Annotated in this window: 43 protein-coding genes (2 of these 43 cut by a window edge); 21 read left to right on the top strand and 22 right to left on the bottom strand. The window is 46.0% G+C overall.

The annotated features are described in order from the left end of the window. Positions 1 to 1,010, top strand: the 3' portion of a protein-coding gene (locus OU814_RS12850; protein ID WP_268183342.1) for a SpoIIE family protein phosphatase. Its footprint begins 169 nt before the window's first position; 1,010 of the gene's 1,179 nt are visible here — the last part of the coding sequence; the start codon falls outside the window, past its left edge; it ends in the stop codon at positions 1,008 to 1,010. 40 nt (positions 1,011 to 1,050) lie between these two features. On the opposite strand, the gene OU814_RS12845 is transcribed toward OU814_RS12850, so the two are convergent. Then, on the bottom strand, positions 1,051 to 1,383 hold the full coding sequence (locus OU814_RS12845; RefSeq protein WP_017286351.1) for an STAS domain-containing protein: 333 nt from the start codon (positions 1,381 to 1,383) through the stop codon (positions 1,051 to 1,053). 773 nt (positions 1,384 to 2,156) lie between these two features. Here OU814_RS12845 and OU814_RS12840 point away from each other — a divergent pair. The 3 genes from OU814_RS12840 to leuD are packed head-to-tail and all read left to right on the top strand — an operon-like array spanning position 2,157 to position 4,256. Continuing rightward, entirely contained in the window at positions 2,157 to 3,143 is a 987-nt protein-coding gene (locus tag OU814_RS12840; RefSeq protein ID WP_268183340.1) for an exopolysaccharide biosynthesis polyprenyl glycosylphosphotransferase, read from the top strand. A gap of 19 nt (positions 3,144 to 3,162) precedes the next feature. Further along, the gene (locus tag OU814_RS12835; RefSeq protein WP_017286348.1) at positions 3,163 to 3,630 is read left to right on the top strand and encodes an ATP-binding protein; all 468 of its coding nucleotides are present in this window, start codon (positions 3,163 to 3,165) and stop codon (positions 3,628 to 3,630) included. 23 nt (positions 3,631 to 3,653) lie between these two features. Then, entirely contained in the window at positions 3,654 to 4,256 is a 603-nt protein-coding gene (leuD, locus tag OU814_RS12830) for a 3-isopropylmalate dehydratase small subunit (protein ID WP_017286347.1), read from the top strand. Between the two features lie 75 nt (positions 4,257 to 4,331). Here leuD and OU814_RS12825 read toward each other — a convergent pair whose 3' ends face one another. Then, complete coding sequence (locus tag OU814_RS12825) at positions 4,332 to 5,966, bottom strand: CTP synthase (RefSeq protein WP_268183337.1); 1,635 nt, start codon at positions 5,964 to 5,966, stop codon at positions 4,332 to 4,334. A gap of 173 nt (positions 5,967 to 6,139) precedes the next feature. Here OU814_RS12825 and OU814_RS12820 point away from each other — a divergent pair, with 173 nt between their 5' ends. Continuing rightward, positions 6,140 to 7,888: an N-acetylmuramoyl-L-alanine amidase gene (locus OU814_RS12820; protein ID WP_268183334.1), complete on the top strand. Its 1,749-nt coding sequence runs from the start codon at positions 6,140 to 6,142 to the stop codon at positions 7,886 to 7,888. 66 nt (positions 7,889 to 7,954) lie between these two features. Beyond that, positions 7,955 to 8,395 carry a hypothetical protein gene (locus OU814_RS12815; RefSeq protein ID WP_017286344.1) on the top strand — a complete coding sequence of 147 codons (441 nt, stop codon included), beginning with the start codon at positions 7,955 to 7,957 and terminating at the stop codon, positions 8,393 to 8,395. 165 nt (positions 8,396 to 8,560) lie between these two features. Here the strand turns inward: OU814_RS12815 and recJ are convergent, their stop codons facing one another. Next, positions 8,561 to 10,804 carry a single-stranded-DNA-specific exonuclease RecJ gene (gene recJ, locus OU814_RS12810; RefSeq protein ID WP_268183330.1) on the bottom strand — a complete coding sequence of 748 codons (2,244 nt, stop codon included), beginning with the start codon at positions 10,802 to 10,804 and terminating at the stop codon, positions 8,561 to 8,563. Between the two features lie 153 nt (positions 10,805 to 10,957). Between recJ and OU814_RS12805 the strand changes: the two genes are divergently transcribed. Continuing rightward, on the top strand, positions 10,958 to 12,301 hold the full coding sequence (locus tag OU814_RS12805; protein WP_268183328.1) for a P-loop NTPase fold protein: 1,344 nt from the start codon (positions 10,958 to 10,960) through the stop codon (positions 12,299 to 12,301). Then, complete coding sequence (locus tag OU814_RS12800; protein WP_268183326.1) at positions 12,285 to 14,195, top strand: tetratricopeptide repeat protein; 1,911 nt, start codon at positions 12,285 to 12,287, stop codon at positions 14,193 to 14,195. The genes OU814_RS12805 and OU814_RS12800 overlap by 17 nt, the downstream gene beginning before the upstream one ends. A gap of 87 nt (positions 14,196 to 14,282) precedes the next feature. Here the strand turns inward: OU814_RS12800 and OU814_RS12795 are convergent, their stop codons facing one another. From OU814_RS12795 to OU814_RS12785, 3 genes are all read right to left on the bottom strand, one after another. Further along, a complete protein-coding gene (locus tag OU814_RS12795) occupies positions 14,283 to 14,717 on the bottom strand; it encodes a type II toxin-antitoxin system VapC family toxin (RefSeq protein ID WP_190647129.1) in 435 nt (144 codons plus the stop codon). Then, positions 14,714 to 15,058: a type II toxin-antitoxin system HicB family antitoxin gene (locus OU814_RS12790; protein WP_190647128.1), complete on the bottom strand. Its 345-nt coding sequence runs from the start codon at positions 15,056 to 15,058 to the stop codon at positions 14,714 to 14,716. Before OU814_RS12790 ends, OU814_RS12795 begins: the two co-directional genes overlap by 4 nt. A 94-nt stretch (positions 15,059 to 15,152) precedes the next feature. Next, positions 15,153 to 15,782: a phosphorylase gene (locus OU814_RS12785; RefSeq protein WP_268183321.1), complete on the bottom strand. Its 630-nt coding sequence runs from the start codon at positions 15,780 to 15,782 to the stop codon at positions 15,153 to 15,155. A gap of 71 nt (positions 15,783 to 15,853) precedes the next feature. On the opposite strand from OU814_RS12785, the gene OU814_RS12780 reads away from it, so the two are divergent. From OU814_RS12780 to OU814_RS12755, 6 genes are read left to right on the top strand one after another with little or no spacing between them, the layout of a single operon-like run. Beyond that, positions 15,854 to 18,454: an efflux RND transporter permease subunit gene (locus OU814_RS12780; RefSeq protein WP_268183319.1), complete on the top strand. Its 2,601-nt coding sequence runs from the start codon at positions 15,854 to 15,856 to the stop codon at positions 18,452 to 18,454. Then, a complete protein-coding gene (gene hpnA, locus OU814_RS12775; RefSeq protein ID WP_268183317.1) occupies positions 18,451 to 19,437 on the top strand; it encodes a hopanoid-associated sugar epimerase in 987 nt (328 codons plus the stop codon). Before OU814_RS12780 ends, hpnA begins: the two co-directional genes overlap by 4 nt. A 10-nt stretch (positions 19,438 to 19,447) precedes the next feature. Further along, positions 19,448 to 20,461, top strand: coding sequence for an adenosyl-hopene transferase HpnH (gene hpnH, locus OU814_RS12770; RefSeq protein ID WP_017286333.1), 1,014 nt, complete (start codon positions 19,448 to 19,450; stop codon positions 20,459 to 20,461). Positions 20,462 to 20,520: 59 nt separating this feature from the next. Continuing rightward, the gene (locus tag OU814_RS12765) at positions 20,521 to 22,491 is read left to right on the top strand and encodes a protein kinase domain-containing protein (RefSeq protein WP_268183313.1); all 1,971 of its coding nucleotides are present in this window, start codon (positions 20,521 to 20,523) and stop codon (positions 22,489 to 22,491) included. A 4-nt stretch (positions 22,492 to 22,495) separates the two neighbouring features. Beyond that, entirely contained in the window at positions 22,496 to 24,595 is a 2,100-nt protein-coding gene (locus OU814_RS12760; RefSeq protein ID WP_268183311.1) for a protein kinase domain-containing protein, read from the top strand. 57 nt (positions 24,596 to 24,652) lie between these two features. Then, a complete protein-coding gene (locus tag OU814_RS12755; protein WP_268183309.1) occupies positions 24,653 to 26,419 on the top strand; it encodes a S8 family serine peptidase in 1,767 nt (588 codons plus the stop codon). 63 nt (positions 26,420 to 26,482) lie between these two features. Here the strand turns inward: OU814_RS12755 and OU814_RS12750 are convergent, their stop codons facing one another. From OU814_RS12750 to OU814_RS12710, 9 genes are all read right to left on the bottom strand, one after another. Further along, positions 26,483 to 27,298: a glycosyltransferase family 2 protein gene (locus tag OU814_RS12750; RefSeq protein ID WP_268183306.1), complete on the bottom strand. Its 816-nt coding sequence runs from the start codon at positions 27,296 to 27,298 to the stop codon at positions 26,483 to 26,485. Between the two features lie 28 nt (positions 27,299 to 27,326). After that, entirely contained in the window at positions 27,327 to 28,532 is a 1,206-nt protein-coding gene (locus OU814_RS12745; protein WP_268183303.1) for a polysialyltransferase family glycosyltransferase, read from the bottom strand. Next, positions 28,529 to 30,013, bottom strand: coding sequence for a glycosyltransferase family 39 protein (locus tag OU814_RS12740; RefSeq protein WP_190779969.1), 1,485 nt, complete (start codon positions 30,011 to 30,013; stop codon positions 28,529 to 28,531). The genes OU814_RS12745 and OU814_RS12740 overlap by 4 nt, the downstream gene beginning before the upstream one ends. 74 nt (positions 30,014 to 30,087) lie before the next feature. After that, positions 30,088 to 31,689, bottom strand: coding sequence for a glycosyltransferase family protein (locus tag OU814_RS12735; protein ID WP_268183300.1), 1,602 nt, complete (start codon positions 31,687 to 31,689; stop codon positions 30,088 to 30,090). Then, on the bottom strand, positions 31,668 to 32,654 hold the full coding sequence (locus OU814_RS12730; RefSeq protein ID WP_268183298.1) for a glycosyltransferase family 2 protein: 987 nt from the start codon (positions 32,652 to 32,654) through the stop codon (positions 31,668 to 31,670). Before OU814_RS12730 ends, OU814_RS12735 begins: the two co-directional genes overlap by 22 nt. Beyond that, positions 32,651 to 33,424 (bottom strand): glycosyltransferase, encoded by a 774-nt coding sequence (locus OU814_RS12725; RefSeq protein WP_268183296.1) that lies wholly within the window; start codon positions 33,422 to 33,424, stop codon positions 32,651 to 32,653. The genes OU814_RS12730 and OU814_RS12725 overlap by 4 nt, the downstream gene beginning before the upstream one ends. Next, positions 33,421 to 34,185 carry an FkbM family methyltransferase gene (locus OU814_RS12720; protein WP_268183294.1) on the bottom strand — a complete coding sequence of 255 codons (765 nt, stop codon included), beginning with the start codon at positions 34,183 to 34,185 and terminating at the stop codon, positions 33,421 to 33,423. Before OU814_RS12720 ends, OU814_RS12725 begins: the two co-directional genes overlap by 4 nt. Positions 34,186 to 34,188: 3 nt before the next feature. Then, complete coding sequence (locus OU814_RS12715; protein WP_268183292.1) at positions 34,189 to 35,445, bottom strand: ABC transporter ATP-binding protein; 1,257 nt, start codon at positions 35,443 to 35,445, stop codon at positions 34,189 to 34,191. 9 nt (positions 35,446 to 35,454) lie between these two features. Next, positions 35,455 to 36,282, bottom strand: coding sequence for an ABC transporter permease (locus tag OU814_RS12710; RefSeq protein ID WP_017286321.1), 828 nt, complete (start codon positions 36,280 to 36,282; stop codon positions 35,455 to 35,457). Between the two features lie 19 nt (positions 36,283 to 36,301). Here OU814_RS12710 and OU814_RS12705 point away from each other — a divergent pair, with 19 nt between their 5' ends. Beyond that, complete coding sequence (locus OU814_RS12705) at positions 36,302 to 38,131, top strand: ABC transporter ATP-binding protein (RefSeq protein WP_017286320.1); 1,830 nt, start codon at positions 36,302 to 36,304, stop codon at positions 38,129 to 38,131. Between the two features lie 29 nt (positions 38,132 to 38,160). Here OU814_RS12705 and OU814_RS12700 read toward each other — a convergent pair whose 3' ends face one another. Next, entirely contained in the window at positions 38,161 to 41,712 is a 3,552-nt protein-coding gene (locus tag OU814_RS12700) for a response regulator (protein WP_268183287.1), read from the bottom strand. 219 nt (positions 41,713 to 41,931) lie between these two features. Between OU814_RS12700 and OU814_RS12695 the strand changes: the two genes are divergently transcribed. Further along, a complete protein-coding gene (locus OU814_RS12695; RefSeq protein ID WP_268183285.1) occupies positions 41,932 to 44,613 on the top strand; it encodes a beta strand repeat-containing protein in 2,682 nt (893 codons plus the stop codon). Between the two features lie 90 nt (positions 44,614 to 44,703). On the opposite strand, the gene msrB is transcribed toward OU814_RS12695, so the two are convergent. Beyond that, entirely contained in the window at positions 44,704 to 45,120 is a 417-nt protein-coding gene (msrB, locus tag OU814_RS12690; RefSeq protein ID WP_017286317.1) for a peptide-methionine (R)-S-oxide reductase MsrB, read from the bottom strand. A 253-nt stretch (positions 45,121 to 45,373) separates the two neighbouring features. Between msrB and OU814_RS12685 the strand changes: the two genes are divergently transcribed. Next, a complete protein-coding gene (locus tag OU814_RS12685; protein ID WP_268183282.1) occupies positions 45,374 to 46,702 on the top strand; it encodes an acetamidase/formamidase family protein in 1,329 nt (442 codons plus the stop codon). Positions 46,703 to 46,985: 283 nt separating this feature from the next. Here OU814_RS12685 and OU814_RS12680 read toward each other — a convergent pair whose 3' ends face one another. The 5 genes from OU814_RS12680 to OU814_RS12660 form a co-directional block, all read right to left on the bottom strand. After that, a complete protein-coding gene (locus OU814_RS12680; RefSeq protein WP_268183279.1) occupies positions 46,986 to 48,296 on the bottom strand; it encodes a sensor histidine kinase in 1,311 nt (436 codons plus the stop codon). Next, positions 48,293 to 50,764 (bottom strand): MASE1 domain-containing protein, encoded by a 2,472-nt coding sequence (locus OU814_RS12675; protein ID WP_268183277.1) that lies wholly within the window; start codon positions 50,762 to 50,764, stop codon positions 48,293 to 48,295. Before OU814_RS12675 ends, OU814_RS12680 begins: the two co-directional genes overlap by 4 nt. A gap of 237 nt (positions 50,765 to 51,001) precedes the next feature. Further along, complete coding sequence (locus tag OU814_RS12670; RefSeq protein ID WP_268183275.1) at positions 51,002 to 52,183, bottom strand: AGE family epimerase/isomerase; 1,182 nt, start codon at positions 52,181 to 52,183, stop codon at positions 51,002 to 51,004. A 30-nt stretch (positions 52,184 to 52,213) separates the two neighbouring features. Beyond that, complete coding sequence (locus OU814_RS12665; protein WP_190647108.1) at positions 52,214 to 52,669, bottom strand: single-stranded DNA-binding protein; 456 nt, start codon at positions 52,667 to 52,669, stop codon at positions 52,214 to 52,216. 142 nt (positions 52,670 to 52,811) lie between these two features. Then, positions 52,812 to 55,355: a mannose-1-phosphate guanyltransferase gene (locus OU814_RS12660; RefSeq protein ID WP_086371047.1), complete on the bottom strand. Its 2,544-nt coding sequence runs from the start codon at positions 55,353 to 55,355 to the stop codon at positions 52,812 to 52,814. Positions 55,356 to 55,555: 200 nt separating this feature from the next. Here OU814_RS12660 and OU814_RS12655 point away from each other — a divergent pair, with 200 nt between their 5' ends. The 4 genes from OU814_RS12655 to OU814_RS12640 form a co-directional block, all read left to right on the top strand. Beyond that, positions 55,556 to 55,735: a hypothetical protein gene (locus tag OU814_RS12655; RefSeq protein ID WP_017286310.1), complete on the top strand. Its 180-nt coding sequence runs from the start codon at positions 55,556 to 55,558 to the stop codon at positions 55,733 to 55,735. Positions 55,736 to 55,740: 5 nt separating this feature from the next. Beyond that, the gene (locus tag OU814_RS12650) at positions 55,741 to 56,418 is read left to right on the top strand and encodes a class I SAM-dependent methyltransferase (RefSeq protein ID WP_017286309.1); all 678 of its coding nucleotides are present in this window, start codon (positions 55,741 to 55,743) and stop codon (positions 56,416 to 56,418) included. A 28-nt stretch (positions 56,419 to 56,446) separates the two neighbouring features. Beyond that, positions 56,447 to 57,373 (top strand): ribokinase, encoded by a 927-nt coding sequence (gene rbsK / locus OU814_RS12645; RefSeq protein WP_268183271.1) that lies wholly within the window; start codon positions 56,447 to 56,449, stop codon positions 57,371 to 57,373. Between the two features lie 246 nt (positions 57,374 to 57,619). Further along, positions 57,620 to 57,671 carry the start of a response regulator gene (locus tag OU814_RS12640; RefSeq protein WP_017286307.1) on the top strand. It continues 344 nt past the right edge of the window, so the window shows 52 of its 396 coding nt (coding positions 1-52); it begins with the start codon at positions 57,620 to 57,622; the stop codon falls past the right edge of the window.

Genomic DNA, 57,671 nt, shown 5'->3' with positions numbered 1-57,671 from the left:
GAATTGATGGGGTTTCAGTCTGTCGAGCCTTAAAAGCTGATCCAAATTGGTCGGATATTTATGTTGTTCTACTCAATGCTCAGCCATCAGCAGAACATCACATTAAAGCTCTCGATCAAGGAGCCAATGATTTTCTCTCAAAGCCGTTCCAGATCAGTGAACTCAGTGCTAGATTACGCGCAGGGCTGCGCGTTTACCAGGCATTTCAAGAACAGCGGAGACTCACTCAAGCATTAAAAGTTCAGCAAGAGCGCTTAGAGTCAGAAATTGCTGAAGCAGCGGACTATGTGCGATCGCTCTTACCCACGCCGATGAATGATAAGGTCATGACGCGATCGCAGTTTCTTCCGTCTCGACAGCTTGGCGGAGACTGCTTTGACTATCATTGGCTCGATGCTGATTTTCTAGCAATGTACTTACTGGATGTCTCTGGACATGGCTTAGGAGCGGCTCTAGTGTCGGTGTCGATCCAAAATATTCTCCGTGCACAGATCTTACCTGGAACTAACTTCTATCAACCCGGATTAGTGCTGACTGCCTTAAACGAAGCTTTTGCTTCCGGGCAGGCAGACAATTGGGACGCTGACACACCGGAGCGCTATTTCACAATCTGGTATGGAGTCTACAACTATTCCAAGCAACTTCTGATGTACGCGAGTGCAGGGCATCCTCCTGCACTGGTGCTGTCTGGGCAATCTCCTCATCATCAAGTACATCGTCTCAGAACACCCGGAACTCCGATCGGGATGTTTCCAGACACTAAGTACAAAACTCAATTCTTCAGAGTAGAGCAAGAAAGTACTCTCTACCTTTTTAGTGATGGCATCTATGAATTCATGCAGCCGAATGGCGAAATCTGGAATCTCAATAGCTTTATTGATGTCGTGAATCAGTGTCACCGCTCAGACTTGATCGATAACTCAGAAGCTATCATTCAGACGGTTCAAGATCTCACAGGAAGCAAAGATTTTGATGATGATTGCTCGTTGCTTCAGATCAAATTGAAGTAACGCAAGAACTCCAAGTTTTTGAAGCCTCTGGAGTTCTATATCAGATTGGGGAATAGTTTGCTTTGGCTTGGTAAAACGCTTCTTGATTGGGAAAAATTTCAAAGAACTGAGCCACATCTGCTAAGTCCAGCAGCATCTTGACCTCTTGTCGAATGGAGCAGAGTGAAACGGTTCCATCTGCTCCATTCACAAGCTTCAGGATACTGACCAGCACTCCCAATCCAGCACTATCCATAAAAGTCACTTGCTCAAAATCGATCAACACCTCGACCGTGCCTGCTTCAATCAGATCAGCGATTTCTTGTCTAAACTGTTTTGCCTGAGTGTGACTCAGAATGCCACTGAGTTGAATAACTTTGACAGGTAAACTCATAATGATGACTAACTCACTGAATAGGTGATGGATCAGATAGGAAAAACCTAGATCATATAGCCCTGATCGCTGAAGAAGCTGCTTATGTAAAATTTCAGATTTTTACTGCCGCGTACGGAGACGGATTTGATTGCGATTCCGTAATTTCAACCTATATCGATCGAGAAAATAGCCACTATCTTTTAGGTGTAAATTCAGAGATCTATTTGAAAACCTTAAAGAATGCTCAAGCTGAGAACCTCGCAATGATAAAAAACACGTTCTCGCCTGCTTCTTGGAACGTTATTAACGTGAGTTTAGTCACGGGATGACTGCTATCTGGATTGCTACTCTATCCTTTGAAGGCTTGGAGTTTACCGCTCTCTCTTGGCGATCGCATTAAACTTTCGATTCCAGAAGGCGATTGATTTAATGGAACTTACGAAGCTAATTTAGACAGAACTTTAAAGGAGTGTGCGATTCCACAAGCATATGGATGATCCCCAAATTGAACTCGCGATCGCGCACGATTTGGGGTCGCACAAGCGAGAGAAATATCTAGAGTGTTATCGATTCGCTCAACACAGGCACTCTGTTATCAGTTGAGTGTCGATTTTCAAACGGTTTCATCTAATCGGGTGCATCGTCGATTTTCTAAATCCGTCGCCTATTCAATGACAGGCATGATTCGATCATCGTTTTTGCGACACGGATGATCGGTTAGCGAGGCAGGATTTCTGGCTTGACTTGCCATGTTGCTGTCCCCTAATCGTCGCCTAATCTCTGAGGTCAATATGGTTCAACAGCGCTCTCCTATTGAATTTGTCGTCACCCAAACAGATAGTACGTATCTGATTAAACTTCCGTCCATGCTCACTGTTGTCGAAGCAGTTGCTTTCCGGACAAAATGTCGGGAATTGATCGAAGCCCATCCAACTGTCACAAAGCTGATTCTTGATTTTGCGCAGACGACTTTCATTGATAGTAGCGCGATCGGTGCTTTAGTGATGTGCCTTAAAGCAACGAAAAGCCGTCAGATTGAGATGGCACTTTGGAGCGTTCGGCCTGAGATTTTAGCAATTTTCGCTTTAGCGGATCTCGATCGACAATTTACTATCGAGCCTGGAACTGCTCCTTTAGACCCTGTTCTGATTCAGCCTGCGGTCGAATCGACACATCCATCCATTCAGTCTCGTACCAAACGACTTATTGATATTGCTGGAGCATTAGTTGGGCTGACCATTACAGCGCTTGTGTTTGTGCCGATTGCGATCGCGATTAAGCTAGATAGTCCGGGTTCGGTTTTATTTTCTCAAACTCGCTGTGGACATTTGGGACGGCACTTTCGCGTTTGGAAGTTTCGTTCAATGGTCACTGACGCAGAACAATTAAAATCTCAAGTTCAAAATGAGAATGAAGGCGCATTTTTCAAGAATGCGAAAGATCCGAGAATTACTAAGGTCGGACAGTTTTTGCGAAAAACAAGCTTAGATGAGCTACCGCAGTTCTGGAATGTGTTGCGGGGTGAAATGAGTTTAGTAGGGACTCGTCCACCCTTACCCGAAGAGGTTGAGCGGTATGAAATTCCGAATTGGCAGCGCCTTGATGTGAAACCGGGAATTACAGGTGAGTGGCAGGTGCATGGTCGATCGCAGATCCGCAACTTTGAGGAGGTGATTCAGCTTGATCTACGCTATCAGCAACGCTGGAGCTTGAAATATGATTTACAACTGATCTTGAAAACAGTAGCTGTTCTACTAAAGAAAGGCAGTGCATTTTAATCTTGAACAGGTATCAGCTATGACGCATTTAAAAACGATGGGGGGTGCGATTTACTTTGATCGATTGATGATGCAAAGCGATTTAACTGCGATTGCTCAAATTCTCCGCTGGTTTGAACAATTCCGACGACCGCCGCTTTCTCAAGCAGCTTGGCTGCAAGGTCAGATTGCTTTAGTTGAAGGCTTTACGAATGCGGTGCGTCATGCCCATACTGCTCTGCCGCTCCATACGCTCATTCAACTAGAAGCCGGGTTGTATCCGGATCACTTGGAGATTCGGATTTGGGATCAAGGTTCACCATTTGATCTAGAAGACCTGCTCGATCAAGTTGAACAAGAGTATCCGAATCCTTTAGAGCATAGCGAGCATTGGGGCGGGACTTTGTTCAAGAAGCTGCGCGATCAGCATCAATGGGAGATTGAATACCACTGCGTCCGAGAAAGAGTGAACTGTCTCTGCTTAGTCAAAAAATGCGACAATAGCTAAGACTCGTTGCAAGGTAAAACAGTATGGTGAGCGAAGTTAGAACGATCGCAGGTGGCGGTATTCCATTGGTAGGCAATGATATTGATACCGATCGCATTATTCCGGCTCGTTTTTTGCGCTGTGTGACGTTTGATGGATTGGGAGCGCAAGTTTTTGCGGACGATCGCAAACAGTTAAATGGTCAGCATCCGTTTGATTTGCCGCAGTATCAAGGTGCAAAAGTTTTAGTCGTCAATGGAAATTTCGGTTGCGGATCGAGTCGGGAACATGCGCCGCAAGCGATCGCTAAGTGGGGAATTAGCGCGATCGTAGGTGAGAGCTTTGCTGAGATCTTTTTTGGCAATTGTGTTGCGATCGGGATTCCTTGTGTGACGGCTGAGCCGAGTGTCACTAGCCAGCTTCAAGCCTTGTTAGCAGAGAATCCGCAGCTTCAGGTGACGGTAGATTTGGATCAAATGCAGGTGCGATGCGGTGAGTTTACAGGCGCGATTTCGATGCCAGAAGGAGCACGACAAATGCTGACTTGTGGAACTTGGGATGCGTGTGGGCAGTTAGTCGCACAGGCAGAACAGATTCGGGCAACAGCGGCGAATTTGCCTTATGTCGCTTGGGGACAGGCGAGTTAGCAGAAGATAAGATTTAGCCTAACGAATCGGGTTCGTTAGGCTAATCGTCAAGGGTTAAACGTGTAAAAAGGCGCTCTACGCCTCAATTGCAACTTTATTCTGCGAGAGTTCAGTTTCTCGGCTGAGTGCCGCTTGCACAAATCCCTTAAACAACGGATGAGGGCTACTTGGACGAGATTGAAACTCTGGATGGAACTGCGTTGCAATAAAGAATGGATGCCCTGGAAGCTCAATGATCTCAACCAATCGACCATCCGGCGAAGTGCCACTCACCACATAACCAGACTCTAAAAATAGATTCCGGTACGCATTGTTAAATTCATAGCGATGCCGATGCCGTTCGTAGATCACTTCTTCTCCATACAGCGCTAACGTGAGCGTATTCGGAGTCAGACGGCAGGGATACAGCCCTAACCGCATGGTTCCACCCAAATCGACCACATCTTGCTGCTCAGGCAGTAAGTTAATGACGGCGTTCTTCGCCTCTGGAACAAACTCTGCACTATGAGCATTTTCCAAACGAGCTACATTTCGCGCCCATTCGATCACCGAACATTGCATTCCTAGACACAAGCCTAAGAACGGAATCTGATGCTCACGGGCATACGCGATCGCGGCAATTTTTCCATCGACCCCGCGAATCCCAAATCCGCCGGGAACTACAATGCCATCGACATCCGCGAGATAGTGTGCGGCTCCTTTTTCTTCGATTTCTTCTGAGTTGATCCAGCGCAGATTCAGCGCACTTCCGGTCGCAATTCCAGCATGTTTGAGGGCTTCGACAACTGAGAGATAAGCATCTGATAAGCGCACATATTTCCCAACGATCGCAATTTCCAGCGTTTGAGTTGGTTGATACAGCCGCTCAACGAGGGTCTGCCATTGGCTGAGATTGGGCTGACGCTGTTCGAGATTGAGTAAATCGATCGCTTGAGTTGCCAGTCCTTCTTTTTCCAATCGCAGCGGCACTTCATAAATGCTGCGCGCATCCTGACACGTAATCACGCATTCAACAGGGACATCACAGAATTCTGACATTTTCTCTTTCATGCCAGGTGGCACCGCACGATCGCTGCGGCAAACCAGAATATCGGGTTGAATCCCAATCGATCGCAGTTCTTTGACCGAATGCTGAGTCGGCTTCGTCTTCATTTCACCCGCAGCTGGAATCCAAGGAATCAGCGTGACGTGCATATACATGACGTTTTGCCGTCCTACTTCTTTACGAAACTGGCGAATCGCTTCTAAGAACGGCAGCGATTCAATGTCCCCAACCGTTCCGCCAATTTCAGTGATCACAACATCAGGATTCGTATTTTGAGCGACTCTGAGAATTCGCTCTTTGATCTCATTCGTGATATGGGGAATCACCTGCACCGTGCCACCGTTGTAGTCGCCTCGACGCTCTTTATTAATCACTGCTTGATAAATCGATCCCGTTGTCACGCTATTGAGCCGTGACATTGAGGTATCGGTAAACCGCTCATAGTGACCCAAATCGAGATCCGTTTCTGCGCCATCTTCAGTCACAAATACTTCGCCGTGCTGAAACGGACTCATTGTCCCAGGGTCAACATTGATATAGGGATCAAGCTTGAGAATCGACACTGAGTAATCCCGCGACTTGAGTAATCGTCCGAGACTCGCGGCTACAATCCCTTTCCCAATGCTAGAAACAACGCCACCCGTAACGAATACAAATTTCGTCATAATGCTCTGTGCCGATATCTACCAAAACTTATCCGGTCTATTCTGCCACAACTGCGATCGCCCAGGGGGAGAATATCCGGAGTTTCTCAAGGAATTCGGCAACTGTGAGCTAAACTCTCACGTCAACGAAGGCGGGATGTGATACGGTATGCCTTATTTCGGTTCCAGCAGCAATGAAGCGATTTCTCAGCGCGTTAGTGTTAGCCATCTTGACTGTGATTTTGACGATTTCGATCGCTTGGTCAAAGCCTGCCTTAACTGTGGTGTATCCACCGGGCGAACATGAAACGATCGCAAAACAAATCTTTCTCATCGGTTCGGCTCCCCCTCAAGGAGAAGTGCTTGTCAATGGCAAACGCATTCAGCGTAGTCGTGGAGGACATTTTGCGCCCAGTTTCCCTCTGCAAATGGGCGGGAATCAGTTCTCGGTTCGCTATGGGGAAGAGGAACTTCAGATTAAAGTCACGCGCAAATCGAATCAGCCTCCTGCTCCAGTTGGACAATCTTTTGCAGAAGGTTCGCTGACTCCTACGGTCGATGTAGCTCGACTGCCGGGAGAAGCGATTTGTCTCAGCGCGATCGCACCTCCCAATTCGATCGTCAATGTCAAAGTTGCAGATCAGATGTTGCCGTTGATAGCGCAAAGTGCGATCGCAACATTGCCTGCCAATTCGGGTGTGTTGACCGGGTTAACTGAACCAACCCCAACGCAATCGACTCAGTATGCAGGCTGTGTGACTCCGAAAACGAGCGGAGATTTAGGAAAAGTCACTTATCTGTTGGGAAATGTGAGTCAAGAAGCGCCTGGAAAAATTTCGATCCTCGATCCGGCTCGATTAGAAATCGCAGAAGTAACTGCTGAGCAAGGAACTGCAAGAACCGGAGCCAGTACAGATTTTTCTCGCTTAACGCCCTTGCCGAGAGGAACAAGAGCAACAATTACCGCGCGCGAAGGCGATTGGTTGCGATTGGAGTATGGGGGATGGATTCGATCGAGCGATGTCAAAATCATTCCGGGAGCTACTCCAGTACGATCGCTGATTCGTGGCATCACATCTCGAACTGTGAAAGATTGGACAGAAGTCCGTTTTCCGCTGCAAATTCCTGTACCGATTACGGTTGCTCAAGATCAAAATCGGTTCATTCTGACGCTTTACAACACAACAGCGCAAACCGATACGATTCGATTAAGTACTGATCCCGCGATCGCTCGATTAGATTGGCAACAAGTTGCACCTGAAAAGATCGAATATCGCTTCAATCTCAAATCGAATCAGCAGTGGGGCTATAAAGTGCGATATGAAGGCACAACATTAGTGTTATCGCTGAAGCACCCGCCACGAATGCGGAAGAATTCGTTGTCTGGTATGAAAATTCTTCTTGATCCAGGACATGGTGGCAGCGAAGATTTAGGGTCAAGAGGGGGAACCGGATATCCAGAGAAAGAAGTTGCCTTAATCACCAGCAAATTGCTGCGCGAGGAATTGGTCAAGCGAGGTGCAAGAGTCGTGATGACTCGTGAGGCAGATATTGATCTCGATTTAGCTCCGCGAGTGAAGCAAATCAATGAGACTGAACCAACGATCGCGCTTTCGATTCATTACAATGCGCTGCCAGATGATGGTGATGCCATCAATACAAAAGGCGTTGCTACCTTCTGGTATCAGCCTCAGGCTCATGATTTAGCCGTATTCTTGCATGACTATCTAGTGAAAAAGCTCGATCGACCTTCTTATGGTGTGTACTGGAACAATCTTGCTCTGACTCGCCCCACCGTCGCGCCGACTGTGCTTTTAGAACTGGGATTCATGATCAATCCCGATGAATTTGAGTGGATCACGAACCCCGTAGAACAAAAGAGACTTGCAGCGACCCTGGCAGATGGAGTAACAGAATGGTTTGCTCAAAGGCAATTGCAGTGATTTTTGTCAAACTGAAGATGAATGATCTACCCTAGATTCACGTGATATTTCTAACCAAGTGTAAGGATGTTGACTAAGCGGGCTGGTTTAATCTTAATTGCCTTGATGAGTTTGCCGATCGTGATATTGGGGGCGGAAAAACTGGAATCGCGCAGACCCAGTGTTGCTTCTGGCTGCCCAGATTGGGTGCTATCGCAAACTGAAACTTCAGAGAATTTGATTCATCCAGAAAAAGTTGTGGTTGAACCTTGGCAGGGGCGACACAATGTTTTTGCCACTTTCAAAATTCCTGAGGGCTATGAAGCGAACCAGTTTTTTGTGGTCACGCTCAAGGGTTCAAATCCTTATTGTGGGACTGTGACCCGATCGACTCCGACCTCCAAAGGCGATCGCAAAGTTTTCGGGCTATTTAGAACTCGAACAACATTATGGGTCATCTCAAAAGGGCAGTTAAATCAGTTAGAGGAGCCGAGTAACTGGAAGTTAGCGATATTTAAACCTTCCTAAGAGGATGTTTGAAACGTATCGTTCATCGCACTCACCCGTCCCTGGATTTCCAATCCGGGGCGAGCTAGAACGGAGCGAGGAAACGGTTGATACCTTTGAAACATCCTCTAACTTCTGTGCTACCTGGCACAGCGACAGCATCTAGTTCTCGGTTCGCGATCGTCGCTAATGTCCTACGATCGCTTGAATCGTAGTCAATGGAACTTGGGCAAAGTACTGTCGATAGAATTGTTCTTCTCGAATCGCAGCGAAAAAAGGTTCAAGCATCAGATTAGAAGCTGCCTGTTCCTTGAAGCTGAAGCTGAAGCCCTGATCTGAATACGTGACATGAAAGCCAAGTGATTCTAAGGTTTGAATTCCAGCTTTTAATGCAATATCACCAATCATCAATCGATCGTACAATTGCTGCCGAGTCGCAGTCTTTCCGGTGCGACTGAGATATTTTGCAATGCCCACGAAGGTTTGCCAGATCTCAGCAGCAGGAAGCAAGGTTGGGGGAGGATAGGCGATCGCTAAAGGGCATTGTTCAGCCAAAGCTCGTCTGTACCAGATTTTTAATTCATTCCAACTAGTCGGAACAGTTTTTAGCTCAATTGCTTTTTCTTCAGTGCGTTGAGTTCTCCAATCTAAAAGCCATTGCGTTTGAGTCGGTTTGATTTCTTCGCACGATCGTACTGCAACTAATCGCACTTCGTATCGCTTCCGAAAAGTATTGTTCTCAAGTTCCACAATGGCATCACAGCGTCCGGTTGGAAGTTCATAGGCATAATGCCCCCACCATATGCCCGGAAAGCCTTGTGCGGCTGATTCATCGCAAATCATAAACGGGGTGCGAATGTATTCAACTTTGCGTCCGTAGAGGTCTTGAATTTTGGTATTTCTACCCGCTTGAAACCAGCAGTTTTGAATCAATAATTTTGGAATTGGATTCCCCATTCCGCAAGGTTCAATCAATCGCAGTTCTTTGTAGAGTTCGAGATTGAGTTCGCTCACCGTGACGCAAAGATCCGCTTGAATCGTTGGAGTAGGGGGATCACTTTGTTGGAGTAATCGCTGATTGATTGCTTGGGCAAATAGAGGGAGATTGTCGATCGCTAAACTCAATCCGGCGGCAAATGGATGCCCACCAAAGCGATGTAAGAGATGAGCCTGATCTTTGACGAGTTGATAGAGATCGATTTGATTTGTCGATCGAGCTGAGCCACGAGCAAATTCCTCATCTACTGTTAGTAAAATCGTTGGTTTGCCATATTCTTGAGCAATCTGACCTGCAACTAATCCCAGAACCCCGCCACTCCATTGTTCATCCCACAGCACAATCACACCCGTCGTTGAGAGATCCAGTTGTGCGAGTTTTGCTTTTGCTTGCTGTAAGACATCTTTTTGCAGAGCTTTGCGGCGAGTGTTTGCCAGTTCTGTTTCGTCAGCTAGCTCTTTACAGCGTTGGACATTTTGGCTGGTTAATAGCTCGACACAGAAGTGTGCATCGCCTTGAATCCGGCTGACTGCGTTAATTCGAGGCCCTAACCCAAAAGAAATATCGGTGGGTCGATCGCCCGATCGCTTACACAGTTCTAACAATCTGGTAATGCCTGGACGAGTTGCTGCTTTGGTGGACTGTTTCTGAAGCTGCTCGATTCCTTTTTGAGCGAGATAACGGCAATCTCCTTTGAGTTCAACTAAATCTGCGATTAAACCGATCGCGACTAAATCGAGTAAGTTCTCAATCGGCTTTTCTGGCACATCTGGCAAAGCTTCATACATCGCTTCAACGAGCTTGTACGCCACTGCAACGCCAGACAATGAAGCAAAGGGATGGTCTTTTTCGAGCGATCGAGGATTGACGATCGCAATCACAGGAGGACGGGATTCTGGCAAGGTATGATGATCGGTCACAATCACATCAATGCCGAGACTCTGAGCGTATTGAATCTCGTCTAAATTTGTACTGCCCGTATCGCACGTCACGATGACATGAACATGCTTGAGCTGATCAATCCCGGTCTTAGAGAGTCCATGTGATTCAGTAAAGCGATTGGGAATGTAGTAAAACAGCTTTTGATTTTGAGGAAAGAACTGTCCTAATCCGTCCCACAGTACTGCTGTCGAAGTGACCCCATCGGCATCAAAATCGCCCCAAATTGCGATCGCTTCTTCTCGTTCGATCGCGTGCACCAACCGCTGCACTGCCCACTGCATCTCTTGACCAAACTCAACCGAACTCATGGGCTGATAATTGGCGGCATTTAGAAATCCGGCTAATTGGTCGATATCTCGAATGCCTCGCTGCCAGAGCAATTGCGGCAAGTAGCGTCCCTCAATTCCTGGAGCTTGCTGCTTCACAGCCTGAACGAATGCGTCTGGAATCTCAGCTTGATGGATTTGCCATTGGGGAACGGGATCGGGCATGAGCGATGAGATAAATACATCGATACTATTCTAAATTATTGGGGGTTAGATGCAGCGGATGTGAATTCTGAGCGGGAAGTTCTCACTTTGAAGGGGGAATGTAAACTGATAAAGTGGGAGCCGAATTAGACTTGACCCTGTATTCCAAGACCTATGGATGATTATCGCGCTAAGACTCTAAAAGAAGCTTTTCGGCTTTGCAATATTGATCCTCTTTCTGGTGCAGGATTAGAGCGATACTATGTCGATTTGTCGTCTGTGCGTAAGACTGAAGCGATCGAAGGGGTCAATTTCGTTTTGGACTCTCAATACCCAGGAGAGTTTTGCACGATTCTATTTACAGGTCATCGGGGTTGTGGCAAAAGTACTGAGCTGAAGCGAATTTGCCACCAATGGGAGCAAGACTATCGGGTGATTTATTTAGAAGCAAACGACGAAACCGATATTAATGATGCTGAGTATACTGACTTCTATCTTGTTGTGATTAAGCAAGTCGAATTTGCCTTACGAGAAATGGGGCTGAGCTTTGATAAAAGGCTGCTCAAGGGATTTGAAGATTGGTTTAAGGATGTCACAAAGGAAAACGAGCAAACGGTTGAAAGCTCGGTCAGTGTAGAAAGTGAAGCAAGTCTGGGAAGTGGCGCTCCGTTTATTGCAAAATTGCTTGTGAAGCTTTTAGCTCAGATTAAGGGTGCGGATAAACAAAAAACTGTGATTCGGCAGACGTTACAGCGAGATATTTCTCGGCTGAAAGCAGATATTAATTTGTTGCTACAAGACGCTTATCGAAAGATTAAGTCTCAATATTCCAAAGGCTTTCTCGTAATTTTCGATAATCTCGATCGCGTTCCGCCTGAGGTTGGCAATCATTTATTTTTTGATTATGCGGCTCAGCTTCAAGAGCTGAATTGTACGATTATTTATACGGTTCCGATTTCTGTCTTGTGTTCTTCAAAAAATATCGTCAATACATTTGGTGAGCCTCATGTTGTTTCGATGGTGCGAACCTATCAACTCGTACGCGAGCGCTGTGAGCTTGACTATGATGCTGAAGGCCTAAAGCAGTTGCAGCAAATCATTGAGAAACGAGTCGATACTGAGCTTTTGTTTGAGTCGGAGCAAGAGGTTTTAGCATTGGCGAAGGCAAGTGGGGGACATGTGCGGCAGTTGATGCAGATGGTGCGGAGTGCTTGTCAGACGGCAAGTACTCGTAAACATGCCAAGATTCAAGCTGAGGATGTAGAGTATGCCATCAAGCAGCAGCAATTCAATTTTGAACGCTTTGTCCGGGATGAGCATTATCCTTTGCTCGCGAAAGTGTGTCTGACGAAAAACGTGACCAAAGATGAGACTGGACAGTTAATGCTGTTTAATACGTCGGTGTTGGAGTACAACGGACTCGATCGTTGGAATTACCCGAATCCAGCGGTGCGCCAGAGTGCTTTGTTTCAATCTGCCCTTCGGGATCTTCTGAGTCAAAATGCTGGAGCAGACTAATCGCGATCGCACTGTAGAACAGTTTCTAGAGCAAAATCAGCAAGAGTTTGCGGAACTTCTGACGTTTATTGATTTTGCAGAGGGGCTGACGATCGGATTTATTGAAATTAATCAAGAACGGGATAAAGCAACGTTAGTAGAAGCATTGCGATCGCATCTCTCGGAGATGGAGGTGCGGCTGGAAGTGATGGATTTTTCCCAGGAGCACGATTTACGATTTCTGCGAGATGCTTTGATCCAACGTCTGAAGCGAGTTCAGACGCAGCAAAAGCTAGTGGTGCTGATTCAGGGTTTGGAGGGTGTGATCGGAACGGATGGAGTGGGCGAGTATCCACTGATTTTGCAGGATTTGAATTTTGTTCGAGATGCCTACCGTCAGAGTGTGCCACATCCCTTGCTCTTTGTGTTGCCCAGTTATGCAATTACTCGGGTAAGCAAGTATGCTCCTGATTTTTGGGCTTGGAAGTCTGGTTCTTTTACCTTTAAGACTTCAGCACAAAGTCTAGAACAGTTGAAAGTCGAGGCGTTTGAACAGCCGTTGCCTCACATTGCCTCAACTGAGAATGAGGCTCAGATTAACCAACTCAAGCAGCTTTTGATGGAGTTGTGTCCGTCTGGGAAACCGACTTCATCAAAGGATGTGCGACTGTGCTGCGAGGTCTATTACAAAATTGGCTCAGCCTATCTCACTCAGAAACAGGCAGACAAGGCAAGGGATTACTTGCTAGAGGGCTTGAAGATTATAGAAGCAAGTCCCGATCCAATCCTAATTCAGAGTTTGCATCGTAAACTAGGAAACGCATATAAACAGTTACGGCAGTTTGAGAATGCAGTTACGGCTTACGAAAAAGCACTTGAGATTGCGCGTTCACTGAATCAATCTCAACAGGTTGCAATAGTGCTTGCGGATTTGGGAGATGTGGCATTAGCACAACGCAAGTTTGAGCAAGCAAGAGCATTCTATGCTCAAAGTTTAGCAATTAATGAAGCCCGCAAAGATCGCTACAGCCGAGCCAGCACCTACCACAACTTAGGCATCGTGGCGCAGGAATTGCGCGAGTTTGAGGAAGCAAAACTCTACTATCAGCAAGCACTCCAAATCTTTAGCGAATTCAACGACCGCTACTCCCAAGCCTACACGTATGGTCAATTAGGCATCGTGGCGCAGGAATTGCGCGAGTTTGAGGAAGCAAAACTCTACTATCAACAGGCACTCCAAATCTTCACCGAATTCAACGACCACTACTCCCAAGCTCGTACATACCATCAATTAGGCATCGTAGCGCAGGAATTGCGCGAGTTTGAGGAAGCAAAACTCTACTATCAACAGGCACTCCAAATCTTCACCGAATTCAATGACCGCTATTCCCAAGCCAGCACCTACCACAACTTAGGCATCGTAGTACAGAAATTGTGCGAGTTTGAGGAAGCAAAACTCTACTATCAGCAGGCACTCCAAATCAAAATCGAATTCAACGACCGCTACTCTCAAGCCAGCACGTACCACCAATTAGGTATGGTAGCGCAGGAATTGCGCGAGTTTGAGGAAGCAAAACTCTACTATCAGCAGGCACTCCAAATCTGCAGCGAATTCAACGACCGCTACTCTCAAGCTCGCACATACCATCAATTAGGCATCGTAGCGCAGGAATTGCGCGAGTTTGAGGAAGCAAAACTCTACTATCAACAGGCACTCCAAATCAAAATCGAATTCAACGACCGCTACTCTCAAGCCAGCACGTACCACAACTTGGGTTCACTTGCAGAATCAGAAGAACAGCATGCGGAAGCAAGAGCAAACTATCAGCAGGCGTTAGAAAGATACATGGAGTTTGGAGATCATTACCGGAGTGATATTGTGCGCCAAGACCTCGAACTGCTTCCGAATGAATAAACTCGATCGATTTGAAAACAGCGATCGTCCTTTTCCCTAAATGTGCGATCGCATAGACCTACCTACCGCTCAGGCAGATGGGGTCGTTTATTCCACTTTATTGATTGTCCAGTCTTCGATCGTCAAACCTGGAATTTTCTCAAAATCACGTCTGTTTCGAGTAACAACTACTGCATCGATAGATAATGCGATCGCCGCAATCCGCAAATCTTGAGCACCAATCCGAACCCTTTGCCGCTTCAACTCAGAATAGCAATCCTCAGCTTCTGATGTGAACTCCAATAAATGTCGAATCTGCCCTAGAAAAAACAATGTCTCGCGAAACCTAGCATAAGCCAACACCCGCGACATTCCAGATTCAGATCGCCGAATCACATCCAATCGACCTCGCAGTTGCTCCTCCGCCGTAATAATTGTAATTGCGATCGCATTCATGCCTCGTTTCGCGATTTGCTGGCTCACTTGCGGATGTTCACGTTGCCATAACGACAGATGATCCGTATCCAGTACCCACAACCTCATGCAGCCGAGTTTCCTTGGTTCAGCCGCGCATCAGACTTATCCAACTGACGATACTCAGCCTCCAATTCACTATCCATCTCTTGCCGATAAGAAGCCATTGCTGCTTGAAACTCATCCCACTGTGGATCGTCCTTAAAGATTCCAGTCAACTTCGTCAAAGCTGGAGAACTCAGGGGAAGTGTCACAATTTCCGCAGATGCCAGACGCACCCGCAAAACCTCCTGTATCTTGGCTAACGCATCTTCACGGGTAACACCTTCAGCATGACAGTCAGGCAGCCCCAAAACACTAGCACGAAACCCATTCGGCTCATTTTCTACAAGAATTGAAATTGCGTCCATGCTACTCTCCTTCGCTTCTGGAATCACGCTCGCTACGCTCTATCCATTGTAATGTCGCAAATTACGATCGTTCCCCTGTATCTGTCGTTTGCAATCAACATCCAAAAGTCTCTATCTCAGCCGCAATTTGTCGTAATCGCTTCAATGCCGCCAGCGATCCCTGAATCAATCGACTCGCCGCGATCGGCTTTTTCACCATCGCCTTTGCCATCCGCAGCCCTTGAATTTTGCCATCGACGATCGCATCACTCAGATCGGGCAGATCAAATTGCAAATCATCACTAACGACTCGCAGCATCGCAACTGAATATCGTTGCGCGATCGCGAATCCTTCCATATCCACCACATCCGCCTGATACTTCTCGCCTAACGCTCGCTTTTCTGCCACAGAGCAAATTACACGATCGCTGATGAATCCCCGCACAGAGGCAACTCTAAAATGATTTTGCAGTCGTTGAGTGAAAGAGCGATCGCACGCAATCTCTTCTCCTGAGAAGTTGACACAAGAATGATAAAGTGCCAGTTCGCCAATTCCAACTTGAGAGGATAAACTGCCACATAAACCCATGACGAGGAGTGCCGAATGATCCGGAATCGAAGTGCGATCGAGAAAATCAGCAACCGCAATTCCAGCCGGGATTGCAACAACTTGAATCGCATCGCTTGCGCCTTGAGAGACAGCCTGATATTCAGCACCTTGGGGGACGAGAATCACCGGAACCATTGAAAAACTGGATGAATTTACTCAAGCAACCTTAACATCCCCTCAACGTTCTTTTTAGCCTTACCTAGTTTATGAATTTGCCCAAACCGACTTCACGGGAGCGTTTCAACATTTCCCGGATCGCGATCGCGATGCCGTGGTTAAGCATCTCCTTCTGGCTGGCCATCACAGTCGCCGGATTTTTTGCCCTAAGCTCATTGAAATATGCGCTCTTTCCCGACATCACCTTTCCCGTCGTTGTGGTCAGTGCAGAAGCTCCACTAACGGCGACTCCTGAAACCGAGCGGCAAGTCACACAACCGATCGAACAAGCCATGCAATCGCTGAAAGGCGTGAATGATCTGCGATCGTCAACGTTTCCCAATCAAACGGCTGTCAGCTTATCGTTTGAAGTGGGGACGAGTTTAGACCAGGCGCGTCAAACGGTTGAAGACACAATGAAATCGGTAACGCTGCCGAAAGAAACTCAATTCAAAGTCATCGCCTTGAATTTGAATGAAACCGCAGCGATCAGCTATGCGATCGAAAGCGATTCGCGTAATCTCCAAGACCTGACTCAACTGACAACCAGCCAGATCGTTCCGCCCTTAGAAAAAATCGCGGGTGTGCTGAAAGTAAATACGCTTGGTGCAGGCGGCAACGAACGTGGAGCAACCTTGACGCGATTTAACGGCAAAGATGCGATCGCGATTCAAGTGGTGAAACGCGGAGATGCAAACACGCTCGAAGTCGTAAACACAGTTGAGCAAGAGATTGACACACTGCGAAAAAATCTCAGCAATGTGAAAATTACACTAGCATCCACGCAAGCCGAATATATTCAGAACGCAACCCATTCAACGATCGAGGCATTGATTGAAGCGATCGCATTATCGGTGATTGTAATTTATCCATTTCTTCGGAGTTGGCAGGCAACCTTAATTTCAGCCCTTGCTATTCCGATTTCACTTCTCGGCACTGCGATCGTGATGGCATTTTTTGGATTTAATCTCGAAACCATCACCCTGCTGGCATTGGCGCTTGTGATTGGAAGTGTCGTCGATGATGCGATCGTCGATGTCGAAAACATCAGCCGACATATCGAAGAGGGGGAATCTCCCAGACAAGCAGCCCTAAAAGCAACTAGTGAAGTCGGTTTAACTGTGACCGCTGCCACGTTTACAGCCGTCGCCGTGTTTCTGCCGATTGGATTCATGGAAGGCGTGATTGGGCAGTTCTTTAAACCCTTCGGAATCACAGTTTCAGCCGCGATGATCATGTCGCTGTTAGTCGCACGGACATTATCGCCTGTGATGTCGATTTACATGCTGAGAAAATCAAATCGCCCCAGTTCGGGACGGTTTGACAGAGTTGGGTTTTGGTTTACTGATAACTACCGCAAATTACTCCAGTGGTCATTACGCCATCGAGCGATCGTCGTGGGGATTGCGCTTGCCAGTTTTGCAGCAGGGATTGCCATCATTCCGATGATTCCGCAAGGATTTATTCCGAAGCTCGATCGCGGAGAATTTAACGTTCGATACACGGCTCCCTTACCGAAAATCCCATCTCAAGAAGAGATTGCAGCAACCTTAGCAGCAGGCGGACAGATTCCCCAAATTAATCCATTGCAAGATTCGCTCAATGTTGCAAAACAGCTTGAAGACTCCGTGAGAACTGCTCCCGAGGTTCAAACTGTATTTACAACCGTGGGATCGCGTGAAGGCGAACCGAATAAAGGCTTGATCTACGTCAAGCTAAAACCCGGACATTCTACACCAACCGCGACGCTTCAGGATCAACTGCGATCGCGCTTGCCGGAAATTTCCGGAGTAACTACCAGCGTTGAAGACATTCCCTTTGTCGAAGCAGGCAGCCAGAAGCCACTGCAAGCCTCTCTTAAAGGGGAAGATTTAGCAACGCTAGAGAAAGCTGGAAACGACTTGAAAAATCGTGTACAGACCATTCCAGGCATTGCAGATGTGACGCTCAGCGGGAGTAGCAATCGCAACGGCATTCAGCAGATCGACAGACGCGATGGACAGCGAGTCGTTTATGTCAGTGCAAACTTGGGTAAAGGTCTGTCCTTGGGTGATGCAACCGAAAAATTAGTCAATGAATCTAAAACTGTTTTACCTGCAAATGTCACACTCGACTTAGGGGGAGATTCGGCAAGTAGTCGTGAGATCTTTAACAGTTTTGGTAGAACGTTGGGACTCTCAGCACTCTGTATTGCAGTTGTTCTCGTATTACTGTTCAAAAGCTTGATCGACCCAATCGTCGTTACGCTTTCTCTGCCACTCGCACTCGTTGGCGCAATGCTCGCGCTGCTCATCACTCAAAGCGATTTCGGCATGATCTCGCTGATTGGCTTTGTGTTTCTGCTCGGCATCACGAATAAAAATGCCATCTTGATCGTCGATTACATCAATCAATTGCGGCGACAAGGACTCGATCGCAGTAGTGCAATTCTCGAAGCTGGTCCGATTCGACTGCGACCGATCATGATGACAACTGCATCAACGATTTTAGGTATGGTTCCGATCGCGCTTGGACTTGGTGCCGGATCAGAACTCCGCTCTCCCATGGCAGTTGCGATCGCGGGTGGCTTAGTTACATCCACATTACTCAGTTTGTTCGTTGTACCCGTCGTGTACACTCTGCTCGATGATCTCAAACCTAAAAAACGATGAAAGCATTTGTCACTGGAGGCACAGGCTTTGTCGGCGCAAATCTTGTCCGATTACTGCTACAACAAGGCTACGAGGTCAAAGCACTTGCTCGCCCGAATGCCCGATTAGATAACCTCAACGGCTTGGAGATTGAACTCATCTCAGGAGACTTGAACGATCCAGATTTAGCTCGATCGATGCAAGGGTGCGATTGTTTATTTCATGTTGCCGCTCATTACTCACTGTGGCAGCGCGATCGCGATTTGCTTTATCAAAGTAATGTCCTGGGCACTCGAAATGTTCTAGCCGCAGCAAAAGCAGCGGGAATTGAGCGATCGGTTTATACCAGTTCTGTCGCCGCGATCGGCATTAATCCCAGTGGTCAACCGACGACTGAACAGTATCAATCTCCAGTCGAGAAACTGATTGGAGATTACAAACAATCGAAGTATTGGGCAGAACAAGAAGCCGTCAAAGCAGCACGATCGGGTCAAGATATTGTGATTGTGAATCCTAGTACTCCGATCGGGGCTTATGACATCAAACCAACTCCGACAGGCGATATTGTCGTGAGATTTTTAGAGCGTCGAATGCCAACTTATGTCGAAACAGGACTCAACTTTGTACATGTCCAAGATGTCGCTTGGGGGCATTTGCTCGCCTTGCAGAAAGGCAAATCTGGAGAACGGTATATTCTCGGCAATCAAAATCTGAGTTTGAAACAATTGCTTGATGAATTAAGTCAGATTACCGGACTGAGTGCCCCGTCTCGATCGATTCCGGTCTGGATTCCGCTGTCTGTCGCCTGGATTGACGAAACGATTCTCACGAAATTTGGGAAAAAACCTTCAATCCCAGTCGATGGAGTGAGAATGTCCAAACAGCCAATGTACTACGATGCAAGTAAAGCAATTCGTGAATTGGGGCTTCCCCAAACGCACATTCACATCGCTTTGAAAGATGCCGTAGACTGGTTTCAAGAGAATTTAATTCAAACCGAGTGAGGAGATAGCGATGGGAGTCCCAATACAGCAAGTCGTCGGAATCGGCTCTTACCTAGTCAAACAACGTTTACTAGGTCGAAAACGATTTCCCTTGGTTTTGATGCTAGAGCCATTGTTCCGGTGCAATCTCGCTTGCACGGGCTGTGGAAAAATTCAGCATCCCGTTGAAATTCTCAAACAAAATCTTTCCCCGGAAGACTGTTTCCGAGCAGCGGAAGAATGTGGTGCGCCTGTGGTTTCGATTCCGGGTGGTGAACCGCTTCTGCATCCTCAAATTGGGGAAATTGTTCAGGGATTAATCGATCGTAAAAAATTCATTTATCTCTGCACCAACGGCATCCTGCTCGAAAAGAGCCTCGACAAGTTCAAGCCCTCGCCCTATTTCACCTTTATGGTGCATCTTGATGGGATGCGCGATTGGCATGATCAGTGTGTCGATCGCAAAGGCGTATTCGATACGGCTGTCAAAGCGATTAAAGCGGCGAAGGCACGCGGCTTCCAGGTCAATACCAACACCACCATCTTCGAGGGTGCCAATCCTGAAGAAATGCACGAATTCTTCGATTTTCTCACCGAACTGGGAGTCGATGGAATGCAGATTTCTCCAGGCTACAGCTACGAATGGGCACCTGATCAAGACCATTTCTTGAAGCGTGAACAGACGCATATTCTGTTCCGTCAAATCCTGGCACCGATGAAAAAAGGGAAGAAGTGGAACTTTAGCCATAATCCACTGTTCCTAGACTTTCTCATGGGCGAGAAGGATTATGAATGCACGCCTTGGGGCAGTCCGAGCTATAGCGTTTTGGGTTGGCAGAAGCCTTGCTATCTCTTGAATGATGGCTATTACAAAACCTTCCAAGAGCTGTTGGATAAGACGGACTGGAGCCAGTACGGTCGCAAGAGCGGCAATCCAAATTGTGCAGATTGTATGGTGCACTGCGGATATGAGCCAACGGCTGCGATCGACGCGATGCAACCACACAATATTGGACGTGCTATGACCTCTGTATTGGGTAAATAGCAGCAAAATCGGGAATTCTGGAGAGTGACATTTCACATCATGCTCCAGAATTTTCTGCTATGGTTCATCAGTCTGGTGATATTATTCAGCGGCGTTATCAAATCTTGGGACGCTTGGGTGAAGGCAACACAGGTATCACCTATCTGGCAAAGGATCAGACGACACAGAAACAAGTTGCCTTAAAAACGCTTGTTTTACGACAAGCCGTTAACTGGAAAACCATCGAATTATTTGAACGTGAAGCTGAGATTCTTCAGCAGTTCAATCATCCGAACATTCCCAAATATTTAGAGTATTTCGTCGTCGAGACTGAGCGTGACCGCAATTTCTACATCGTTCAAGAACTCGCCAAGGGCAAATCTCTTTTTGATTGGGTACAGCAAGGTTGGCACGGGACAGAAGCAGAGATTCGAGCGATCGCGCTACAAGTCTTAGAGATTCTCAATTATCTCCACACCCTCAATCCACCTGTCTTTCATCGCGATATCAAGCCGCAAAATCTAATTCGTCGCGCTGATGGTCAAATTTTTCTAGTTGATTTTGGCTCAGTTGGAAGTACGTATCACAATACATTCATGCAGGGTAGTACAGTCGTCGGAACTTACGGCTATATGGCTCCTGAACAGTTTCGTGGTCAAGTCGTTGCGGCAACTGATTTATACGGTTTAGGCACAACATTACTCTTTTTACTAACTCGTCGATCGCCTGCCGATTTACCTGTTCAAAAGTTGAGAATTGAGTTTCGATCGCAACTTCAACTCTCACCGCACTTCGCCGATTGGTTAGAAAAGATTTTAGAACCCGCGCCGAAAGATCGGTTTGCATCAGCAGAAATCGCGATCGCTCAACTCCAACCTCCACCCAAACAATCTTCAAAGCTCTCCATCGGAATCGGGGCAATGAGTGCCTTAACACTCATGGCTTTAGTCGTTACCGATCACTATCGCTACGCAATTATCAATAAAGTTGGACTGACTCAATCTGCTTATACTTCTATCGATCATCGAGATTTATCCATCAAAGAGTATTTAAGTAAAGGTGGAGACCCAAATGCGACAGACATTGAAGGAAGAACTTTGATCTATCAAGCGATCGCTCTAGGAGACGCAGACTCAATCCAACAGGTCATCGCGAAAGGCGGCAACTTACAGTATCGCGATCGTCAAGGTCAAACTCCCCTTCATGAGGCTGCACAACGCAAACCAGAAGCGCTTCGAGAAATTCTCGCGCTGAATCAGATCGATATCAGCATAAAAGATAAGAAAGGCAAAACCGCGATCGATTACATCAATTCTGAAGCCAATGCTCAACTGTTTGTAGAACACATCAGTCGGAGATCGCAGATTAAAGATCAGAAGCAACAACTCATCGAAACTCTGATTCAAACTGCAAGCCAACGAGGCTGGCTCAATCTGGTGCAGAGCCTTACAGAAGGAGATGTTAGTACTTATGTCAATCTCTCAGAAGTCTTTCAGAGAGCTGTAGCAAATTCAGATGCAGGCGTGTTTCGCTCAATGATTGCGAAACAGCAAAAGCTCACTCCAGACATGCTCAATCAAATCCATTTCCATGAACTCAAGTTTCTAACCCCTGAAGAAATTTTGGAACTCCTGCCCTATGCGGATGCCCTTGATCGCGGTGGCAATACCTTACTGAATTTTCTAGTAGACCGAGTGGAGTCTGATCAAGACGTACAGACGATTTGGAAATTGTTACAGGTTGGAGCTAACATTCATCAGTCGAATTTACAAGGGATCACTCCTTTGAAACGAGCGAGCATGGGTGGCAAGAATCGACCCATGCGAGAAGCAATCCGGCTGGCATTCAATGAACGAGCGGGCGTTAACCCATCCCTACGAAGAGAAGAGGAAAGAGTTCGGCAGCAAAATGAACAACAATTTGAGAGAAACTGGCAACGCGAAAATGCGTATCCGCGCCAGACTCGCGAAGATTCAGACCTAAGCAACAAACTCATGGGCATTGGCTCAGCACCGAGTTCACGAAACAGTGAGTACAATCGAAACCGTTAAACCTATGGATATTATTCATTCACGCTACAAAATATTAGAAACATTAGGTCAGGGCGGAGTTGGAACGACCTATAAAGCTGAAGATCTCCACACTCAGCAGTATGTTGCACTGAAAGTAGTGTCACTACGTCAAACTCCAGATTGGAAAACCCTCGATTTGTTTGAGCGAGAAGTGAAAGTTCTCAAGCAACTGAATCATCCTGCCATTCCTCGCTATATCGATTCGTTTGAAATTGATACCGAAGACGATCGCTTATTCTGCATTGTGCAAGCTCTCGCACCTGGGAAAACACTAGCCCAATGGATTCAAAAAGGTTGGCGACCAGACGAAGACACAACGAAAGCGATCGCATTTCAGTTACTCGATATTCTGGTTTATCTGCAAACTTTTCTGCCGCCCATTCTCCATCGAGATATCAAACCCCAGAATATTTTGCGCGATCGAGAAGGCAATATCTATCTCGTTGATTTTGGAGCCGTTCAAGATACCTATCGCCAAACTGTAGCTGGAGGCAGCACGGTTGTCGGCACACTGGGCTACATGGCTCCGGAACAGTTTCGCGGAAAAGCAACTTGCGCGACAGACCTTTATGCTTTGGGAACAACCCTACTTTATTTACTCACAGGCAAAGACCCCAATCAGTTACAAACATCAGATGATCTCCAGTTACAAATTCCGCCGAATTTGAGGATTTCTGCTGAGTTTAGTCGTTGGTTAAAGCGCTGTATTGAAGCAGCAGAGGAAGACCGATTTAATTCTGCGGCTTTAGCACTGTCGGCTTTGCAAGGTCGCAATCCGAAAGAAGAATTTGTATCGAGTCCCTCTCCGCAACGTCCGCGCAATACAAAAGTCTCGTTAATTAAGAGCGATCGCGCCTTACACATCCACTTTTCAGGGCAAAGCTTTCAATCGAGCAAAGCCGATAAAATCCGGATCAGAATCGGACTTGTTCTTCTGTACTTACTCACAGCATTCATTCTCTTTCGGATCGTTGCTGTCAGTCGATTAAACATGTCAGAAGTTGGCTACTACGGTTTAATCTTAGTGACCTTCCCTTGTGTCACAGCCCTAGCCGGAATCTGCTTTGCGAGAGATCTCCAGACTTTAATCAAACCCACAGTTTTGAGCGTTAATGATTACACGCTCATACTGGCAGGAATGCTAAAACGCTTCGAGTTCTACCAAAAGATCTCATTCATTCTTGAGGACATTGAAGACATTCATCTCGAAAAAACTCGTAAAGGAGAGAGTGTCGGTGTCATCAGAATGCGCACCCAAGAAGTATATCAGTTTGGTCAATACCTCTCACCCACTGAACAACGGTGGCTCGTTCATGAACTTCAAACCTTCATTCAAGCAGCAAAACAAAGAGCCAAAGAAAGATTCGAGCAAATTCAAGATAGTAGACTCACGACTTTAGATGCTCTATTTCAACGCGCAATTAGGTGTTATCAGAGCGATCAACTCGCTCAAGCCGAAACACTATTTCATGCAATTTTGATCTTCGATGCTGCTAGTGCAGAAGCATATAACAATTTAGGTGTAATTCAGCATCGTCTAAACCAGCATTCCAAATCAGCAGATTTTTTTCAGAAAGCATTACAAATTGCTCCGAGCTATTGGGCAGCGAGAACCAATTTCGCGATCGCGCTTCAAGAAGACAATTTCACACAAGCGATCGCAATGTATGGAACCCCATGCCCATCTGATCAAACTACAGGCAATGAGCGCTATACCCTAATTTTGTATAATCAATGGCGCGGAAGCCTAGCAGATGCGATCGCAGAGTTCGAGACTCCTCCTGATGATGAGATCTTACTTGCTGTAAAAACTCATTGCCGCCATGCTGATTTGCTGCAATGCAAGGGAGACTTTACGACTGCGATCGATCTCTATCGACATGTGCTGAAATTGGTAAAACACAATCCGGCTCTCAGCGCCAAAATTTACGCAGAATTAGCCTGGACATTTGCGATGATGCACAATCTCAAAGAGGCACAGGCTTGTTTAGCACGATCGCGAAAACTTGCCCCAACCACTGAACACGGAACGACTCGCTATACCGAAGCCTTAATGCAATACCTCAAACCGAATCGAGGATAATTTCAAGCGTTTCAACGGGAATCTTGAGAGAGACTCTCTTTCCCACCAACCAGTATTATGCGACGTTTACTGCTGATCGGGTTATGCGTATTCAGCTTTTTGCTATCTGTTTTATCTTTCCAAGCCTTTGCAACTGAACCTGGGACTTTTGATTCAATTATTCTCGACTTCCGTGAGTCGCTGACCAGTGACGAACTCTCTAGCGAACTCAGCGAACTGAAATCTGGCTACAGTAGCGACATTCGCTTAAACAGTGAATTTTCTCAAGCTGATCACGTCTTTGTGATGAAAGGCGATGCAGCGCTGCTTCGGAAACTCAAAAACTCCGACATCGGCAAGTATACGGAATTTGTGGAACCGAACTACATCTACAAAACGACGGGCAAGCCGAACGATCCCGACTACGACAAACAGTGGAACTTTCAAAGCATCAATATTGAAGAAAGCTGGAAACATACCCAAGGCAAAGGAACCGTCGTTGCTGTGATTGATACTGGGGTGAGCCAAGTTCTTGACTTAAAAGAAACTCAATTCGTTGAAGGATATGATTTCGTCAACGATCGCTCAAACGCTTCTGATGACAATGGTCATGGAACGCATGTTGCAGGCACGATCGCTCAGTCTACAAACAATCGCTATGGGGTAGCAGGTGTTGCTTACGAAGCGAGCATTATGCCTTTGAAAGTCCTGGCAGCCTGGGGTGGAGGAACGACAGCAGATATTGCAGAAGCGATTCGTTGGGCAGCCGATCACGGGGCACATGTCATTAATATGAGCTTAGGCGGTGGGGGAGAAAGCCAATTGATGCGAGAAGCGATCGAGTACGCTCATAGTAAAAAAGTGACGATCGTTGCGGCGGCAGGCAATTCGAGACGGAGTGTTGCTGAGTTTCCAGCCCGGTATCCTCACGTAATCGCTGTTTCAGCCTACGATTCGACAACGAAGAAAGCGCCCTACTCGAACTATGGCACGGGAATTGATATTGCTGCACCAGGAGGTTCGATTCAATCTTCTGCAAATAAGAGTGGTGGAATTTTGCAGAACACGATTAATCCAGCTACAGGGGAATCTGTGTTGGAATACTTTCAAGGAACCAGTATGGCTGCTCCTCACGTAGCAGGCGTTGCAGCGTTAGTGCATTCGCTTGGTACACAAGACCCAGATCGGATTGAAGGAATTTTGAAAAAGAGCGCGATCGCAGTTCCAGATGATCCGCAAAATTTCTATGGCTCAGGCAGACTCGATGCAAAAGGAGCCGTCGATTTAGCCTTGAAAGACCGTCCTTTCTTTTGGTGGCTATCTCCGAAGCTTTGGAGTGGTTTCTTCAGTCGTATTTGGTTTGATGGCAGTGCCTTCAACCTCGGTCTGAAGCTTCTCATGTTCGGAGTTGCGATCGCATTCTCGCAAGTATTTATTGCTCAGATGCCTCGAAATCGCGCTTCGCTATATTGGGGCTTGGTGCTCGGAAGTTGCGGATTGTTCTTCTTGCGAGGCATCTTTATCACGAATCTGCCTCAGTTTCCACTCCGCTTAGCAGGTAGCTCGATTCCTGAGTTGGTTGGCACGATTCTCAATTCCAATCTGCTGAATCCAATCTCTGCAAGTGTTCTGATTCCTTTCTTGCTGCTTGCTGGTTTGTTAGGACATCCTTCGTTGAAATGGTTTGCGATCGGGTGTACTTTCGGAGTTGCAGCTTGCTTAGCCGTGAGTGCAGTCTTTCTACCCGAAATGCAATGGTTAGGAAGCAGCGCGATCGCACGGGGCTATCTCGGCGTGAATGCTTTATTGTCGCTAGGTCTTGGCTTACTGGCAGCGCGAGAATAGCTCAGGCATTTTTTCAAAAATCCCCCATTGCATTCGGCTCAGAAGCAATGGGGGATTTTCTATTTATCTACGAAAGAACCGTTTAATCGTTCTAAAACAGAGTCTTAAAGCTGAAAAGACAATCGTGCGGCATTGATGCCAAATTTTCCAGATGTACCACTGAAATTGCTCAACTGGAGTCAGATGCTGTCGATATTTTCTTAGAATTTGTCGAACTCGGCGATCGCACTCTCCACTTTCCATATCAATAAACGTTTTCGTTCCTGCAATTCTGCGATAGTTCCCCCAGATTTCATCAACATAGTAAACGTGAGCCACTTGAATCACGCGGAGGATGAAATCTAGATCCATCGAATAGTGATCCTCGATCGCATAATTTCCAACTCGCTCATGCAGCGATCGATGATAAAAATAAGCGCAAGGATTACAAGGATAGGGATTGATATTCAACCCGAGAACGAGATCAAACAAGCGCAACTTAGAAGGCTTATTGATATCAATCACTTCTCCGTGATCGTTCCAGATTCGACAGTTTCCCACGATAAAGCTCGGTTCAGGTAGCGTTTTGAAGCGCTGATTAACTTGATTTAGAGTATCTAGCTCATAGTAGTCATCAACATTGAGAAACGTCAGTACATTGCCTTTTGCAAGTTGAATGCCTTTGTTCATGGCATCGGATTGACCTCGATCCGGTTCAGAGATCCAGCGAATGTGAGAATAGCAGTTCGCATATTTTTGAATGATACTGACTGTGCTATCTGTTGAACCGCCATCAATAATGAGATGCTCAATTTCATCGCACGCTTGAGCAATGACGGTTTGAAGACAGGACTCAATGAACTGCTCTCCATTGTAAACAGGAGTCACAATACTAATCATAGCGATCGCACAAAACCTGGTGTTCGATTCATAGCACGTCTTGTTGAGAATTCAAAGCGGACTGTAAACGATAGCAAGCTTCATGTAAGGTTTGTTCATGCTCTAAGCGGGCATCCACAAAGTCTGGATAAAACGATTGTGTAGTTAAATCTGCTCCGAATCCAATGAAGCTTGGTAGATCAAAGAGAAGCTGTAAGGACAAAAAAGCAGAACTGACGGCAAAGATACGAATGTTCTGCTTTTTTTGAGTAAAAGCTTTGAGAAAGAAAATTTCAAAGGGTAAAAAGAACAGATTTGAATCAGTCAGGAGAATGACTTCACGATATAAGTGAGAACATAGTTTCTGCAATTCTTTAATCTTATTGGGATCATCTCTAGGATGAGGTTTGATGATCAAGACACTATCGGGTGGAATGCTGTGTGAGCTAAGAAATTCATAGTAGGCGTGAATTTCACGAGCTTGAGGTAAGCGTTCTCCTTCTGAAAAGTTGGAAGTGAGTAGAATTGAAACTGGCGAATCTTGAATGATGGATTGAATTTCAGCTACGTGATCGTCATCGACAAATGAGGTAAAACGCTCAAACAGTTTGAGGAGCTGCACTGGCGCGAGTTTGACACTCGGCATGGGTGGCGTTTCTCCAAAAATGTCAGGCAGCACAAAGTAGCCAATATCAAAAGGCAGAGAGTAGAGCTTTGTTTTTAACTTCAGGCGTTCGCGAATTCGATGCCAGAGCGATCGTAGTTTCCACCAAGTCCAATCGAAAATTTGATCACGGGTTGGAGGCGGCGTAAACGGGCGACGAACGACGGCGGAATGCTCTGAGAAATAAAGCCCGATGCCGTCACCGTAGCAGACTCGATAAGCAGAGGGATAGGCATTGAGTAAAAGCTGATTCGTCAATTGCCAGTTGCGACAGAGATAGATTTCATCGGCTCGATCGAGTCCGAGCCAGCGATGAACTTGGCTATGAATTTGAGCGGGTCGAGTCGAGTCGAGTTTGTGCCCAATTGCATTCAGTTGATCAGGGGTGAGATAGACGATCTCCTCCCATTCACAAATCGATCTCGCCATCTGCTCGATAAAGGTTGCAAACTCATAATGCTGCTGTTCAGGAGCATAAAGCTCATAGATGACGAGGTAATTTTGGGAGTCTCTCAACTGCCCTCGATGCAAGAGCGCTGATAATGCAGCAATGAGTTGGATACTTCCTTGGCAGGTGATAATTCGCTTCATTTGGGAAGAAGTTGAAAGAGCTTATCTTTGTAGATAGGTTGGAGTGTATAAGTTTGCTGGAGGTTCTGTTTTAGGTAGGTAAGAGGTTTATAGAGATATAAATTCGGTTGATTTGGAAGCGATGGAACTTGATGTCGAATCGCAAGCTGGAATTTTGTACTCGGCTGAACGAGATGGCTTAATGTTAGGATATCGCCGATCGTGCCGCCTCCCTGATAAGACTCTTCTGCACTAACGACGATCGCATTTTCAGCTTGATTGATCATCGATGCGATCGCTAAATCTTCACTCAGGCGATTTTGAAACATCTGCACCGTACATGAAAGCACACCTGCGGTAAGAATACTGACCAATGCGAACCGCCAAAATGCTTTTTGTAGAAGATTTGAGCCATTTTTTAGCTGAGTTGCAAACAGATGTGCAACTGCAAGCTGAATCCCTAAATAGCACGGGACAAAGTAGCGCCCATTTGTCGATCGTAATCCACCCCAGATCAAGTCAGGAACAACAAAAGTAATAAGTAACGGTAAAACTAAAAGTGCAATCAATACCCAGGTTGCTTTTCGGGTACGGAGAATCAGCGATCGGGCTGAAAGGAAAGTGAGAAGCCCGATCGCAGTTGTAAATAAAAAGCTCCAAGAACCCGCTAGACTGCGTTTCAGAAAGATAAATTGATAATTCGTCACCCAACTCTCTAGCAACGTGTGGAGCGGAGTCGGTTGAAACATCCAAGCATTGCTTCTTTCGACCTGTGACAGGTTCACGGCTACAAAGAATAGCCAAGGTAAATATCCAAGGAATCCAAGGAATGAAGCTTTGAGAAAAGCACTCATAGGTTTCGTCAGTTTCACTTTCTGAGATGCGATCGCATGAATGCAATGACCTACCCAAATCAGAAGCGATAACAGAGACGTATATAGCGATAGAATGATTGAAACGCTATATAGGCTCCAAGCTAATTTTTTTGGAGATCGCATTGCATGAAGATATGCAGCGGAAGTAAACAAAGTCGTTGCCGCCCATAAAGAATATTCTCTGACTTCTTGAGCATAGTAAACCTGAAATGGCGAAACACTGACCAGTGCGATCGCGATCCATCCAGTAGATGGCAAACCAAATAACTCAAGACAGAGCCAGTAGATCGCTGGAAAAACGAGCAAGCTTAGCAGGCTTGGTAATATTCTGAGTGAAGTGAGATCGTTGCCAAACCATCGCATCCAATAATGTAAAAGTGTATAAAACAGAGGTGCGCGATGCGGTTCTTCAGTTGCTAAAGAGCGTACAACATCAAATTCAGTTTTCTCAGATGAAAGCTGTTGAAATTTGAGCACCTGATCACGATCGAGGATTTGAGTATTAAAAATTTGAGTTGTAATTTCTGTGAGCGTATAGCCCGATGATCTCAGTAACGTATGTGCCTCATCATGCCAGTAAGGTCGTTCTCCGAGGGACGCAAATCGGAAAAAAATACCAAGCAGCAATAGGATCACAACAAGAAGCCTAAAGGGTTGGATCGATTTTATGTTCATTGACAGGTGTGACGATGACTTCAGAACTAGCGAAAGCGCGATCGCAGCTTCCGAATTAGAGATAGAATGCAACGAATGATTGGAGCCGTTTTGATCTGAGTTTTTATTATTCTACTGGCTCGAATCTCAGTTATTACTAAGTCTGCTTTGTCCTGCAACCTTGCTGAATCAGCTTGAGCAGAAAGTTTTTGATAAAGTAGTCCATGCTGTTCAAGTGCTAGATCATAGTTCTGATTGAACAAGCGAATGGATAACTGAATTGGAATACAGTTCTGATTTCTCATCCATTGATTCAATTGTGGGATTGCAAAGAAGTGAAAGGGCTGAACAATGATGAAAAAACCGCGATCGCAAAGTAGATTTGTACTCTGTTGAATCTGCTGCTCTAAGGCACGATCCACTCCACTCATGACTACAATTTGAAATTCTCCACCTGGATCAGGCTGCAGATCTTGTACATTGACTTGCAGCCCTGCCTGTAGATAGTCTGTTTGGGTCTGTACGAGTTGCTCAGAGTCAACAACGTGAGTCAGTTCAGCACGAGGTAAGTCTGCAAGATCTGCGACGATCGTTGAGCAAGTTCGCCAACACAGAATCTTGAGTTTAGGATAGATGCGATGAAGTTCTTGAATGAGTTCGTAGAGTTTGAGACGAGTTTGAAGCCGGGTTGAGGTGTGCAATCGTCGATCGTGTTTGGGAAATTCGAGCTTGTTGAAAATCGATCGATATAGTTGTTGCTGGACTGTTGGTTGAGAGTAATGAGTGAGAAAATGCTCATGTCCAGCTTGGGCAATTTGGTTCGCTTTTTGAGGATGAGCAAGGTAGAACTGAATTTTCTCGATGAGTTCTGTCTCATTGCCGTAGCATTCAAAATGCTTGCCTTCTTCAAAGAGTTCAAAGAGTCCAGACTGCGGACGAATGCGATCGGTGAGTAAAAAACCTCCTGCCATCAGCACTTCAAACACACGCCGATTCAGATCTCCATTCAAACTACTATTGATAACAATCCGTGCTTTTGCATAGTCTTCTAGAGAGCTAATGTAATCTTTTTGGCATATATCTATGTTGATCCCAGATGCCCGAACTACATTCAAAATATGAGTTCGATATTGATGTAATTCCGACTCAGAACCGCGAAAAATAACGGCGTACTGTTTCTCTGAGAGTTGAGGAATATATGGATCAATGACGATCGACCCAGGTAACCAAAATACATTTCTTAGTCCTGCCTCAGTAAAGAAGTGAAGATGCTGAGGGCTTTGATATGTCCAGTGATAATCACAATTGAGATGCTTGCAATAGCTCACCATTCGACTCAACCCACCATCGCCTAAGTGAAAAGTGTCTCCCAATTTCATTACAGTTGGACAGTTCAACGTGTGGAGTCCGCGCGGCAGAAAAGTCATGACACGGGCAGACAGACTGACGAGATCAGGTTGGAATGGAAGCTGTTTGAGGAGGGGACGAATGTTGAAAGTGTTGTCAGGAATTGAGATCGCGTGACCTGCTCGAACAGCTTCGATGGGAGGATCAGGACAGGCGATGATGCGAGTTGAGGGCTGAGTAAAGTCGAAATCTGAGAGTGAAGCGGGTTTCGGGCGCAGTATCAGTTCCTTTGGGGTGAACATTCGGAAGGATTGCGGTGACGAAGGAAATAGAGATACGCCAACACTAACATGAATCCCTTGCGAATTTTAGGTAGGTTTGTACACCGAATAATGGATTGAAACGTATCAAATTCCTGTTGAGTTGGGTGAGGAATTGAACGAAACTCCTCACCTGCAAATTGATCAATGTCTTCGGAGTAATTGAATTTTTTAATCCAGAATTTAAACAAACGCTCGATCGCTTGTTCATACTGTTGAAAATATTCGGGCGATCGTGTTTTTAAGCGTCCGTAGTACCCATTATTGCCATGAACTCGATATTTTACGAGGGGTTGATTGAGGTAAAATTTATGAGCATTCGCGATCGATGTTCCATAAGTTACACAGTCATCGGCTCGAATTCGCCAATCTTCTAAGTAAGGAATGGGAAAGATTGCTTCGAGAACATGCCGCCTCATCGAAAGGGTAGAAGTGCGATGTCCAATCCAAGTTCTTCGATATAGGGTGCTGATTTTTGAATAGCCAAGATCACGAGTGTGGGTGTAACAAGTTGCAATTCTTTCTTCGTTACCAAAAAGTTCTGAACTGGTAAATAGAAAGTCACAAGCTGGATGATTTTGGTAAAAGTTTAGAACGGTTTCGATATAGGTTTCTTGGTATACGTCGTCTGCGTCTAAGAAGAAAATAAGCTCACCTGTGGCAGCGTTGAATCCGTCTTGAAATGCTGCAAGTTGTCCTTCGTTTTTCTTTTTTAAGATGAGATTGATATTTGGGCTTCGATTAGAGGGAATCGTGCCCCCTAAATCTCCCATTCTGGGGGACTTTGAATTTAGAAAATCTTGTAAGACTTGGGCAGATTGATCGGTTGAGCAATCATCTACAATAATGATTTCATCGGCTTGGGCTGATTGATTGAGAACGCTCTCGATCGCATCAATCACATAGGTCTGATAATTATAGTTATTGATTAAAACAGAAGTTTTCATCGCAGTATTCGGCTCAGTAAAGATTTTCTAGAAAAGTTTCCTTCTCGAATATCGGGGCGAATATACGATCGTAAAACGCTTAACTCAATATCCCGTTCTGTCAAAATCCCTGCATCTATCGCTTCATGAAAGTATTGAAACCACAATTCGCCGTAGGGATGATTGTAAGCTTTCCAAGGTTGAGTAAATAGATTGGTATAGTGAATCAATTTCGTTTCCGAATTGTGAAAATCGAATACGTTCCAGTTGGGGTCAAGTTCAGCGATCGCGAAAGGATGATGCTTCAGAAAGGCTGAACTCATTCGATTAAAATCTGTGTAAGTATAGCGCTGCTTTTCGATATCAAGAAAATACCTATCGAGATCAAAATAGCACTTTTCACAATCCATCAGCATTACGCTTAATCCCCAATTTCCACCATATTCTTGTTTAGCAAGAAAGTGGTGAATGCCTAAATCGATCTCATATAACTCTGAAATATCGGTGAGGCAAACTGTATCTGAGTCGAGATAAATTGCCTTGCCCTGATAATTACAAATTTTTGGGATAAGGTAGCGATACAAACTAAATTCAGTGACATTTTGATATTTAATTTTGAGCGACATCGGCGCAGGAACCGGTTCTTGATCATTTCGCTCGATCGCATTATGAGTCCCGTTCAAAACGTAAATATCTAAATCTTGCTGCGTGTGTTTCCGTAAGGAATAGATTAAAACCTTGCGCTCGACTAAACTGGCTTCTCCAGAACCAATAAAAACTCGAATACTCATCTTGTACCTATTACGATATTCCAAGCTTTGTGAAGTTGAGGCGATTCTAAAACGGCTAACGTATCTCTTGAAGTTGAAATAAACTGATAACCGAAACTTTCAAGATGCTGACGGCATAAGTGCTGATCTGATACGTTTAGATGCTTATGTTCATAAAGCACGATCGCAGATCTAAATTTTTCAAAGTCAATGAGTTTAATAATTTCAAAATCATATCCTTCTGTATCAATATGGATAACATCAATATGATGGATATGATGTTTATCACAAAGTTCTTCAAAGGTTAGACAAGGAACATCGCTTGTCATTAATCGCTCTTCTAAATCTGGAATCCATTGAGCATGTTTTAGAATCGTTGGAAGCGAGAATGAACCAAGCTGGCTATACCATTCAGGTGCATTATTGTCTTGCTTTAAATAGTAGAATTTTTGGGAATTATTTGTATGAGCGATCGCGCTATTTTCCAAAATGATATTGGAGAAATCTTTAAAGTTCTTCTCTAATTCCTGAAAAATATAACGAACAGGTTCAACTTTAACTCCCGACCAATTCCACTTCAAAATAAACGGATAAATTGGATCGCCATTAATCCCATCATTGGCTCCAACTTGAATAAAAAATGGCTGCTGAGTTAGCGAAAGAGCATAGAAAATGCAATCAATTGGATCTTGGAATGCAAAATACCTTAAAAAAGGTGATCGCACAAATTTCCAGGGACATCTTTTTTTCAGAAATTGCCGAATTTTTGACCGAATTCCCATAAGTTAAAAACTCCGCCATTCTGCTTTTGTCAAAATCTTACACTTCTGAGGCAATCCTGCACTTCCAGTCCCAAAGAAATCCCCGCCTTCTACCACAATCGAAACTGCATCTTGTAGATAATCTAGTACTTCAGATTCGCGATAAGAGAAGAAGATAGGTAAGCGATACGTGCCGTTTGCTAACGGTAGCTGATTTAATCGACATCTCACAACGCCTGAATTCGCATTCAAAACAACGTTACTATCTGTAAAACTCGTTCTGAGCAATAGGATAGTTTGTCCTTTATCGTCTGAAACTGCAAAGCTCACAATCACACTCTCTAAAGCTTGACCTGAGTAGTTGACATAGCCAAACTCAAACTCATAATCTACGCCAGATTGAAGAATTTCAACAGCTTGTCCTTGTGCATCTAAGACGCGAAAGCTAGAGACTTTCACTCTTCCTGAACCCGTACGATCGCGTCTTTCCAGCAAAGGAATCCGGCTCATCAACTGATAAGAGTTTTCTAAATAAACGTCGATCGCGGCTTGTACTTCTCCATGAAACGCAACCTGTCCTGCCTCCAGCACGATCGCCTGATTGCATAAAGCGCTAATCGTCTGCATATTGTGGCTGACAAACAAAACAGTTCGTCCCTCTTTTCCCACCTCTTCCATCTTATTCAGACACTTCTGCTGAAATTGGGTATCTCCGACGGCTAAAACCTCATCCACAATCAAAATTTCTGGCTCTAGATGTGCTGCTACTGCAAATGCTAAGCGCACATACATCCCCGAAGAATACCGTTTGACAGGCGTATCTAAAAACCGCTCAACCTCAGCAAAATCAACAATCTGCTCAAACTTGCGCGCAATCTCCGATCGACTCATTCCCAAAATCGCGCCATTGAGATACACATTCTCCCGTCCGGTTAGCTCAGGATGAAAGCCAGTTCCAACTTCTAGTAAACTTGTAACTCTGCCTATCATCTCAATTCTGCCTTGAGTCGGCTCGGTGATTCGACTCAGCAGCTTCAAGAGCGTCGATTTCCCTGCTCCATTTCGCCCAATGACTCCCAAACGATCGCCTGCTTGCAGCGAAAACGAAACGTTATCTAATGCCAAAAAATCTTCGGTCGATCGCTTCTGAGCGTTCCGATTGAACAACGATTTGACGGAACTTGCAATCACATCTCTGAGCAAAAAATTAGGCGCATTCGACTGATGTGCAATTTGATAGCACTTACTCAGATTCTCAACCTGAAGTACTAAATTTGACACATCACACTCCTAGATAATGTCCGCAAAGGTTCGCTCAACACTTCGGAAATAGCGAATTCCCGTCCACACCAACAGTACCACTACCCCCAAGGCTAAAACAAACCCCGGCAGATAAAACGACGGTTCACCCTTGAGAATTGCCCAGCGAAAGCCATCAATCACACCAACCATCGGATTGAGTGAATACAACAATCGCCATTGTGCCGGAATAATTTCCACACTATAACCAACCGGAGAAACATACTGCCCAAGCTGAATCAGAAACGGAATTACCTGCGCCACATCGCGAAACCGGACATAAATTGCAGCAAACCACAAGCCAACTCCAAACGCCGCCAATGCTGCGATCGAGACAAAAAATGGCAGGGTTAAAATTCGCCAAGTTGGAATGTATTGATACCAAATCATCACTCCCAATAGCAACATTCCAGACACTAAGAGATCAACGAAATTCACTGCGATCGCACTCGCTGGAACCAGCAATCGCGGAAAGTAAATCTTCGAGATCAAATTCGCATTACTGACCAAACTCTGGCTCGTCTGTCCCAAGGACGCTGCAAAAAATTGCCAAGGCAGTAAGGCAGCTAAAACCAAAATCGGATAAGGCGTATCTTCTTGTGTCGGCAAGTTCGCCAGATTGCTAAACAGAACCGTGAACACAATCATCGTCAGAAACGGGCGGATCAGTGCCCAAGCAATCCCGATCGCGGTTTGCTTATAACGAACTAGGATATCTCGCCAGGATAAGAAATAGAACAGTTCACGATACTGCCACAAGTCCCGCCAATATTGCTTTTCAGTTTGCCCTGCTTCAATGACCAGTCTCGATTTTTTCATCAAACGCTATTGTAGAAGAATGCAAACTAGACGATTTCAACGCTTCATTGGAAGCATCTCCCAATTTTTATCTATTTTCCGCTATTGTGGGCGAGCGATCGCACTCGTTTGGACAACGAATCGCCGTTTAACGATCGGACTCGCCTTGTTTACTCTAGTCGGTGGGCTTGTGCCTGCGGTGGTGGCATATGTAGGCAAATTGATTGTTGATGCCGTTGTTTTAGCCTCTCAGACTAGACTGGAAAGCGATCGTATGGCAGCGATCGGCTATCTCGGATTTGAAGCGGTTATGGTTGCGATTCAATCGGGTAGTAAACAAGGCTTAGTGCTTTCTCAGTCGTTGCTCAGAGTCTTACTTGGGCAGAAAGTCAATGAACTAATTCTCGGCAAGGCACTCACACTGAATCTGGCACATTTTGAAGATTCTGAATTTTATGACAAGATGACGCGCGCTCGGCGGGAAGCTTCGACTCGCCCCTTGAGCTTAGTCGGTCGAACATTTGGATTAGTCCAGGATTCGCTGACCTTGATTACCTATGGCGGGCTGTTGATTCAATTCTCGGCTTGGGCAGTTGTGATGTTGATGATTGCAGCTGTTCCAGCTTTTGTGGCAGAAACCCGCTTTGCCGGAGAAGCATTCCGATTGTTCCGCTGGAGAACTCCAGAGACGCGAGAACAGAACTATCTAGAATGGTTGATCGGCAATGAGTCCCCGGCAATGGAGATTCGGCTGTATCAGTTAGGAGGCATGTTGCTCGATCGCTATCGGGCGATCTTTCATCGGCTGTATGCTGAGGATCGAGATTTAACGATTCGGCGCGGACTTTGGAGCTATGGACTGGGTTTAGTCAGTTCGGCTGCATTTTATGGGGCGTATGTCTGGATTGTTTGGGAAACGATCGCAGGTCAGATCTCGTTGGGTGAGCTAACGATGTATCTTGTCGTTTTCCGACAAGGACAGAGTGCATTTGCCTCGATTCTCAGTTCAATTGGTGGAATGTATGAGGATTCGCTGTATTTGTCGAATCTGTATGAGTTTCTCGGTCAGGAAATTCCGCGATCGCTCGGCAGTGCCACTCGCGGAAGTTTGCCGGGTGATGGCTTACGATTTGAGCATGTGACGTTCTACTATCCCGAAGCTGATAAGCCTGCACTAAAAGACGTTTCATTCCATTTACAGCCCGGAGAAAAGTTAGCAATTGTCGGCGAAAATGGCTCTGGAAAAACCACGCTGATCAAATTACTGACGCGATTGTATACGCCAACTGAAGGTCGGATTTTACTTGATGGGCTAGATTTACAAGCTTGGGATCTCGAAGCCCTGCAACGTCGAATTGGGGTGATCTTCCAGAATTTCATGAAATATCAATTCAGCGTTGGCGAAAATATTGGCGTAGGCGATGTGCTGAATTTAGACGATCGCGATCGCTGGCAAGTCGCTTCTGATAAAGGCAATGCGATTTCATTTATTAAAGATCTGCCGGAATCCTTTGATACTCGATTGGGTCGATGGTTCAAAACAGGACGAGAACTATCGGGTGGACAATGGCAGCGGATTGCATTGTCACGGGCATTTATGCGATCGAGTGCTGATTTGCTCGTTCTCGATGAGCCAACTTCCGCAATGGATGCCGAATCAGAGGTGCAAATCTTCGATCGGTTTCGAGAAATGACTCCCGATCAAATGGCAATCTTGATCTCGCACCGATTTTCAACGGTTCGCATGGCGGATCGAATTCTCGTCATGTCTGCTGGAACAGTGCTGGAACAAGGAAGCCATGAACAGTTGATTGAATTAGGCGGACGATATGCCCATCTGTTTGCAATTCAGGCAGCGGGGTATCAATAGGACGATTCCCCATTTCCCAAAATGAACAACTACCGATACAACCAAACCCGCAACAAAGAAAGCAACTGTTCAGTATCAACAGGCTTAGTAATATAGTCTGATGCTCCTGCTTCGATGCATTTTTCTCGATCGCCCTGCATTGCTTTTGCGGTTAACGCAATAATTGGCAGCGATCGAAACTCTGATTGCTCTCGAATCACGCGAGTCGTCTCGTATCCGTCCATTTCTGGCATCATGATGTCCATGAGCACAATATCAATTTCTGGATTCGCTTGCAGAGTCTCAACACCTTCGCGTCCGTTTTCAGCATACAGAACTTCCATTTGATGCTGTTCGAGCAGACTGGTGAGCGCGAAAATATTGCGTACATCGTCATCGACAATCAAAATTTTCTTACCCCCTAAGACCGGATCGGCTTGATATAGCTCTTCGAGGATCTGACGCTTCGGCTTAGGTAAGTTCGCTTGAACTCGGTGTAAGAACAATGCCGTCTCATCGAGTAGCCGTTCTGGCGATCGCACATCTTTGATAATAATCGTTTCAGCTAGGCGTTTGAGTTGAGTTTCCTGCTGGCGAGACAGTTCTTTTCCGGTGTAGACGATGATGGGAATTTTAGACAAAGCTTCGTCATGCTTGATCTGCTCAATCAAATCAAACCCGCTCATATCCGGCAAGCCCAAATCCATCACAATACAGTCAATTTGCTGCGCCTGTAATATGGCGAGAGCTTCTTGAGCGGTGGATGCAGCAATACTTTTGACATCTCCATTCCCAATCAGATCCATGATGCTTTGGGCTTGAACTTGATCATCTTCAATCACGAGCAAATTCTTGACGCGCCGCTCAATAAACACTTGAATCTCGTTAAACAGGGTGTCTAACTCTTCAGAGGACACAGGCTTTTGTAAGTAAGCGATCGCGCCGAGCTGTAGGCCTCGTTGTCGCTGATCATCACTCGATAAAATGTGAACCGGAATATGGCGTAGTTCTGGCTCATGTTTTAAGCGATCGAGGACTGTCCAGCCATCTAAATCAGGGAGATGTAAATCGAGCAGAATGGCATGAGGTTTGAATTGCTGTGCGAGTACAAGTCCTGGCTGGCTTCTCAAAGCACAGAGCACTTTGAAACCCTGCTGCCTAGCCATGTCGATTAGAATTTTGGCAAAGTTTGCATCGTCTTCGATGATTAAGAGAATGCGATCGTTGGGATGAATGACCGCACGATCGTCTTCTATCTCAGCATACGGAGCGGGTGTAGCAAGGGGGACAGGCTTGGGAGTCGGCAATGTAATCGGCTGAGGCTCTTGATTGAATGAGCAAGGCAGAGTCAAGGTAAAAGTACTGCCCTGCCCCAATTGGCTGCTGAGATGAATTGAGCCACCTAAGCGATGTGCGAGTTCCCGACTGATGGAAAGCCCTAAACCTGTCCCGCCATATTTTCGGCTAGTTGTGCCATCAACTTGCTGAAAGGCTTCAAAAATAAGCTGTTGCTTCTCAGGGGGAATTCCAATCCCGGTATCCCTGACCGCAAAGAAGACCTGAGAATTTGGCGTGAGTCCGATTTGGACTTTCACGCTGCCTTGTTCAGTGAATTTAAAGGCATTTGCGAGCAGATTTTTGAGAATTTGCTGAAGGCGTTTACTATCGGTGTGGATCACTTCTGGATTTTGTAGCTCGATCGCAAAATCTAAGCCTTTACTGGTCGCAATTTGCCGAAATGAGCGATCGAGTGTTGCCTGAATCTCAGCTAAGTTTACAGGTTCAACTTCGAGCGCAACGGTACCCGATTCGATCTTAGCAAGATCCAAAATATCATTAATCAGTGTGAGTAAGTCATTCCCCGCAGCATAGATGGTACGGCTATATTCAACTTGTCGATCGGTTAAATTTTGGTCTGCATTGTCACTCAGAATCTTCGCCAAAATCAGCAAACTATTGAGCGGGGTTCTCAACTCATGCGACATATTGGCGAGAAACTCAGACTTGTATTTCGAGGAAATTTCTAACTGCTCTGCTTTTTCTTGCAGTGCTAGTAGGGCTTGATCGATTTCGCCGTTTTTCTGCTCGACTTGACGCTTTTGGACTGCCAGTAATTCTGCTTTTTCTTCTAGTTCTTCATTGAGCTGCTGTAATTCTTCATTCGAGACTTTGAGTTCTTCTCGTTGCTCTTGCAGTTTCAGTTCTGACTCTTCTAAAGCCGTTGCTTGCTCTTGCAGAATTTCATTACTATGTTGAAGCTCTTGCTGTCGAACTCTGAGTTCTTCGGCTAATGCTTGCGACTCAATCAGCAAGCGCTGCGTTTGTGCATCTGCTTCGATCGCTCTCAACACGACACCAATCGTCTGGGTCAATCGATCGAGTAAGGTGAGATGTAGCTCACTAAATTCGTGAATGGAAGCAAGTTCAAGCACGGATACGACCTGCTGCTCAAATAAGATGGGCAAGACAATCAGATTCGTTGGAGTGCTTTCTCCTAATCCCGACCGAATCTGAATATAATCGCTCGGCACTTGAGTGAGTAAGATTCGCTGTTTTTCTAGCGCACATTGCCCAACGAGCCCTTCTCCCAAATGAAACTGATTAGAAAGATGCTTGCGGTCGTGATAAGCATAGCTACTGAGCAATCTCAGAACATGGTGTTCTGAATCCATGACATAAAATGCGCCCTGCTGAGCCTCAACTAAGGGAGCAATGTAAGAGAGCATCATTCGCGAAACGGTTTCTAAGTCTCGCTCGCCTTGAATCAAATGCCCAAATTCTGCCAGATTCGACTGTAGCCAGGTTTGGCGATCGCTCTTTTCCAAGCTCGCTTTCAGATTTTCTACCATCTGATTAAACGTCCGGATTAAAACCCCAACTTCATCCGCTCGCGGTAATGGGTGCAATTGAATCGATAAATCTCCATCTGCAATTTTCTCTGCTGTACGGGAAACGTGCGTCAGCGGTTTGGAGATATTGCGGTTGAGTAAAAAGCCCAGAACACCTAGTAGTGCAAATCCAAGCGGAATTCCATATGCAATGCTATTCAATGTATTTTGTCCAGCAAGATTTGCGGCTGTCGATCGGCGATCGAGCAAAACTTGCTCCCGCTTTTTCATGTCTGTAATCACAGTCTGAATCTGTTGCATTACAGGAATCGCACTTGGAACTACGTCAGGTCGTAAGGCTGTCTCCAGCCCTTGGCTTCTTCGGATTTCAATTCGCTTTTCCATGATCGCTAAGCGACGCTCAATCAGCGGCTCCAATCGATCGAGGCTCTGCTGATGAGCGGGATTATCTGAGGACAGTTGGCGAAGCGATTCGATGCGATTCTCGATCGTTGAACGAGCCAGATTGTAGGGTTCTAGGGATTCCTGTTCAGGTCTGAGCAAATATCCTCGGACTGCGCTTTCTGCATCTTTGACCAAGGAAAAAACTTCATCTAAGGCGGTCAAAACTCGATAGGTCTTCGTCACTGATTCTGAAGTGTCAATCAGTTGTCGGGTTCCACTATATGAGACAATGCCGATCGCTGCAAAAATTGCTAGCCCAATCCCAAATGTCGCGCCGATCTTTGTCCCAATTCTCAAACGGTTCAACATTGCAATTGTTTCCGAGCAAGCTGGTTAATTGTCAAGTATGACTCAAGTTGATGCATCTAGCCTGGGATAGAGAAATTTCAAAAGTTGGGATTGTGTCGCAAAAATGGTAGTTTTCACTAAAAAATCGGTACAACTATCACTCGTGCTTTGAATTCAATCATAGAAATTTTAGCTTCAATGGGGGCATATTGAGCTTAATCCCCATACGAGAGAAAAAACATGCTGAGATTGCTGATTTTCCTTGGACTCTTCGGCAGTTGGTTAACGTTCGTAACTCAGGCCAAAGCCCAGCAAATTATACCGGATAACACACTGGGTAGCAAGGTGGATCGATCAGGCAACGCTTTTACCATAACCAACGGCAGCGCAGCAGGCAGCAATCTCTTCCACAGCTTCCGCGAGTTTTCAATTCCCACAGGTGGCTCTGCAACTTTCGACCTAATGAATACGCCTAACATTTCTACCATCTTCAGTCGCGTGACTGGGGGAAGTGTCTCAAATATTGATGGCGTGATTCGCACCATCAACAACAGCAATGCTGTGAATTTATTTCTGATTAATCCTGCCGGAATTCTCTTTGGTTCTAACGCTTCCCTGAATATCAGTGGCTCTTTTACTGCGACGACAGCGGATAGCATCTTCTTTGCAGATGGGATGAAGTTCCACGTGACTAATCCAACAGAGCCGCCTTTACTTACGATCAGCGTGCCAGTTGGATTGCAATTAGGAGCTAATGCCGGATTGATTCAAGTGCAAGGACAACCTCAGAATCCAGCGTCAGGCTTACAGGTTCAGACTGGACGAACTCTTGCCCTAGCAGGGAGTCAAATCGACCTGACGGGTGCGACATTAAAAGCTCCAGATGGACAAGTTGAACTGTGGGCAGCACAAAATGCTCAAATTGCTATGAACAAGCAACCCTGGCAACTGAACAGTTCTACAGCAGAGGCGAACTGGGGCAATATTTCGTTGCGGCAAAGTTCACGCATTGATGCAGGAGGAGTAAATGGTGGAGCAATCCATGTTCGAGGTCGGGGATTGACCTTACAGGATGGGTCGAATATGAGTTCCACAACCTCGGCTGGACAAGGTAAGGGCATCACGATTCAGACGACAGAATTTGTTGACCTTCTAGGGATGTCTTCTCCTGGACAACTTCTTTTATCAGGCATCAACACCTCGGTGGGCAATCAATTTAGCTTTTTGGCACCACCAGGACCACCCATGACTGGTCGAGCAGGCGATATCAAGATCGACACCCTACGCTTACGCTTAGCCAATGGTGCTTGGCTTCAGTCCTCGACTTCTGGTAATAACTCTAGAACGGGAGATATTTCAATTCATGCTACTGATGTCGATTTAGTGGGATATGAAACAGCTTTTTCGTTAAGTATCGTTAATTCAATTGGCACATTGATTACGGCTAGAAACAATAATCAGAGTGGACGAGTTTCAGTGGATGCCCAACGAGTTCGCGTGCTTGATGGGAGTCGCATCAGTAGCAGTTTGTTGGGCGGGAATGGCACTGCAGGAGAAGTCTCAATTCGGGCTGCGGAGAGCCTTGAAATTCGAGGGATAAACCCGAATGGCGGAATTACTAGTGCTGTACTCGCTTCGATCGAAGCAGGAGCAAGAGGACAAAGTGGGCAGATTACGATCGAGACAGGAAGTTTGATCCTAGCCAATGGTGGATCGATTACTAGTGAATTGGCAGGAGCGAGTAACACATTCTTTGGACCAAGACCGGGGGCACAAGGCACAGCAGGCAGTATTACGATTCGAGCCAAGGATGTGCAGGTTAGCGATGTCAAGATTGATGGCTTTAGTAGAAGTTTGACTGGTATTACAGCGTCGCTAGGCAATGGTGCGGTGGGATCAGGTGGAACTATCAACCTCACTGCAGACAACTTGCGAGTCCTCAATGGCGGACAAATCACTAGTGCAGCAGAAGGGCAAGGAGCTGCGGGCAGCATTATCCTCCAAGCGAAAAACATTGATGTTCAAGGGGTCTCTCAACCTTTATCTGATGGGCGTATCTTACTGAGTACAATTTCTTCTGCAGCGGCTGGTTCCTCTGCTGCTGGTTCAGTCAATCTCCAAGCAGACATAATCCGAGTAGACGGTGCAGAACTATCGGTCAGCAATCGCGGCACAGGAGATGCAGGTAACCTGAATCTCAGTGCAGGTAGTATTCTGCTCAAAAATGGGGCAAATCTTCAGGCAGAAGTGAACGGGGGAAATCAAGGGAATATTCAACTTCAGGCAAGAGAATTACTCTTGCTCAGACAGAATAGTAAGATCATTACGAGTGCGACAGGGCTTTCTACAGGCGGCAATATTGCCATCAATGCCCCAAATATTTTGGGTCTGGGCAATAGTGACATCGTGGCAAACGCTGAGCAAGGACGTGGCGGAAATATTCAAATCACAACTCAGAACATTCTTGGACTGCAATATCGCGATCGCTTAACGCCGGAGAACGACATTACTGCAAGCTCGAAATTTGGCATCAATGGCACGGTTCAAGTCAACAATGCGGGGGTTGATCCGAATTCTGGGCTGATTCAACTGTCTACGGATATCCTCGATCCAACTCAGCAAATCACAGCAACCTGTGCTGCTAATCAAGGCAGCAGCTTCGTCGTCACCGGACGGGGTGGAGTTCCAATCAATCCGATGCAAGATACAAGGCACGATCGCACTTGGAATGATGTCCGCGATTTGTCTCATTTTCCAAGACTGGCAATCAACGCGAAGCACAACGCTGAGGCAATGCTTCAACCAATCGCATTGATGGAAGCCACAACTTGGTATCGCAATCTCAAAACTGGAAAGGTCGAAATAGTCGCAACCCAACCTGCAAAGATCTCTTCAACGGCGACTTGTGCTGCAACTCCCTAACAATATTGAGTGCGATCTCGAAGTTGCGATCGCACTAAGGAATAAGCCACCCAACCGAAATTGGAGTTTGGAAAACTCTAATTTCTCACATTAAGATTCGCCTTCTGGCACAAATTCTAGCGCGACACCGTTCATGCAGTAGCGCTGTCCAGTCGGGCGCGGCCCATCTTCAAATACATGTCCTAAATGTCCGCCACATTTTGCACAATGTACCTCAACACGGGTCATAAATAGCGATCGATCAATACTCACCTCGATCGCGTTCTCGAGCGGTGCATAAAAGCTAGGCCAGCCTGTCCCGCTATTAAATTTGGTTTCAGACGAAAATAGCGGCGTGCCACAGCCCGCGCACTTAAATGTTCCTTTGCCGTATTCCTTATCTAAAGGACTGGTTCCGGCTCGTTCTGTACCATGCTTTCTCAACACCCGAAACTGCTCTGGAGTCAGAGAAGCCTTCCATTCTTCTTCCGTTTTGTTGATCTCAAATGAGTTGTTTTGAGTGTTCACAATGCTGTCTCAATTCACGTGTCTTTTCTTCTGTAAGTCTAGCAAATCTGGTTCCTCTGCATGAAACCTGGACAGGACGGATGCCCGCCCTATCAGCGAGAAACATCGAGCTAGGCTGTTGGAGGAACTGGAAAAGGCTCGCCTGTCTGTAAGATGAAATTGTGTCCTCGGTTGCAGTAATTATTAATACATTTTTTCTGTCTTAATCCTGGAAATAATGTAAGGCGGATTTCTCTACGATTTATTGCTGGATATGCCAAAGCGTCGCGATTTTTTGTTAGGTAGTGCTGCAACTGCAACTGCTGTATCGATGTTTCCTCACGTGAATGCTCAATCTTCTAAACGCCCTGAAATCAACGCTCTACAACAGGGCTATGTGGGTCAGTATCAAGGCGGTGTTTATCTGCTTCCAGCAAATTCTGAAACGGTGCAATGGGGTTGGTTTAACAATGCAGAACCGCCTCGTGCCCGCATCAAATCCGGGGATACGGTGGTGATGGAGACGATGATGGCATCGTTGAATCAGATTTTGCCAGGAAGCTCGATCGAAGCGATTACCAAACTTCGGGTCGATTTTCCGGGTCGAGGCCCTCACTCGGTTACGGGGCCGATTTTCGTTGAAGGTGCAATGCCGGGCGATGTTTTGAAGATTAAAATCAACCGCATTGTTCCTCGCAGCTACGGGGCAAATTGGAACTTACCGGGCAATTTAAAACTCGGTCAATTTCCAGATAAGTTTACTCAAGCTCAAGTCAAACATTTCTATCTCGATTTGGGTCGTGGAATGACTGAATTCCTTCCAGGTATTGAACTTCCAGTCCGCCCATTTCCTGGAATTATTGGCGTGGCACGGGCTGAGAGTGGTCAATATAGTACGGTTCCACCAGGTGCTTATGGAGGAAATTTGGACTGTCGAGAGCTTGTGCAAGGCACGACGATTTATCTGCCTGTATTTGTCGATGGCGCATTGTTATGGTCGGGCGATTCTCACGCAGCGCAAGGCAATGGAGAGATTAATTTAACGGCGATCGAGACGGCTTTTAGTGAATTGAATATCACGGTTGAAGTGATGAAAAAAATGCCGTTGAGTTTTCCTCGCATTGAGACACCGACGCATTGGATCACAATGGGCTATGATCGCGATTTAAACAAAGCGATCGACAAACTCGAAGAAGAAACCGTGAAATTTGTTTCTGAGTGGAAGCGCTTAAGCAGCAAGGAAGCCCGACAGTACATGCAAGATTATGGCATGTGCCATGTTGCTGAAGTGGTGAATCAGGTGAAAGGAACTTACTGTATGCTGCCCAAGCAGCCCACTCCGAAGGTTGCGCCTGCTGCGGTCAAAGATACTCGCGATAGCTATGTGACGACAGCGACGAATGCGGATGCAATGGCGGCGATGAATAGTTCAGCCATGCAAATGATTGAACGAATTGCAGATCTGAAAAAACTGTCTTTAATTGATAGCTATGCCTTGGCAAGCTTAGCAATGGATACGCGAATCGGACGACTTGAACCGGGTGCAAGAACGATTCATAATTTGCTTCCACGCTCGCTGTGGGTGAAGAAGGCAAAGAGTTGATTTTCTGCGAATTGAGCCGCTGGCTTGCCGCTAAATCTAGAACAATCAACGCTTAAGAGGGTGTTTTTATACGTTTAAAACGCCCTCTGAGCAGCTCATGGCAATCAAACCACAAAAATGATGGCGAGAGCAAGCTCTGGTGACGGCTTTGTAGCGTTATTTGCCTACGGCTGATTTTCTATGTTTCACAATGTTAGAGCTACCACAAGCCGGACATAATACGGATTCTAAAACTATAAGTTCACCCATAGCGTTTTGAGATTCTATATTTACATCGGGTGAGCTACTTAATAGGTTTTTGATTGAGGGGGATTTGAATTAAAAATTCCGTACCTTCTCCCGGTTGAGAGCGGCACTCCAAAATCCCTTGATGCCGCTCAACGACTACTTGATAGCTGATAGCCAGCCCCATGCCAGTGCCAACACCAACAGGCTTCGTAGTAAAAAACGGATCAAAGATTTGTTGTGTTATGTCTGCTGTGATCCCCGGACCATTATCCGTAATCCGAATACTGATATATTGATCATCTGTAATATCTGTAGAAATCTTAATGGTTGGAATAGCCTGGTTTTGATTTTCTTCTAGTAATGCATCAATTGCATTATTTAAAATATTCATAAATACTTGGTTAAGCTGACCTGCATAGCACTCCACAAGGGGCAGGTTTCCATAATCTTTAATCACTTCAATATTAGAAGCTTGTGAATTAGAAACTTGTGAGTTCGCTTTTAGCCGATGCTCCAAAAGTGTCAACGTGCTATCAAGCCCTTGATGAATATCTACTTCCTTCAAGCCTGCTTCGTCTAAACGCGAGAAAACACGCAAGGATAAAACAATTTCTCGGATGCGTTCTATTCCCACTTTCATAGAAGCCAATAACTTCGGAAAGTCATTCAATATGAATTCCAAATCGGCTTCTTCGCTTTTGGCTTGAATTTCGCTATCAGATGTTGGAAACTTTCGTTGATAAAGTTGTAAGAGTTCAATTAGTTCTTGAGCATACTGATGAGTATGACGGAGATTGCCGTAAATGAAGCTAATTGGGTTATTGATTTCATGGGCAATTCCAGCAACAAGTCGCCCCAAACTCGACATTTTTTCAGCTTGAACTAGCTGCGTTTGAGTGTGTCTTAGATCGAGTAAAGCTTCTTTTAATTTTGCCTCTGTTTGCCGTCGTTCTTCAATCTCATTGATCAATGATTTCTGTGTATTTTTAAGCTTCAATTGAATATTGATGCGGGCTAAAACCTCTTCGATTTCTATTGGTTTTGTGATGTAGTCAACTGCTCCCATCCGTAATCCTGCAAGCTTGTTTACAGAATCTGAAAGGGCTGTCATAAAAATAACAGGAATATTTTTGGTGTTCTCATCCGCTTTGAGGCAGCGGCAAGTTTCAAACCCATCAATTCCAGGCATCATCACATCCAGTAGAATCAAATCTGGCTGGATGAAAGGTAGCTTCTCAAGGGCGATTTCACCACTTTTAGCTACAGAAACATCGAATCCTACATTATTGAGAACATCCAGCAAGATTTTGATGTTGTTGGGAGTATCATCGACGATCAATATGGAATTTGAAGCTGTCATATTCATGGTTCTAAACTGTTATGGATCAGAGTGGGCTGCATCAATTGAGCGATCGCATCAATCTCAAATTCATCTACGAGGGCTAAAACTTTACTGGCAAAAGCACTATATTGAGGATTTATTTGCTGCAATCGTTGAGCCTCTGCTTGAATCGTGACGACCCGACATCGTTTCACAGCTTCATAAAGGTCTTCGAGTTCGGCAGCAGGTGGAATGATCAGTTCTGTTTCAGCGGGTTGAGCTGCTATCTCAGAAATTTGATCAGCGGGTTGATAAATCCATTGCAGATGGAGCAGTTGTTGCAGTTGCCTGAGTAATTCATCAGCTTGTACAGGCTTGGGTAGGAAATTATCACAGCCTGCATCGATCGCTTCCTGACGATCAAAATCAAAAACACTGGCAGATGATGCAATGACGATGGTATTTTGCAATTCAGCAGACTGGCGGAGGCATTTCACCATAGTCCATCCGTCCATAATGGGCATCGCTAAATCTGAAATGATTAAATCAGGGTGAATTTGAGTAGCGATCGCCAAACCCTCCTCGCCATGATTTGCCTCAAAAACTTCAAATCCAATTGGCTCCAACAAATGTCGGATGACTGAGCGATTCTCCCAGCGATCATCTACGACTAATATCTTCTGTGTCTTTCCTTCAAATCCCTTAATCTCTCCAAACTGTGTTGTTCTAGACGTATTTCTCCATTCCAGCGCTTCGGGTAACACGACCTCAAACCAGAAAGTGCTGCCTTTTCCAGGCTCGCTCTGCACTTCGATCGTGCTTTCCATCAGAGTTACGATTTTTTTGCTAATCGCTAATCCCAGCCCTGTTCCTTCACTTTGCTTCGCAGAACTGCCAACCTGCTCAAACGGCAAAAAGATCTTTTCTAACTGCTCAGGAGACATTCCTACCCCGGTATCTTTGACCTGGAAGCGAATTTTGAGTCGTTTGCGAGGGTGATCTTCAGCTTCCTGCCAAATCGCTGAATTGATCCCATGCTCAACTTGGACGGTAAAGCTAACCTCCCCTTGGTCTGTGAATTTAATTGCGTTGCTCAACAAATTAATCAAAACCTGACGTAACCGTTTCTCATCCGCATGAATTCCATTAGGGAGATGAATGTCAGGTTGATAGGAAAACGTAATCCCTTTTTGCTCTGCCTTGATCCGACAAATCTCAATCACCCCTTCCAAAAAAGATGGAAAATGCAAATCTTTTGGGAAAAGCTCCATTTTTCTGGCTTCGATTTTGGAGAGATCAAGAATATCGTTGATTAACACCAATAAATAGGAACCACACTGGTAAATGGTTTCAATCGCTTTGTGATCTGTATGATTTGAATGTTTAGCCCGGAGAATTTGAGCGTAGCCCAGAATACCGTTAAGCGGGGTACGCAACTCATGGCTCATATTGGCCAAAAACTCGCTCTTAGCCTGATTCGCGCGATCGGCAAGGAGTTTGGCCTCCCTTAACTCCATCGTTCTTTCTTCGACTCGAAGTTCTAGATCATCGTTGGCTTGCTGTAATTGAATATTAGCTCTGCGGTTTTCTGCGAGTACAGCACACAAAACCAAGGTTGTGACGGAAAGAACACAGATAAAAGATTGTAGAAGACTCAGGGATTGTGTAACAGATTCTCTAGCAAAAGAGCCAAATCCACGAGCAGTTCCAAACGTTGAAATAACAGAAACGACGAGTACTAAAAGAGTTGCTTCCCGTGGTTCAAACCGAAAGGCTGCCCAAATTAGAAGAGGAATCATCATATATTCGATTGGATAGCCTCCCCAAAATGCAACTCGACTCACAGCAATGGAGAGCAGTAACAGGAAGGTAAATTCAATCAGCTTTTGTTTTTGGTTACGAGTGACTCTAGTTACTGTTGCGGCATAAGCTCCCTTAAAACTTCCCCACGATTTGAAAGAATAGAACCAGGACAAGCCAACTGGAGCAATAATCAACATCCCAGCGAATACAGCCATGTACCAGGTTCGCCAAGTAAACAGAAAATCTGTCCACGGTGTGATTCCGTAAAAACATAATGCTCCCGTAGCAATGGTGGAACTTAGGACTGGGTTCACCATCAACAGCAACACAAATCGGAAAATGTCGTGCGATCGCTCCAGAGGATTTTCGCGTCTGATAAACTTGCGAATCAAAAATGCCGTCACCAAGGCATCAGAGAGGTCGCCTGTGGCAGTGATCGCACTCAGCAGCGGATTATCAGGATAGAAAAGTAAACAATTGCAAAGCCAGTCTATCAGTAACAAGGCAGGCCAAATCCGATAACCCAGCAGTAAAACTGCAATCAGAAAAACACCAGAAGACGGCCAGAGTGCTGTGTATGCCCCTTGGTAGGACAACGCTCCACCCAATTTAACCAGACCGTAGTGAATTGGGCCGAGAGCCAGGGCTACAAGAAAAACAGTCCAGTTCAAAACAGGTAGAAACTTTCTTCGTGGAACACTCTGTTGCATAACTCTCTTGTGGGTAGGGTCTTCTGGTCGCCAAGCAGGACCCTGTACTACAAGAGGCAACGAAAAATCTATTGAACAAGCTCATGATTTCGTTATCTACGCCCCTGGGGCTTAGCGGGCATCTAAGAATACTTAGAGTGTGCCCCTGAGCAGCCCATAGTTAACGTGATTCCGTTGCATCAAGATTGACTGATTTGCATATTTAGTAACCAAGCTCATGGTTGAGTATCCTCGAATTCAGGAGAATTTTTCAGCTTGATCCAACGCTTCAAATTCTTGCCAGCAGAGATACATCGATCGTGGAATATGAAAACATCCTTTCCACTTGCCACCTTTGAGATTGAGTAAGACTTCACCTCGTCGATCGAGATAGCCAAACCATTCTTCATACTCTGCATCGGCAAAATGTGACCAACTATAGTCATGGACTTTCTGATACCACTTCCAACAGTCAGAACGCCCAGTCAAGCGGTATCCCATGACTAACGCAACGAGTGTCTCAACATGAACCCACCAAAGTTTCTGATCCCACTCTAGTTGCTGCGGTGGATGACCTTTTACATCCAGAAAGTAGTAGATTCCGCCGTACTTTTGATCCCAGGCAAAATTGAGAGTACGGATGACCACATCAATGCATTGATTGATCAAGTTGAGATTATTGCTGCGATGGGCAATATCCATCATGAACCACATTGCTTCAATCCCATGACCGGGATTAATCACGCGACCTTCAAAGCAATCGACATGGGAACCATCTGGAGCAACGTTTTCATAGAGGAGATTCTCGTCTAAAAAGTCGGTCATCACCTCTTGAACTGTGGCTTCGAGGACTTGATCGAGCGTTGTTTTTGGAAGGAGCCACTCCATTTCCAAAGTGAGATTCGCGAGAATCATCGGAACAGATAAGCCTTTGAGCGATCGCGTTCCTGGATAAGCTTTGTTGTAATTTCCTTTTGGATTGGTTTGACGGCGCAACACATTTTGATATGCCTGAAGTGCGACCTCGCGCGCCCAATCCTGACCCGATGCGAGTGCGAACTGACTAAACGCCATTGCCGCAAAGCAATCTGAAAAAATGTTGTAGGGCTGAATCAGAGGTTGACCTGATCGATTCAATGAGAAATACCAATTTCCCTCCGGATCTCGCCCGTGATTGGCTAAAAATTTTGCTCCATGTTCTGCAATGTCGAGCCAACTGGAGCGCTTTTCTAGACGATTACAGAGCATGGAGAATGTCCACACTTGGCGATTTTGCAGCCAGATAAATTTATCGGTGTCATACACCTTGCCAGTGCGATCGAGACAAGTAAAGTAGCCACCGCATTCAGTATCGATCGAGTACTGTTCCCAAAATGGCAGGACGTTATCGAGGAGCGCAGTTTTGTACAGGTCTGCTAGTTGCCGAAAATCGCGCTCCATACTGTGTCTCCTAAAAATCCGCCTTTTATCTTAGAACGGAATGTCGTCTAATTCAGGCTGTGATTCTAATGCTGGAGCCGCTGGAGCTTTTGCCGCACGTTTCGGAGCCGCGCTTGCCACGGGAGCAGGTGCGCTCGGCGTTGCAACTGGCGCTGCCGCTGTCACAGAACTCGATACCGAAGCTCCATTCAATGCATAAATTTTCTGAATCGTTAATTCAGCCTGCTTTTCTTTAAATCCTTCAGGACGATCAACGGTATTCATGGTCAACCGACCTTCAAGAATCACGCGATCGCCTTCGTGATAATTTGCCTGAATTTCCTGTGCCAAATTGCCCCAACCGACCGCTTTCAATTTGGTGGGCGGATCTTCAGGACGCAAGCCAGAAAATTCGATACGCATCTCAGCGATCGCGGTTTGATTATCTGAGGTGTATCGCAGTTGCGGTTCTTGAACAATGTCCGCCAACAGAATGATGCTGTTCATAGACCTGTGAGAAAGTGAGTGAACGTTATTCTACAGTTGATCGATGGGTTGTTACGAATCGATTTTGGGAGGTGGGGAGTTGGGAGTAGGGAGATGTGTTTCGTTTTCTCTCCCTACCCCCAACTCCCCTACTCTCTACATTTTAGTACACATGCTCTACCCTTGCCTCCTCAATCCCTTGTTCTTGATAGACAAATTCCTGAACTCGTAAGCGATATTCTCGCAGTGTTTCATCGACCCAACCGCGATTTGGGCTATTGGCATAGACGTGAATTAATGGCTCTGTTGCATCCGGTAAAATTAGCACCCAGCTATCACTGCGTTCTGGGTTGAAAATCTTTACCCCGTCGAACGTCTCTAACATTTCTGCGGGATGGCTTTCGACTAAATGCCGCATTAATGCGCCTTTGACTGTCCAGGGACAGCGTACCGAATAGGTTTTATGGGACACTCGCGGACATTCTGATCGAATCTGTGCCAACGTGCGATCCTGCAACGTTAACATCTCGATCAGTTTCGCAATGCAGAACATTGCATCAAAGCCAGGATGTAATTGCGGGAAGATAAAGCCCATCTCGCCACTTCCGCCTAAGACCGTGCTGGAATGGGCATGACAGGCTTCCATTAACGCAGTCGGGTTCGCTTTAGTGCGAACTACTTTGCCATCGTGACGACGGGCAATTTGCTCGATCGCGCTCGACGCATGAACGGGAACAACCACTGTTCCACGGGGATGGGCGGTCAAAATCATATCGACCATCAAAGCCGTAAGCGTTTCTCCTCGGATGGGACTGCCCGTTTCATCGACTAAGATGAATTGCTCACCGTTGGCTGAAACTTGTACTCCAAAGGTTGCTTTCAACGCTTCGACAACGTGACCTAATTGATTGAGCAGCGTTTCTCGATCGTTTAATGATGGCGCAGTTTGCGTCAGACTTGCATTTAAGACCACCGCATCACAGCCAAATTTTGCCAATAATTGCGGTAAGACTGCACCCGAAACCGCATAGGCATAATCGATGATCACTTTTGAACTGCTGGTCTGGATGGCTTGAATATTCAGATGTCGCTCAAATCCTCGGCTATAGATATCGAGCGCTTGATGCACATTCACAACGCCGCCAATTTCATGAATCGGAGCACGACGAAAATCTTCTTTGAAAAATGCTCCTTCGATCTTTTTCTCGATCGCTTTCGAGACGTTGATCCCGTTGCGATCGAAGAACTCAATCACAATATGATCTGACTTATCAGGATGAATCCGAATATGCAATCCTCCCGCGACTCCTAAGGTTGGAACCACCGATCGCGCAACTGGGATTGCTGTAGCTTCAAGATTTTGGATATTGATCCCGACGGACATTAATCCGGCAATCATCGATCGAGATACCATTCGCGAAATGGTTCTTTGATCCCGCGAAACGGTGACTTGTGATCCCGGTTTCAAAGTCGAACCGTATGCCGCTCCTAACTTCACGGCAAATTCTGGAATCACATCGACATTTGCTAAGCCCGAAACGCCTCGCTGTCCGAATAGATTCCGATGTGCGGTATATCCCCAAATCAAATTCGTATTCAGCGTCGCCCCAGCTTCAACGCTCTTACTCGGCCACACCCGGACATTGGGACTAATCAGCGCTTCTTCTCCCACCGATGAGAGCGGGCCGACCACTGCGCCTTCTAACACATGCGATCGTCGATCAATTCTCGCCCCGCGTGCAATCACACAAGCCCTGAGATGCACCTCATCGCCAATCATTGCACCATTCCAAATGATCGGGCGCTTCAAATCTGCTTCGTTCCCAATCGTCACGTTATCCCCGATCGCGGTTCCGGCTTCGATGGTGACACGCGACCCGATGCGGCAGTTGTTGCCAATAATCACGGGAGTTTCAATTTTGGCAGTGGGATCAAGATAAGTATTCTCTCCAACCCATAGTCCGGGCGATCGCTCAACATAGGCGAACTCTAATTTCACTCGGCGGGAAAGTCCAGCATATTGCGCTTCCCGATACGCGTCTAAATGCCCGACATCGCACCAGTACCCGTCTGCGACGTAGCCATACATCGGTTCGCCCTTGTCGAGCAACAGTGGAAACAGATCCTTTGAAAAATCCGCCTCTTCATTTTCTGGTAGATATTGCAGAACTTCTGGTTCAAGAATGTAAATCCCCGTATTGACGGTATCTGAGAAGATTTCACTACTCGACGGCTTTTCGAGGAAGCGTTTAATACTCGCATTTTCATCGGTGATTACCACGCCAAATTCGATCGGATTGGGCACCCGAGTCAAAATCAACGTTGCTTTTGATCCTTTCCGGTAATGAAATTCGATCGCAGCAGTGAGGTCAAAATCGGTAATACTATCGCCGCTAATGACTAAAAAAGTATCATCCAGTAACTCTGCAATATTTTTGACACAGCCTGCTGTTCCAAGGGGTTGATCTTCTTCAACCGCATAGGTCATCTGCACACCAAACTCGCTGCCATCTTGAAAATAATCGCGCATCACATCTGGCAGATAGTGGAGTGTCGCGATTATTTCTCGGATCTGATGTCGCTTTAGCAGATCAATAATGTGCTCAGCGATCGGACGATTCAAAATTGGAACCATCGGTTTTGGCAGATCACAGGTGAGCGGTCTGAGTCGAGTTCCCGATCCGCCTGCCATTAGCACCGCTCGCATAGAATCTCCTTAAAGTAATCGATCGCATCTTTACCTAATTTGACAGTGCTAGCTTTTTTCGGGCAACCTCCCTCACAATTATTAGCAATTGGAAGAAGGTAGGGAGTAGGGAGTAGAAATACATCTCCCCACTCCCCCATCTCCCCACTCCCCACTCCAATTGCTAGAATCTTGACATCACGAATTTGAAGGATTCCGGTATGGTAAAGCTATTCCTATTTGTCGCCTTAGCGGTTTATGTCGTCGGTGTCTATCGCTTTTGGAAGGGATTTCGCCGCACCAACTTTAGCCAAGGCAAAATTTATTTAGCACTGCTGTGGCCCGCCTTAGTGTTTAATCGGTCTTATCGTCAAAATTTCACCCGTGCATTGAAAGGTTAAAAACATTGAGCGTACAGGATTGGAGTCCACGAATTGTCGCGATCGCCGAACGCTTTAATCGCGAGTATCGAGGAGAGGCGTTTGATTTGCCCGCCGAAGTTGAAGCGATGCCGATTTTTCGCGATCGAGTCGCGGGAACGCTACAAGCAAAAGTGACTTCTCCATTTTGGCAACTTGCTCAGCCGCAAAAAAATCAACGCTGCTTAGATATCGGCTGTGGCGTTGGTTTTTTTGTCTATAACTGGCGCGACTGGAATGCTTACTACGCGGGACAAGACGTGAGTAAGGTCGCCTGTGACGCGATGAATACTCGTGCCCCCCAGTTAAACTCAAAGCTGTTTCGAGGCGTGAAACTTGGGGCGGCGCATCAGTTAGAGTATGATGCGGCTCAGTTTGATCTGGTGGTTTCGACTGGGGTAAGTTGCTATTCAGATGTGGATTACTGGCAGTCGGTTGTGACGGAAGTGAAACGAGTGCTCAAACCGGGCGGAGTGTTTGTGTTTGATGTGCTCGATCCGGATGCCGCTTTGGCTGAGAGTTGGGCAATTTTGGAGACTTATCTAGGTACAGAGGTCTTTTTGGAATCGCTCGCGGATTGGAAGAAGCTGATCCAGTCTGAAGGAGGCAAGATTGTCAAAACGCTCCCCGGAGAGCTATTTCAGTTGCATAAAGTGACTTTTTAGAACGCTTCAGAATTCAGCAGGCGCAATTATGTCTCGACCTATTTTCACCTTCGGTAGTATCAACATGGATCTCGTCGCCCGAGTTCCAAAATTACCCAAGCCTGGAGAAACCCTAACTGGGTATTCATTCTCAACTGTTCCGGGTGGGAAAGGCGCAAATCAAGCGGTTGCAGTTGCAAAACTGGGTGGCTCCAGTCAGATGGTTGGGCGAGTTGGTGATGATGCGTTTGGACAAGAATTGTTAGCGAGTTTAAAAGCGGCTGGAGTGCAAAGCGATCGCATTTTCATCGATCGTTCAACCTCGTCTGGAGTTGCCATGATCGCGGTAGATGACCGGAGCGAAAATCACATCATCGTGATTCCCGGTGCGAATGGAAACGTCGATCAATCTGACCTCGATCGCTTAATGCTGACGGATTCGTCGATTTTATTGCTTCAGCTTGAAATTCCGTTCGAGATCGTTCAAACTGCGGCACGTTCTGCTAAAGCAATTGGGGCAACTGTCATTCTTGATCCTGCTCCCGCTCCTGCCGTTTTTCCAGATGAATTGTACGGTGCGATCGACATCATTACCCCGAATGCCACTGAAACAGAACAGCTTGTCGGATTTCCAATTCATACTCAAGCGGATGCCAAACGAGCCGCCGAAATTCTGCAACAGCGAGGAACGAAGACCGTGATTATCAAAATGGGCGCTCAAGGTGTCTATTGTGCAACCGAAGACGATCGCTTCTTTATGCCAGTTTTTCCGGTTGTAGCAATTGACACGGTTGCGGCTGGAGATGCATTTAATGCGGGGTTAGCAGTCGCATTAGCTGAGGGGCATCCAATGTGGGAAGCAGTGCGATGGGGAGCGGCATCGGGAGCCTTGTCAACGACAAAATCTGGCGCGCAATCCTCACTGAGCGATCGAGCAACCCTAGACGATTTCTTGCGTAAACAAACAAAACCCTGAGTCAAATTTGACTCAGGGAAGGCTTTTGACTACTGATCAAATATCGATAATCAAATGTTTATATAGAGAGGAGAGTAGATAAAATCAAGTTTAGAAAAATTATTTAGACAGAGGCTCTAGCTTGGGAGAGAGCTAACTTGTTTTCAGTCTAGAGATAGAAGCGATGAACTATCGTAAGGCATAGGTTAGAGATTGTCTTCAGATCGGGAGTCCCTCTGAAGCCCATTTTCCGTAGGTTGACCATACATGCAAACCCTGGCGCAGATGGATATTTTAGTCGTCGATGATGATCCCGATA

It is taken from the genome of Leptolyngbya sp. GGD, from assembly GCF_026735145.1.
Classification (GTDB): Bacteria; Cyanobacteriota; Cyanobacteriia; order Leptolyngbyales; family Leptolyngbyaceae; genus Leptolyngbya; species Leptolyngbya boryana.
Note: the sequence above shows the minus strand (reverse complement) of the source record. Positions and strands in the feature narration are given on the sequence as shown.

Coding starts and splice junctions, on each gene's coding strand:
- OU814_RS12825 (WP_268183337.1), bottom strand. CDS start 5,966: ATGACGAAATTTGTATTCGTTACGGGTGGCGTTGTTTCTAGCATTGGG.
- hpnH (WP_017286333.1), top strand. CDS start 19,448: ATGGGAGTCCCAATACAGCAAGTCGTCGGAATCGGCTCTTACCTAGTC.
- OU814_RS12840 (WP_268183340.1), top strand. CDS start 2,157: ATGGTTCAACAGCGCTCTCCTATTGAATTTGTCGTCACCCAAACAGAT.
- OU814_RS12665 (WP_190647108.1), bottom strand. CDS start 52,669: ATGAACAGCATCATTCTGTTGGCGGACATTGTTCAAGAACCGCAACTG.
- OU814_RS12655 (WP_017286310.1), top strand. CDS start 55,556: ATGGTAAAGCTATTCCTATTTGTCGCCTTAGCGGTTTATGTCGTCGGT.
- OU814_RS12725 (WP_268183296.1), bottom strand. CDS start 33,424: ATGAGTATTCGAGTTTTTATTGGTTCTGGAGAAGCCAGTTTAGTCGAG.
- OU814_RS12760 (WP_268183311.1), top strand. CDS start 22,496: ATGGATATTATTCATTCACGCTACAAAATATTAGAAACATTAGGTCAG.
- OU814_RS12700 (WP_268183287.1), bottom strand. CDS start 41,712: ATGTTGAACCGTTTGAGAATTGGGACAAAGATCGGCGCGACATTTGGG.
- OU814_RS12675 (WP_268183277.1), bottom strand. CDS start 50,764: ATGCAACAGAGTGTTCCACGAAGAAAGTTTCTACCTGTTTTGAACTGG.
- recJ (WP_268183330.1), bottom strand. CDS start 10,804: ATGCCCGATCCCGTTCCCCAATGGCAAATCCATCAAGCTGAGATTCCA.
- OU814_RS12790 (WP_190647128.1), bottom strand. CDS start 15,058: ATGGACGCAATTTCAATTCTTGTAGAAAATGAGCCGAATGGGTTTCGT.
- OU814_RS12735 (WP_268183300.1), bottom strand. CDS start 31,689: ATGTTCACCCCAAAGGAACTGATACTGCGCCCGAAACCCGCTTCACTC.
- OU814_RS12745 (WP_268183303.1), bottom strand. CDS start 28,532: ATGAAGCGAATTATCACCTGCCAAGGAAGTATCCAACTCATTGCTGCA.
- OU814_RS12800 (WP_268183326.1), top strand. CDS start 12,285: ATGCTGGAGCAGACTAATCGCGATCGCACTGTAGAACAGTTTCTAGAG.
- OU814_RS12805 (WP_268183328.1), top strand. CDS start 10,958: ATGGATGATTATCGCGCTAAGACTCTAAAAGAAGCTTTTCGGCTTTGC.
- OU814_RS12750 (WP_268183306.1), bottom strand. CDS start 27,298: ATGATTAGTATTGTGACTCCTGTTTACAATGGAGAGCAGTTCATTGAG.
- OU814_RS12720 (WP_268183294.1), bottom strand. CDS start 34,185: ATGGGAATTCGGTCAAAAATTCGGCAATTTCTGAAAAAAAGATGTCCC.
- OU814_RS12820 (WP_268183334.1), top strand. CDS start 6,140: ATGAAGCGATTTCTCAGCGCGTTAGTGTTAGCCATCTTGACTGTGATT.
- OU814_RS12685 (WP_268183282.1), top strand. CDS start 45,374: ATGCCAAAGCGTCGCGATTTTTTGTTAGGTAGTGCTGCAACTGCAACT.
- OU814_RS12815 (WP_017286344.1), top strand. CDS start 7,955: ATGTTGACTAAGCGGGCTGGTTTAATCTTAATTGCCTTGATGAGTTTG.
- rbsK (WP_268183271.1), top strand. CDS start 56,447: ATGTCTCGACCTATTTTCACCTTCGGTAGTATCAACATGGATCTCGTC.
- OU814_RS12710 (WP_017286321.1), bottom strand. CDS start 36,282: ATGAAAAAATCGAGACTGGTCATTGAAGCAGGGCAAACTGAAAAGCAA.
- OU814_RS12670 (WP_268183275.1), bottom strand. CDS start 52,183: ATGGAGCGCGATTTTCGGCAACTAGCAGACCTGTACAAAACTGCGCTC.
- leuD (WP_017286347.1), top strand. CDS start 3,654: ATGGTGAGCGAAGTTAGAACGATCGCAGGTGGCGGTATTCCATTGGTA.
- OU814_RS12660 (WP_086371047.1), bottom strand. CDS start 55,355: ATGCGAGCGGTGCTAATGGCAGGCGGATCGGGAACTCGACTCAGACCG.
- OU814_RS12680 (WP_268183279.1), bottom strand. CDS start 48,296: ATGAATATGACAGCTTCAAATTCCATATTGATCGTCGATGATACTCCC.
- OU814_RS12755 (WP_268183309.1), top strand. CDS start 24,653: ATGCGACGTTTACTGCTGATCGGGTTATGCGTATTCAGCTTTTTGCTA.
- OU814_RS12780 (WP_268183319.1), top strand. CDS start 15,854: ATGAATTTGCCCAAACCGACTTCACGGGAGCGTTTCAACATTTCCCGG.
- OU814_RS12705 (WP_017286320.1), top strand. CDS start 36,302: ATGCAAACTAGACGATTTCAACGCTTCATTGGAAGCATCTCCCAATTT.
- OU814_RS12795 (WP_190647129.1), bottom strand. CDS start 14,717: ATGAGGTTGTGGGTACTGGATACGGATCATCTGTCGTTATGGCAACGT.
- OU814_RS12835 (WP_017286348.1), top strand. CDS start 3,163: ATGACGCATTTAAAAACGATGGGGGGTGCGATTTACTTTGATCGATTG.
- OU814_RS12845 (WP_017286351.1), bottom strand. CDS start 1,383: ATGAGTTTACCTGTCAAAGTTATTCAACTCAGTGGCATTCTGAGTCAC.
- OU814_RS12765 (WP_268183313.1), top strand. CDS start 20,521: ATGGTTCATCAGTCTGGTGATATTATTCAGCGGCGTTATCAAATCTTG.
- OU814_RS12785 (WP_268183321.1), bottom strand. CDS start 15,782: ATGGTTCCGGTGATTCTCGTCCCCCAAGGTGCTGAATATCAGGCTGTC.
- hpnA (WP_268183317.1), top strand. CDS start 18,451: ATGAAAGCATTTGTCACTGGAGGCACAGGCTTTGTCGGCGCAAATCTT.
- OU814_RS12730 (WP_268183298.1), bottom strand. CDS start 32,654: ATGAAAACTTCTGTTTTAATCAATAACTATAATTATCAGACCTATGTG.
- OU814_RS12695 (WP_268183285.1), top strand. CDS start 41,932: ATGCTGAGATTGCTGATTTTCCTTGGACTCTTCGGCAGTTGGTTAACG.